Origin of the sequence: Mesotoga sp. Brook.08.105.5.1, assembly GCF_002752635.1 — a bacterium.
GTDB lineage: Bacteria > Thermotogota > Thermotogae > Petrotogales > Kosmotogaceae > Mesotoga.
Genome location: NZ_AYTW01000005.1, coordinates 57,672 through 115,342 on the forward strand (window position 1 = coordinate 57,672; position 57,671 = coordinate 115,342).

Sequence of the window (57,671 nt, forward strand, 5' to 3'; positions counted from 1 at the left end):
GTTGTGAGGATTTCGAAGGGAAATGTTAGAGCATTATTAGTCTTCTTTATGGTTACAATTGCGCTTTTCTCTGCCTTTCTAGACAACGTCACTACTATACTTCTCTTTGCCCCGATAATATTTCTTGTTGCGGATTCTCTGGAAGTCTCCCCCAGAAACTTCCTGCTTGCGGGTGTCCTCGCCGCAAACGTTGGAGGAACGGCAACGCTGATTGGAGATCCGCCCAATATCCTTGTCGGTTCAGCGAGTGGATTCGGATTTATGGATTTCATAAGGATAGATGGCCCTATTACTCTCATTGCACTGCTAATTACTGTCGTCTTTCTTGACAGAAGGGTTTTCAAGAGTTATAGATTGATGGGAGACAAACTTCAGCGGCTTGCAAGTATGGATCCCAACAAGGCTATAGTCTCAAAATCCTCACTGTACAAGTCGCTGACCGTGTTTTTTGGAATAATAGCAGGATTCCTTCTGCACGACTTGATAGGAGTTGAGCCATCTTTGATTGCCCTCGGCGGTGCTGCTGCTGCGATGATCCTTAGCGGTAAGAGTTTTTCAAGTCTGTCTGAGGATATCGAATGGGACACGATCTTTTTCTTCATGGGGTTGTTTGTGCTTGCGTCGGCACTCCAACAAGTAGGTATTACGTCATCTATTTCCGATCTACTTGGTTCTCTTTCGGGCAACAGGATCATTCTCTTTCTAACACTTTACTGGTTATCTGCACTCATGAGCGGTTTTATCGGTGCGGTGCCGGCTGTAACATTTATGATTCCCGTTATTGAGGGGATGACTGCAAAATACGGAGTTCCCATGGATGTTTGGTGGGTGATATCGATCTCAGCGTGTTTTGGGGGGAGTTTCTCAATTGCGGGCGCCGCAGCCAATATGGTTGGTGTCGGACTGATAGAAAAGCATTCAAGGGAAAAGCTGAGTTATTCGGATTTCTTGAAGTTTTCAATGCCGTTGACGATCATGACCCTTGCTGCCGGTACTGCGTATATCCTTGTGAGGTTTTCCTTCTAGGGTTCGTCTTTCAGTTAAAACCTCTTTTTGTGCTTTTCTAGAACCTGAGGACTTTTCTACAAAGATTGAGTCGCCATTTTCTGAAGTCATCTCAGTGTAATACATAGCCGTGGAGAGTGTCGAAGGTGAAGGAGTGAAAATCTGGACTTGCTCAGGATTATAGCGCATTTTCTCTCGAATAAATCTCTTTAGTTCTTCCATGTCCCGAATCGTGCACCCTGGGTGGGCCGCGATGAAGTAACCAACAACGAAGTTTTTTCTGTCTGATAGCCGATCAACTTCTTCAAGAAAGCTAGTCAGCATCTTATTCGAGGGTTTGCACATGTGTTCAAGCACATGATCGACTGTGTGCTCTGGAGCTATCTTCAGCTGCCCCGAGACGTGGTTTTTCATTAGTTCCTTCAGAAATTCCTTCCCGTATCTTTTATCACCTAGAATGAGATCATATCTGATGCCCGAGGAGACGAATACATGTTTTACTCCAGGAATTTCTCTCGCTCTTTTTAGAAGAGACAAATATCTTGAATGATCAGGTTCCAAAGAGCCGCATACCTCCGGGAAGAGGCATCTCTTGGTTCGGCAGGCTCCAGCCTTCAGCTTAACCAAACACTCGTAGCCGTACATGTTCGCCGTTGGTCCACCTATGTCAGTTACGGTTCCTCTGAAATTACCATCTCTTGTGAGAGAAACGACTTCGTCAAGAATAGATGTCTCACTTCTTGAGACTACTGTCCTTCCCTGATGAAGGGCAATTGCGCAGAAATTGCACTGACCATAGCAACCTCTATGGCTCGTCACTGAATAGCGTACCGTATCAACAGCTTTAACTCTACCTTTGGAGAGAGATACAGGATGCACGGTACGAGTGAAAGGAAGAGAGTAGAATGAGTCCAGCTCCTCTTGAATAACAACTGGCGGTTTGTTCTGAACAACATATCTGTTATCCTGGAGCTGGTAAAGCCGATTCCCTCTTGCGGCATCGGTCTCTTCGTGGATCATTCTGGTGAGCTTGAAGTAATCCTTCTTGTTGCGGACTACAGACTCATGTGATGGGAGTTCCACTCCATCCGGTTTTGCGCTTGACCAGAAAGCTGTACCCTCTACATTGTGAGACACTCTTCCTTGATTAGCAATCTCTCTGGCAATTTCCACAATCGGTTTTTCTCCCATTCCATAAACAAGCAAATCGGCTTTGGAATCAAGGAGAATCGACTTCTTTATTCTGTCGCTCCACCAATCAAAATGAGAGAATCTTCTCAGACTAGCTTCTATGCCTCCAATAACTACAATTGTGTCTTTAAATGCCTGCCTAATTAGGTTAGCATAGACCGTCACTGCCCTATCGGGTCTCTTTCCCCCGATCCCTCCTGGTGTGTAATCATCGCTCTTTCTCTTCTTCCCGGTTGAAGTATAGTTTGCAACCATCGAATCGGCATTCCCAGAGGTCACACCAAAGAAGAGTCTTGGTCTTCCCAGCGCTCTGATCTCTGTGGTTGTTCTCCAGTCGGGTTGTGAGATAACACCAATTCTCCACCCATCAGATTCAAGGACCCTGGCTATCATTGCAGTTCCAAAGGAAGGATGATCAACAAAAGCATCCCCCGTTACAAGGATCACATCGAGAACGTTCCAGTTTCTTTCTACCATCTCTTCGGTCGTCATTGGTATATTCATAAGGCACTCCAAAAAGAAAAACGGGAAGCGAAACCGTAAGCCGGATTCTGTTACTGTGACCATCTATCTGGGAGCCATGTTACCATAGCCCTCTTGCATCCTACCCGAAAGGGATTTGGTGGGCATCCTCAGACCCTTTCTGCTTGGACTTGCTCCAGACGGGGGTTACCAGGCCTGCCGGTCGCCCGACAGCCGGTGAGCTCTTACCTTCACCTTTCCATCCTTGCCCTAAGGCGGTCTTCTTTTCTATGGCCCTTTCCGGAGATCACTCTCCCTGGGTATTACCCAGCGCCCCTGCCCATGGAGTCCGGACTTTCCTCGGAATTTCCGCGGTCACACGTTTCGCTTCCCGATTAGATTGCCAAGGCCTTAATGCCCTGATATCTACCTTCAATTATCATCTTTCTCTCGATCATATTCAAGAGCTTGATCTTCGACATTCCCCAGTTACCGAAGAGAGTACCTTCGATCGGCGGATCGGAGACGAGTCTGTGGATTATTACGTTTTCGTTCAAATGCTCAAGAAAGAGAATGACTCTCTCCACAAATTGCTCTGCAGTACCTAGGTCCACTTTTCCCTTCTTATACATTCTCGCTAGCTCAGTGCCTTCAACAATGTACAGAGAGTGAATCTTAACTCCTTCGATACCAAGTACTGAGATCAACCTTGCCGCTTCGCAGACATCCTCTTCGGTATCCCAAGGCAGATTGGCTATCACGTGAGTGACTACCTCAATACCTCTCTTTCTCGCTCTCAATGAAGAATCGACAAATTGTGCAAGCGTATGTCCTCTATTAATAGCTTTCAGAGTGTTTGGATTAATGCTCTGAAGACCGAGTTCAAGAATAACGTCAACTTCTTCGGAGAACTCCTCCAGAAGATCCAGTACTTCTTCCGACACAAGATCCGGTCTTGTCGAAATGTCCAGTATTACTACATCTTCAATGAGAGCCTCTCTGTACACTGTTCTCAGTCTTTCAGTTGGTGCGTACGTATTCGAGTTGGCCTGAAAGTATGCCATGAACTTTCCAATTCCCTTTTTTCTAAGAAGAGATATTCTTTGAAAGAGCTGTTCCCTCAAAGAAAGACTGGAGTCAACAGAGAACCCGCTTCCCGAAGGATCGCAGTATATGCAACCTCCAATTCCATTGACTTTATGAGGACATGAAAAACCGGCATCAAGTGGGACTCTATGAACATACTCGCCGTACTTAAGCCTCAGGTGAGTCTTCAGATCTTTGTAGGGCTTATGATTCAACGGATCTCACCAGACTCTTTTCGAACTCTTTGAAGGCATCAACTGCAGAGTTTACCTCCTCTTTGGAACTACCTATGAACAAATACAGCCACTTTCCCGAGAACCACGTCTTCACAAATCCTCCATCGATCTTCCCCGAAAATTCTCCATAGATCCACGGTATCGCACTTACGAGCGCTCTGAATTCATTTGAAATTTCTCTAATCAGCGAATACCAGAGACTTGTGGTCCCTGAAGCGGTCTCGAATTTCGCTATATATATGCTGAGCTCCTTCGTTCCTTTTGCGAATTCTTTATGAAGAAGAAGAGAGTCTTCATTAAGAGTAAAGCCTAATAGTCTGCCTCCAACACTTGTAGTCGTTGAAATGTCCATGTAGCCACTCATAGTGAATCCTGCGAACCTACCAGGTACCAGGTCAACTCTGGAGCTTCCACAGGAAGAAACCAGAATTACCAGAAACAATAGCGCTACGATGAAACGGGATTGTTTGCCTCTCATTTCTTCACCTCCCGGTCGATTAATTCTCTGAAGCGTCTGGCTTTCAAGAAGGGCTTAGGCCAACTCTCCTGTCCCAGCCTCTCTAAATGATCCGAAAAGAGAGTGCCGTCTCTCGGGTCCTTAAGCTCCCTATCAATTTCAAGCAAGGGGACCAGAACGAACTTCCTATTAATTATATCGCTATGAGGAACTGTAAGCTCTACTGTCTGGAGAACCGTTTTTCCGTGAAGCAAGATATCGATATCAATCTCCCTCGGACTCCATCTGAATCTTTGAACTCTGCCAACAGCATTTTCAATGAACTTAATATCTCTTATGAGTAACCTGACATCTCCTGAGTAACGGAACTTGCCGACACAGTTCAGGAAATCATCCTGCTCTGTGTTTCCGTACGGTTGTGTAGTGTATACTGACGAGACCTCTAAAAGGGGCAATCCCAATTCGATGAGCTTTGTGAAAGCTTCCGCGATGTAATTCAGTCTGTTGTCGATATTGCTACCAAATGCGAGAAATAGATCACTCTCCACTCAACTTCCTCCGTAATGACCACGCCGCTTCTTTTAGTCTCTGCACAGTGTCCAACGAGAATCCCTGCTTCCACCAGTGCGGAATGATCGAGTTGTCAAGAAGTAGTGGGTCAATATCTTCAGCAAATGAACCTCTTTCAATTAGTTCTTTCCATTGCAGAGTTCCTGGTATAGGCGTGAATTCGTTAAGACTTGGGGACAGGCCTAACTCTTCACAGATTCTCAGTGAGTCCAGTACATCTTCTTCGCTCTGTCCAGGTAGATTCAGCATGATGTAGGCGCTAATCTCCTTGTAGGTGAATCCGGCCTTTGAGAGGTTATCGACGGCTCTGTAGATATCGTTAAGAAAAACTTTCCCCCCTGTGGAAGTTTGCAAGGCTCGATCTGAAGTCTCCAGTCCGATTTTAATCGTCTTGAAGTTATTAGCGTACATCAAATCTGCGGTTTCCCTGTCTACAAATCGCGCGTGCACTCCATTAGGCAGGTGAAACCTTGTTCTTATGCTACGATGTTCGATTTCTTTCATAAGTGTCTTGAAACCGCCACCAACAAGAATCGCGTCATCAAAAAAGACAATGTCTGAGAGATTCGATGATTTAACCAGGTACTCGATATGCTCTGCAGTCTTTGTCGGATCTCTTCTTAAGAAATGGCGCCATAGATAACTACTTGCGCAGTAAACGCATCTGAAAGGGCACCCTAGACTGGTTATTACAACAGCATAATGCGGAGATTCGTAGGCCGAGTAATCGGGACTAAGCTCATCAAACCAATCAGACTGAACAGATTTGTTTATTCCGAGGAATAGCAGAGCCTTCTCTATAGGCTTCATTCCCGTTCCGGGACAGACCAAATCTGCCCCTGCATTCCTTTTTGCGTGTTCCGGAAGCAGCGTTGCGTAGACCCCACCAAGCACAATAGGTATTGACGGCAACTCTTGGCGAACAACCCTTATTGTGTCGCTCACTCCATAATGCCAGTACGTCATCATAGAAGTAACGAAGACACCGTCAACGTGGTCTAGTTGTTGCAGTTTGCTCCTGAATACTTCTTCAGGAAAACCGAACCTCTTGAACCTTCTTGGGATGGAAGCTATACAGTCTGGTTTTGGAACAACGGTTTCCACGAACTTCCCGGTTCCGAAGTATTTTTCACCTGAACCGGAGGAATATGAGAGAAGGTCCGAATCGTATCGATCAAGACAGTCAACTAAGACCGGTTCAACTCCAAGGGTTTTCAGAGCAGAAGATATGTACAATAACCCCAAAGGCTTTAGCCAGTAATCGTAGGCTGATACATCTTCAATCCAAGGATTGATCAGTAATATTCTTTTCAAATGACTTCACTCGATTGTAATAGGATCTTATTCCCTTCAAGGTTAGATAAGGGTCGTCCATTTCTATGAACCCATCTTCAGTAATGAAGAGACGTGCTTTTCCACCCGTTCCAACGATTTTCGGCTTGACATCAAACTGCTTCTCGATTTCGCTAATAATTCCCTGCAGAGCGAAATACGTTCCGTTTACTATACCGATTCTAAGGTTGTCCTCAGTACTCGTTCCGAAGTAGTGGTCTTCAAAGAAGAGCTCGACTTCCGGCAGCTTTGCAGTCCTGGAGAAGAGAGCAGACATCGCCGTTTCAGGTCCAGGAAGAATTGCGCCACCTGCAAATGCGCCATCCATAACAATATCTATGGTAATTGCAGTCCCAACATCGACAACGATTACGTTGGCTCCGTAACATTCCTTCGCGCCCATTACGTTTGCCAGTCTATCGGCACCAATTTCCGAAGGGTTGTCTGTTTCCAGATCGACAGAAACAAACCTATCGGCCTTGACAAACATGGCCGGTTCCAACAGATATTTTCTGGCGAAGTAATCAATTGTTGAGTTTAGTCTTGGAACAACGCTTGCCACACAAAGCCCTTTTATACTCGAAAGTGAAGCTTGTTCGTACCTCAAGAGTCCTTCAAGAATGACGAATAGTTCATCTTCCGTCTCGAGCCTCAAAGAAGGAAGCCTCCATACAGCCTCTATTTTGCTCCCACTGTCGAGACCAAAAACGGTCGTCGTGTTTCCCACGTCAGCAAGTAACAGCATTCTATACCTCCTAGCTAGATAGTAACATCTCATTTGGACTCTTTGTACTAGCATTGGTTCTGGCCAATCCTTGCTGTTTCACATTATCTTAATAATTCTCTCCACTTGATAGGCAGATGATGTGATGATATAATCTTTCTGCCAGCGCAGGCTGGAGACTGTAAGTGGGAGCGACTCGCTAGCTCAGCAGGTAGAGCACCTGACTTTTAATCAGGGGGTCGCGGGTTCGAATCCCGCGCGAGTCACCAGCGAGAGTGGCGAAATTGGCAGACGCGCTGGACTTAGGATCCAGTGGGGAGACCTGTGAGGGTTCAAGTCCCTCCTCTCGCACCAGAGAATGATTCTCTTCATGCGGATGTAGCTCAGTGGTAGAGCACCTGCTTGCCAAGCAGGGGGTCGCGGGTTCGAACCCCGTCTTCCGCTCCAGGAAGACGCCTGAAGGCGTCTTCTTTTTTATACGATCTTATCTTTCTGTTCCCGGATATCTATTCGGTCATTGAAAGAGCAGAAAGCGCTTTCTCGTAAGAAAAACTGGAAAGCAAACCTACCTCAATGAGGGTGCTTTGAGCACCACTGGTTTTCTGAATAGCTGTCCGGCTGGGTTACCGTCTTCTTCTCACTCCCATTCGATGGTTGCAGGAGGTTTGTCAGTTATGTCGAAAACGACCCTTCCGACTTCCTTCACCCGAGACGTAATCCTTGAAGAGACTTCTCTAAGAAGGTTATGAGGAAGCGCATGCCAGGAAGCAGTCATGCCTTCATGGCTATCTACGGCTCTAAGTGCAACTACGGAACCATATGATCTCTTGTCACCTTTAACCCCGACGCTTGAAATTGAGAGCAGCACCGCAAAGGACTGCCAGATCCTTTCTATTTCGCCCGATTCTTCAAGCACTTCGAGAAAGATAGAGTCAACTTCCTTTAATATTCTTGCCCTTTCGGCTGTTACTTCGCCGATTATCCTCACCCCTAGGCCGGGTCCAGGAAAGGGTTGTCTGTTAATCAGGGTTTCATCTATGCCGAGAGATCTACCAAGATTCCTTACTTCATCTTTGAAGAGTTCTCTTATTGGCTCGAGGAGCGTCAGTTTCATATTCTCAGGCAGACCACCAACATTGTGGTGACTCTTGATCTTCTCCGCACTTCTGGAGGATGCGCCGGATTCAATGACATCAGAGTAGATCGTTCCCTGCAGAAGAAAGTCTGCACTCAGTTTATTTGCTTCTCTTTCGAAGACCTTGACGAATGTCTCTCCTATCGCTCTCCTCTTGTCCTCGGGATCAACAATCCCTTTTAGTGCAAAGAAAAACTCTTGGGACGCATCAACAGTTATAACGTTCATACCGAGACTCTTCAGAGTTCCTGGGACTTCAAGTTCCTCGTTCTTTCTCATCAAGCCATGATTTACGAAGATTCCGATGAAGTCGTCGCCTATTGCTCTGGTTGTCAATGCTGCAGCTACAGTCGAATCAACCCCTCCAGAAAGCCCGCCAACAACCTTTTTCCCTTCAACGGTTCTTCGGATCTCTCCAATCTTCTCATTCGCGAAATCAGAGATCTTCCAATCCCGAGAAGCTCCGCATATGCCAAGTACAAACTTTTCTATCAACTCCTTTCCATATTGAGTTTGATGAACCTCTGGATGAAATTGAAAGGCCAAGTCTCTACCGTTCGTGAATCCGGCAATCGTTCCATTTCTGCTTCGGGCAATGACTGAACAACTCTCAGGTAGACTGGTTACTTCGTCTCCATGACTCATCCAAACTTCTATCTCACTAGGGATTCCACGAAGATGATTAGTGTCGACAGATATCGCAGTGAGGCCATACTCGCCACGAATTCCGCGTGAGACAAACCCTCCCATTCGTTTTGCCAGCAGGTGCATTCCGTAGCATATTCCGAGGATAGGCACGGAGAGTTCATGTAGTTGTTCAGGGACATCAGCAGAGCCTTCTTCATAGACGCTTTGCGGGCCGCCAGAAAGAACAACGCCTCTTATGCTGTTGTCGAATGTGAAGCAGTCCGGAGTTGTTACGGTGCAAAGAACACCGATTTCTCGTATTCGTCGAGCGAGAAGGAGCGTGTATTGAGATCCGTAGTCAAGAACAATAATCCTGTCCATTTTGCCTCCGAAAGAAAAAACCCCCAGGCGGGGTAGTATTAATGCACGCCGTAGAAAGAAGGTTATGGCCTTCTGTAGAAACTCCCGCGCCGATTCGCGGGATTATACGGGTAAATGGATTCTATCACCTCGGAAAACGCTAGGTACTAAGGATTAGTAAATAAAGAATCACCACCGGCCAAGAAGCCCCACACTCCAGGTTCTCTCGAAACTAATAGATTCGATCTTATTAGTGAGGTTAGTACCAATTCCGGATGTAATAAGCATGTCTCCAACCCTAACCTCGATTCCTCCTCCGACAAGAAAATCCATGTTTCCGAGAAGATCCGCGTTCATCGAGACTCCTGCTCGAGCCGAAAAAAGACTGTTGTATGTATACTGTGTCGAAAGGCCAAAATACTTGATTTCCAATCCCTCTCTTGTTCCCAATTCAAGTCCTATCATGAAAGGGTCAGGAACAAATCGTATTCCTGCCAGAAGATCGATCGAATTTGCGGATGAACCGCTATTCCAAATAGAACTACTGAAGGCTACTACGTAGTCCAGGATCTCGTAAGCCTTTCCAGTAATACCACCCTTGATTGCGACACCGTAGTTTGTTGTTGTTGCGGTGGACATGTTTATTTGTAGATCTACGCCATAGGCAGTTAGGGGCCCAAGTTCGCCAGATATCATGTAGCTGAGAGACCTAATACTTGACGTTTTGCCAATATCCATATAGTACTGAAGCATTCCAGCCATTCCGTCATCGGAGTCCTCAAATAACTGAACGTATAGTCCACGCTCATTTGATGAAGGGGAAGCGGTTGTGGTGAGTTCAACAAAGCTCGATGAAAATGCTGAATTGAGTACTCCATAGAGATCTGATGGACTTCCAAATCCCGAACTATACCCTTTTGCCAGTATGCCATTTCCTCCTGTTTGAAGCGAGAATGGATTCAATGCCGCAGTAACCACACCAAGAGATACGACCACTAAAATCAAGAGCTTCTTCATCTTATCACCCCATACGTTCTTCAGAAGTCTTTGGATTAACTGCTTGAATAAGGCCGGTTTCTAGGCAGTAGTTTTTGAATTCAGCCAGTCTATCTTCAAGTATAGCCTCTCGGATCTTCTTCACGAACTGCATAAGAAAGCTGATGTTATGGTAACTCAACAGAGTCTTTCCAAGTATCTCATCCCTCGTAAAAAGGTGATGAATGTACGCTTTACTGTATGTTGAACAGACTTTGCATTGACAAAATGGATCAACAGGAGATCTGTCCAACTTGTTTCTCGCCGATTTCAGGTTAACTCTTCCCCGCGATGTAAGAGCTGCCCCGTGCCTTCCTAGCCTTGTGGGGAGAACACTGTCGAACATGTCAACGCCGTTTTCGACAGCAACCATTATCAGTTCGGGTGTCCCGACTCCCATTAGATATCTAGGCCGATCCTCCGGTAGAAACTCGACAGAGCTTGAAAGCACCCTCTCGGTAGTCTCAAAATCCTCTCCGACGCTCAACCCGCCTAGTGCAAACCCGTCAAAATCCATGGCGGTTATTTGAGAAGCGCTTTCTTCTCTTAAGTCGTTGAAGAACCCTCCCTGAACTACACCGAAAAAGGACTGCTTACTGTTCCTTCTATGTGCGATCAAAAATCTCTTTGCCCAAGCCGTTGTTCTATTCACGGAATTCCTTACGTATTCCTTTGTTGCACTTGGTTCAGTACACTCATCAAAAGCCATTGCAATGTCTGATCCAACAGCTTCTTGTATCTCCATCGAAAGCTCTGGAGTAACGAAAAGACTCCTCCCATCAAGCGGTGAGCGAAACTTAACTCCTTCATCGCTCACCTTTTTGTCTTTTAGCGAGAAAACCTGGAACCCCCCGCTATCCGTTAGGATTGAATGACCCCAAGACATGAACTTGTGAAGTCCACCGAAATCTCGTAGAATATCGAGCCCCGGGCGCAAGAACAAATGAAAAGCGTTGCCAAGTATTATTCTTGCTTCGAGTTCATGGAGCTGGTCTTGCCATATTCCCTTAACTGTTCCATTGGTCCCAACCGGCATAAACACTGGCGTATCAAACTCTCCGTGAGGAGTACTAATAATGCCGGTTCTTGCCTTTGATTCGGTGCTAGATGCTCTGATGCTCAGCTCAACCATTTCGCTTCCCGATTATCTCGATGATTTTCTCGTAGGAAGCGTTTATCTGTTTTTCCAACTGCTTCATTTCTTCATTTACCCACGAGCCATAATCAGGGTCTTTAAGAGATTTCATGTTTATCATTACGTTGGCTTTAGCTATTTTGTAAACCGCATGAAGAAGGTGAGCGGCACTTTCTGCGTCCGAAAGCACATTTGAGTTCCCCCACTTGGCAAGTCGTTCGACGTTGAAAATGATATTCTTGCAGCGTCTGGCGAGATCAAAAGGCACTTCTATTGCTGTTTTCAAAGCCTGCTGAACCTTCATCTCCCTGCTATTCTTTTCATCATCTGTGGCCTTTGACATCTTATAGGCTGACATCACCTGGTCGAACGCCTGGATATCGCGGTTCATAAGATCACATAGGTAGTTGCTTTCTGACTCAAAGACTTCTAAAGCGGACTCCATATGACCTTCAACATCTTCGTATCCCTTCTTGCCAATGGTCAAGTTCGCAACCATAGACCCTAATGACGCTGCGAGAGCAGCTACGACCGCACCTACTGCTCCGCCTCCTGGAGTTGCAGATTTCTCAGCAACTTTCTTCAAGAAGTCTTTAACTGGTAGTGTGCAGAAATCCATTTTAATAACCCCCCCAATTATCATTTGATTCTCCAGTCACTATCTTTATACCAGAACTTGTACCTATCCTGTTTGCGCCGGCGACTATCATTTTGAGAGCATCTTCTCTTGACTTGACACCTCCGGAGGCCTTTACTCTGCATTTGTCACCGACCACAAATTTCATAAGCGAAACATCTTCTATAGTTGCTCCACCTGAGGAGAAACCGGTAGAAGTCTTCACGAAAGCGGAACCTGCCTCTCTCGAAATAACGCAGCCAGCGATCTTCTCTTCTACGGTCAACAAACAAGTTTCCAAAATCACCTTAACAGGTTTTCCATGAGCCGATTCTACCACTTTAACTATGTCATCAAAAACGGTTTCGTACTCTCCAGCCTTCAGAAGGCCCACGTTGATCACCATGTCAAACTCGTCTGCCCCATTGTCAGAGGCCCATGAAGCTTCGAAAACTTTTGCTTCACTTGACATCTGTCCCAAAGGAAATCCCACAACAACCGTCTTTTTTACATCACTTTCTGCGAGCAACTTAGTTGCCAAAGGAATGTATCCGCTATTCACACAGACACTCCAGAACTCATAACGCATAGCTTCTTCACAAAGCTTTCTTACCATTTCTGGTGTTGCGTCGGCCTTCAGAAGAGTATGGTCGATGAATCTCGAGACATTTAGTTTATCGGGCAGTTCTCTAACAACAGGGGAGTATTCTTCCTTGTATCTCCTGATTTCGTTCCTAACTGATTCTTTAATCATCGCATCACCTTTCCTTCTCTCACTCTTTTTGAAATCTCAAAGCTCCAAATCATTTGAAATTCCCTGCATAGCTCTTAAGGAAAGAGAGAGAAACTCCGGAAGGGAAATTCCAAATTCTGAACAACTTGCCATTTGCTCCCTGCTTGCGCCCTTAGCAAACGACTTCTCCTTGAATCTGTTCAAGAGGAATTCGACATCAATATCGACAAGTTGGGTTCCTTTTCTGATAAGGACGGCAGCTACTATGAACCCTGTCACAGGGTCGGCTGCATAAATGGCTTTCTCAATAAGTGACTCCCTCTCCTTCTTATCACAGTGCGCTAGAATAGCATCTTTCACTTCGTTGGGAAGATCCTTTCCTTCAAGCATCTGCACGGACTTGTTACCGTGTTCATTGAAATTATCCTTTGTGAATTCGTAGTCAAGATCATGGAGAAGCCCTGCCATAGCCCAAACATCTCTATCCTGTTCCAGCTTTTCAGCCAGAGCTTTCATTACCGCCTCAGTAGCAAGTACGTGCTTAATTAGATTCTTTGAATGTATGTTGTTTCTTATAAGAAGCATTGCCTCTTCTCTCGAAATCATTATGCGCCACCTCCGCTGTGAAGACCTTTCCTGCTGCAAAACTATAGTATCTGCCGCTTCCTATTATAACGTGATCCAGCATCTTAATTCCGAGAGTTTCTCCAGCGTTTCTAATCCTAGAGGTAATGCCTTCGTCCTCTTTGCTGGGAGATGGATCACCGGAGGGGTGATTATGGACGAGGATTATTGCTGCGGCAGTTCTGCTGATGGCGGGTTTGTAGACCTCTCTGGGATGAAGAAGGGAAGAATCCAGAATTCCTATGCTCACAGTGTTGAGACCTCTGTAGTTCAGTTTGGTATCTAAAGAAATCACTCTTACTGTCTCCCTATCCATGAAGGCCATATCATGGCAAAGACAGTAGACACCCTCCGGTTCGTCAAGACGTACCCTTGTATTTTCCGACATTTCTCTGAAGATTCTCTGCCCTAGTTCAAGAGAGGCTTTCAGACACACGGCTTTTGCTGTGCCGAGGCCTTTGATATTCATGAGTTCAGATACCTCAGCAGAAAGAAGCGCAGTCAACGAACCATAGTAGTTGAGAAGCTCTTCACTCATCTGAATTACACCTTTGCCTTTGCTTCCTGTTCTCAGCAGAATTGCTATTAGTTCACTATTGGTGAGAGAGCCGGCACCGTATTCTATCAGTTTCTCCCTTGGCATCAATTGGGTGTCCATTTTATTCTACCCCCCGCGAATGAAGCTCCTGCCATAGCCTTCCAACTGGTAATCCCATCACATTGTAAAAGTCTCCTGAGATGCATTTCACGAAGAGTGCGCCGTAATCCTGTATTCCGTATGCGCCGGCTTTGTCCAGAGAGATGCCGCTTTCCGCATACTCTCGCAAAACTCTCTCAGGTACTTCTCTGAAAGTGACTTCGGTCTCTTCAATAAACTCGAAGGCGATCTTCTCGGAAACTACTGACAGTGATGTGTATACTGAGTGAGTTTTTCCTGTAAGGGACGAAAGCATCCTGAACGCCTCATCAACAGAACTTGGTTTTCCAAGCACAAATCCATCTAGCACAACTACTGTATCTGCTCCCACAACTATTGAATCGGGACGTCTGAGATAGACGTTTTGGGCCTTTCTGTGAGATAGCTCCGAAAGCTCAGCTTCGGAGTATCTCTCAGAGAGATTCTCTTCAACTCCTTCGGGAGGGACGATCTCAAAGGGGATTCTTAGTAGCCGAAAGAGCTCTTTTCTTCTGGGAGAAGATGAACCTAATATCAGTCTTGCCAAAGAGTATCACCAATCCTTCGAATGACTTCAAATGCAATATAAGCATTGATTACTGCCGATATCGATCCAAGAAGCAACATGTAAGGGTAAAGAAAAACGATCTCAAAGCTTTTCACAACTATCGTTGAAGCAACCAGCAATTGAGTGAAATTATTGACAGAAGCACCGACAAGGCTGATTCCTATCAAGCCGAATTTCTCTGTTTTGCTAAGTAGCCACATAACTGAGGCCGATGTAGAAGCTCCCGAAATCCCCATCAAGAATCCAGGTGTTGCTAGTCTTCCTGTTAAGAGGCTGCCTATGAAGGTTTTCCCAATAGAAATGGCGATAACGTCTTTGAATGGCATTCCTGATAGAGCTAATAACAAGACAAGATTTGAGAAGCCCCATCTTCCGCCTGGAACTGGCAAAGGAAAAGGTATGAGGGTTTCTAGAAGATAAAGTACAGAACCTATCGCTATTAACATCGATAGTGTGGTTACTCTTCTTGCCTCCATTACTACTCCATCTTCGTGACAGGTGACAAACCCGCGCCGAAATTTTTCTGCGGACAAATTTGCCGGTTGCACAAGGGATTTCACCTAGATATTTTGAAAAAAAGCCTCACTGCGTTATCACATCGATGTCGCTTATGCCTGAAGGAATTCTTATGATTATCTTGTTTGGAACGCATACAATCGGTATATTCGGCTTGTCTATCGCACCCTGTGAAACACATAGTTTTTCTGGGCAATCGGAATCTACAACTGAGATCCTTCCGCCTTCCACTTTGACTAGCATTCCAACATCAAGATAAACTTGTTGGTCTTCCTTAAGGTTCATGGTTCTTATCAGATTCCCATCAAAATAGATCTCAGCTACATGAGAGGAGGTTCCCCTTGGGAACAAAAGAATCACAATCACTGCTAACAGTGACACAACAAGCGCGAAGTCGTATTTTGTGAATAACTTCATCGCTCCTGATAAACTTCAAAACCCGGTGACTTAAAAGTACTCATATCTTCCATTACGAGAAGAACGAGTGCTCCAAATCTCGGCAAGAATGTTACTCCCGGCTCCATACCAATCACAAAGGCGGCAGTTGCATATGCATCTGCAAGCATGGCGCTTCTGCCAATAACGGTTGCGCTAATAACTCCGTTGCGGGATGGGTATCCAGTCTCTGGATCGAGAATGTGGTGGTAACGTACGTTGTCTTCCACAAAAAATCTTTCATAGTCCCCAGAAGTAGCAACTGCACCATCATATAGATAGATATACTCGATAACGTCTTGGACACTCTCCCCTCTCGGATCTCTCACACCGATTATCCACGGCCTGCTTCCGTACTTCGGACCGATTACCCCAATGTCTCCGCCAGCATCAATGAAGCCAGTCGCTCCCTCGTCGAGCGCTTTGATCTTCGCAATAGCCATATCTACTGCGTATCCCTTTGCAATCGCTCCAAGATCCATCATTGCACCGTCCGACAGCGAGACATATCCTGTCTTCTCATCGAACGTGATCCTGGAGAATCCGGTGGAACGTAGAGCGGCTTCGATTTCATCTTCTGAAGGAATTCTTCTCAACGAAGACTCATCGTCAAAACCCCACAGTCTGGTTAGCGAATAAAGTGTAGGATCGAATGCACCGGATGTGTTTCTCGAGATCTCAAGAGCGGACTTAATAAGGAAACTTGTTTCTTTGTCGATGTCATGAAGCTCTCCACTTCTGTTTAGCTCGGCAATTATGCCATTGGTTCGGCTACCGAATTTTTCGTCAATTCGCTTGATCTCGCTTAAGGCGGCTTCTGCCAGAGCAACAGGAGACATTTTCGAGGATGAAACTCTTATGGTAACATAAGTCCCAAGAAGGTATTCGGTTCTGTCGTAGTACTCAACAGGTTTCTGTCGAAAGAAAACGAAAATCAGCAGAACCATCGCAGAGATAAAAAGCAACGCATAGGCTACAGTACGGCTTCTCAGGAGACTACTGGAATCTCTTCCTGGCACTTATTGCACCTTCCTTTTTCATCTATGCCGATTACTGAACTTCGCATTCCCTTCCTCTCAATCAGAAGATTTCCACAGTGAGGGCATGACGTATCGGAGAGACCGGGAAGACTAATGTTCCCAACATAGACATATCTCAAGTATTCTTTTGCAACATCTGCAAGCCTTACCAGCGACTCTGGAGAAGTGGGCGGGATCTCACTCCTGTAGTTAGGATAATATCTGTTTATGTGAAGGGGAATGTCTTTCGAAAGCTCTGAAATCCATTTTGCCTCTTCTCTCATTTCTTCAGTGGAATCATTCTTACCAGGAATTATTAATGTTGTCAATTCCAAATGCGTTCCTACCTTTTTTGCCGTCTCTATTGATCTTAGAACATTTCTCTTCTCTGTGCCAATTTCATTGATGTAGAAGTCATCGTTCCAACCCTTTAAATCGATATTCATTGCTCTAACCGACTGTGAAAGGAGATCCATTGGCTCCTCTTCAATCACACCGTTTGTAACAAGCACACTGTAAATTCCTTCCTTTGCCGCCGCTCTCGAGGTGTCAAGAATGAACTCGAAAGAGACTATTGGTTCATTATACGTGAATGCGATGCCCCTAGACTCCCTTTCAAGGGCTATCTGAATCAGCTGCTGAGGCATCACACGCTTCACTGTTTTCGGTCTCTCTTTGGAGATTTCCCAGTTCTGACAGAAATTGCACTTAAGATTGCACCCCCACGAACCTACCGACAGTATTGTCTCTCCCGGATAGAAATGGTACAGAGGTTTCTTCTCGATTGGATCTATTGCTATCGAAGTAAGCTGACCGTAATTCAGCGAATACAACATTCCGTCAACGTTCTTCCTTACACCACAGAAGCCAACCTGATTTGGCTTAATCACACAACGCATAGGACAGAGTAGGCACTGAAGAGCGTCTTCTTCACCATATTCGTCAAAATACACGGCCGATTTCAAAACAACCACCTCTTATCGTTGTCAGTAATACCTTTCAACCGCGAACCTGAATATCCTGTAGTCCTCGGATTCCCTGATGCCTGCTTTACGTAATGCTATTCTCAACTGTTGCTGAACAGTTTCGACGCCTTCCAGATCGGGTAGAAGGACACCCTTTCTGTTTCCAAGGGTGACAATAACCCCAAACATCTTTGGATTCAGTTCTGCGACAGTTGTCTCTTCAGGTAGTCCCAGAATGTCCACCGTTATATCCAGACAAGGCAATTCGCCCACGCTAATTGGTGAGAACCGAGGATCTCTAGTCGATGCTGAAATCGCATTGTTTATTATCTCAAGAGCCACGTTTTCTTCGGTGGGATATATCGTTCCTATGCACCCTCTAAGCGAGCCGTCACGAGTATGGATTGATACGAAACATCCGGCCCTTCTGGCAGTCAATTCCTCAGAAACCCATTCGGGCACAGGAATTACTGAACGCTGCTGCAAATATTCCTCCAGCGCATATTTTGCAACTCTTACAGGCTCGGAATTTGGCAACACTGTCCCTCAGTCGAAGAAGATCTGAGACAACTTGTAGTATTCAAAAGGCACAAGCTTCTTCGTGGCTATTCCATACTCAAGAGGTATAGAGATAATGTCATTGCCCCTAAGTGCAACCATTCTTCCAAAATCACCTTTCATAACAAGCTCCATTGCATGTACTCCATATCTAGTTCCGAGAATTCGGTCGAAAGCAGTTGGAGTACCTCCTCTCAGAAGATGTCCAAGAACTACTGATCTTGTGTCGTAACCGGTCCTCTCAGAAATGATGTTTGCCATATAATGGGCGATTCCTCCCAGTTTGATATGCCCGAAAGCATCGATCTTACTTTCATCGCCCACAACGTTCTCAAGTTCTGTTGGTTTGAACCCTTCGGCAACAGCAACAATCATATAACCATAGCGATCCATCCTGTTCTTCACATAGTCAAGGATTTCATCTATTGTCATCGGGTATTCGGGAATAAGTATAAGATGAGCCCCAGCAGCCATTCCTGCTTCTAGAGTAACCCATCCTGCTTCGCGCCCCATTAGCTCCACGATGATTATCCTTCCGTGAGACTTCGCGGTTGAATGCAGCCTGTCAATAGCATCTGCTCCAACATTAACAGCCGTCTGATACCCGAAAGTATAATCTGTATTTGCAACGTCGTTGTCAATTGTTTTTGGAACCCCAATCGTTTTGTATCCCATAGAGGAAAGCTTTGCGGCGACACTTAACGTATCGTCTCCACCGATGCCGATAATTACGTCCAGTCCCAACTTCTTAATGTTTTCCTCCATCTTGGTTCTCATATCTTCCGACTTAAAGGGGTTTGTCCTGGATGTTCCGAGAATAGTACCGCCAAGGATGTGAATTCCTTCAACATCGTTATCGGTAAGCTTCATGCTTTCTCCATTGACCAGCCCTTTCCAACCGTGCATCAAGCCGATTATTTCTACGCTTTCTGGAGCAGATTTGACAATTCCTCTAATAACCGCATTCAACCCTGGGCAGTCCCCGCCGCCAGTCAGTATCCCAATTCGCATTACTAACCTCCTGTAAGTTCTAATAATGCTGACGCATAGACTGTATAATTATAACATGAAGTGACGCAATCTTGTCTGACGACAGAGAGGGAAGAGGCTTATGAAGCTAAGTTTGAAAACATTGAGAGAACATGTGACATCTCCGGAATACTCACCAACTACGTTGAGAGGTCTTGCTGCCAAGCTAGAGCTAAGCGATAATGAAAGCAGGGCATTGCTCAAGAAATATCTTCAGCAATTGGTTGATTCATCGGTAATCGTTAAGGATTCCAAGGGAAGATACATCTCTCCTGGTGAGAAAACGGTGGTAGGGACAGTAGAGTTTGCTAGAAGGAACATGGGAGCCTTTATAACTATTGAAGACGGAGAAGATATCTTCATACCGTCGGAGGATACCGGCTTCTCAATTCATGGAGACACTGTCTTCGTAGAGATAACCGGCAGATTCAGAGAGATAAGAAAAGGAAGGATAGTCAAAGTCATAAAACGGAATAAGGAAAAGGTAGTAGGTACCTTCAAGACAAGGGGAATAATGGCCTTCGTAGTAGCCGATGACATCCGAATAAAGAACGACTTCTACATTCCACCAGAAGGATTCAACGGAGCAAAACCAGACGACAAAGTTCTTGTGAGGATTACCAAATATCCGTCACCGGGGAGAAATCCCGAAGGAGTAGTAGAGCGAGTTCTCGGAGATGCGCTAAGTCCAGAGGTAGACCTCTTAACGGTCATATACAAGCAGGGTCTGCCGGAGCCCGGATATTTTCCCGAAGAAGTTAAGACTCAGGCCGCTAAGATGTCAAGGAAGATTAGCTCGAGAGAGATAAAAGAAAGAGAGGATCTCCGGAGTGAACTGGTATTCACAATCGATGGCGATGATGCGATGGACTTCGACGACGCGATTTCTCTTAGAAGGAATTCCGAAGGGAATTATATGTTAGGAATTCACATAGCCGATGTCTCATACTATGTTCGCGAAGGGACGCAGATCGATTCCGAAGCCTATTCAAGAGGAACGTCTGTGTATTTGCTTGATACGGTTATTCCGATGCTCCCATTTGAGTTGTCAAACGATATTTGTTCGCTGAGACCAGAAGAAGACAGGTTGACTCTTTCTCTTTTGATTGAAATAGATCAGAGAGGACGGGTGATTGCCTCCGAGATTAAGAATTCCGTGATCAATTCAAGGAGAAGACTTACTTACTCGGAGGTAAATGGATTTCTTAATGGAGAAGCCTCTGCCGAAACGATGGAAAAGCTTAGGCCTGTTGCCGAGTCTTTGAGATTATCACATGAGTTGGCTCAGAAAATCAGAGATCTCAGAAAGAAGCGGGGCTCGGTCATGGACATTTCTTCGAGAGAAGTCAAGATCATTTTTGATGAAGAAGGCAGAGTAGCAGATATCCTGCCTCAGACCCGCGGGATTTCTGAGTGGATTATTGAAGAGTTTATGATACTGGCCAACGAGACAGTGGCCGAGATTTTCAACAGTAGAGGATTACCATTTGTTTACAGGATTCATGAAGAGCCTGATCCTGAGTCGATGATGCAATTGAAGAACTATCTCGAAGCTCTTGGCATGAAGGTAAAAATCCCTAGAAATGTTCATCCTAAAGCTCTTCAACAGATACTTGAGAAGACAAAGGATCATCCTCTCCACACTTCGATAGAGAGAGTTCTTGTAAGAGGTATGAAGCGAGCGGTATATTCCAGTAGGAATATCGGGCATTTTGGGCTGGCCTCAGAAGCATACACTCACTTCACTTCGCCTATAAGAAGATATCCAGATTTAATTGTGCACAGGCTCCTGAAGAAACTGGTGAATAACTCCGGGAGAGACCTCATTGAGGAATCAAAGGATCTTGAAGAAGTTCTTCCCAAAATTGCTTCTTGGGCTTCTAAGAGAGAGAGAGTTGCGAATGAAGCTGAATGGGATTTGCTAGACATGAAAAAGGTCGAGTATATCGCTAACAGAATCGGTGACACCTTTGACGGCGTTATAACAGGTGTCACGAAGTTTGGGATTTTCGTAGAGCTTACGGAGAAGATGATATCAGGTCTAATCCATATTTCAACTCTAGATGATTATTACGATTTCATAGAAAACCAGAACATTCTAGTTGGAAGGAAGAGTAAGAGGATTTTCAGAATCGGCGATCAGTTGAGAGTTCAAGTTGTAAGGGCAGACAAGACTACAATGGAGATAGATTTCAGCATAGCAAAAGAGAAGGAATCAAGAAACAACAAAAAGAAAACCGTATCATCAAACAAGTCCAGAACGAAGGAACACAACGGGAAGAAGAGAAAAAACTAGTACAGAGGCTCAAATCCTTGGGTGTTCCAGTATTCCTTCATAAGAGACTCATAGAGACTGAGAAGAGCCTGCTTGTGATTTTGTTCCCATTTTGAGAGCGTACTGAATAATCTCTTGATTTCGGCTTTCGAAGATTCCTCTGATTTTTGATTATAGAAGTCTTCGAAGTCTTTCTCTATAAGATAAGCTATTCTAAGCGCGGATAAGTCTCCAGCTAGGGAGTCAACAGAAATGCCTTTCAGCTCAAGAGCCTCCCTCGAAGAGAATGTGTCCCTATCTTCGATTTCTGTGAAAGAGATTTCATCTCCTCTAGAGACTCCTTCGAACATTGCGGCGATGAAAGATACGTGATCCATTTCCATTTCCGCCAGTTCAGCGAACAATTCCCTAACTTCCGGAACGTGAATTTCCCTGGCTCTTTCTCTATAGAACTTTGCACCCTCTCTCTCTCGGGCCAAAGCATACTTCAATATAGCCAACTCTTCATTTCCCATATTGTGCCTCCTTAAGTTCTATTAAGACATTCACAAGTATTATCTCATTACTTTTCACTTCAACCAAGATATGCTTGATGTTCGGAAAGTCACTCTTATAGTGATCAAACGTGGTATATTTTCTACAAAAGACTCAGAGAAGAGGTGCCACATGGAGATTATTCGCCTCAAGTATGGGGAAAATACTTTTGCAATAACCGAGACATTGCCTTTTTCAATTGCTATTCTTGATCAAATATACGACGGAGACATTTATCTTGCAATTGATGATTTGAAGGGTAGCAAGATAGAAGGAGATCTCATTTGCATAAAGAATCTAGCCAACTTGTTCGATGATATAATCACACCTGAGAATTACGCGCCAATCGAGGTTGAGGAGTTCAAGGAATACCTCAGGGAGACTGACTTGACAATAAAATCATTTCCCAGGGGGACATTCTCTGGTTTTCAGGACAAGGTGCTAGCAATTGCAGATAGAGGCGATTACGAAAGCGCTCAGCAGTTTCTAGATATGCTTTTGGAAGCAAGTGTGGACAAAGCAACCGTTTGCGAGCTCAAAGGAACGGTCTTTCTTGAATCTGGAAACGAAGATGAAGGTATCAACTGGCTGCAGCGAGCCTTGAAGATCGACCCCTCATTAGTTACAGCGTACTCTTTTCTAGGTCAAACCTTTTATAACAGAGGGGAGTTCAATGAGGCTGCGGCATACTGGGAGAAGGAAATCGCTTTGTCGCCAGATCACCTCGTCACATATTTCATGCTCACCGATGCTTACATAAATGCGGGGCGCATGGAGGAAGCCTTGAACGTTCTCAAGAGCCTTTCTGAAAGAGATCCTGACAGCATTCTTACAAAAGTAGAAATGGCAGAGCTTTACGGTAAAATGGGCAATAGCGAAATGAGGAAGAAGATGGAAGAAGAAGTACTTAGCGCAAGACCAGTTTACATAAATGATATGGAGCCTTGGGCAAAGGTACAGTTCAAACACTCGAATTTCGACGTAGTCGAAGAATCTGCGAAGAAGTTTCTGAATGATGACCCCGACAGGCCGGAACTTAAGATGCTTCTTGTGGTTACTTTCATGAAGAAAGGGAAGTGTTCTGAAGCAAAGCGCCTTCTTGAGGGCTTTGAAAGTGAACAGGTATGGTATTACTACGGAAAGAAGGAGCTTTTTGACGAATATCTTACTGAGGAAGAGAGAAGACGGTGTGGAATAATCTAGTTCTGAGAGTTCCTGCATTCTTCGTGTTTGGGCTCATATTCGGGAGCTTCTCCAATGCTCTGATATTCAGGATTCCTTCAAAAGAATACTCTATAGTAAGACCAAGAAGAAGTATCTGCCCTGGCTGCAAACATGAGCTCTCATGGAAAGACAATATTCCATTGATCAGCTATATTCTATTGGGGGGAAGATGTAGGTACTGCGGTAAACCTATTTCTATAAGATACCCCATTGTTGAGCTTCTTACAGCATCCCTCTATGCGATAAATGCTTTGGTTTTCTCTCTTACGATGGCAACGGCCTTGTCTGTTTTGACCACGGGGCTGATTGTCTCTTCTTTCATTGATCTAGATTATTATATGATTCCTGATTCGGGAGTAATCATGGTAGGAATCGGTGCCTTCGCATGGTCAACACTAGAAGGAAGGTTTCCTGAGAACATATTGCACGCTCTTCTTGTCACAGGTGCAATGGTTGCATTCTTTCTTATTGCAAATCTCGTCAGGAAGGACAGTTTTGGCTTCGGAGATGTTGAGTTACTTGCTGCACTTTCGTTGGGAACGGGTATCATTGGATCTCTCTACACGATTATGATAGCTTCTTTCTCTGCTCTCATAGTCTATGCAGTTACAGCTGCAGCAAAAGGAAGGCACTTTGATAGAAAGGCTCAACTTCCGTTTGGCCCATTTATTGCAATCGGAGGCTACTCTACGCTACTCTTTCTGGATTTTATCGAGGCGCTGTACAGAGTATGAGAATTGGGAAGTGGACTGCCAATTTGAGAGTTGCTGCTTCTGGATTTGCAGAGTTTCTGAAGAATGAGGGACTGAACTATTCCATGGGTACTCTTGGAGAGTACTTTGTGGAATTGAAGAATGGCAAGGGTTTCAAGCTTTACACTAACCGGTCAGGTAACATCCGTCTGATTATGCCCTCAAGTTTTCCGGAAGAACTAGCGGAGCGACTGCTGTTTCTTTGGGAAGAATACAATGGCAGAGTCTATGAAGGAACTCATGTCTTTGTTGACGGGAGCTTCAAGGATAACATTGCGGGATACGGAGTGGTAGTAGTTACTGAAGGTCGAATTGAAAAGAAGATGAAGGGGTGTGCCAAGAAGAACCCGGAAATGAGGAATGTAGTGGGGGAGATCGAAGCAGTAATAGAAGGATTGTCCTACTGCCTGAAAAGGAGCTACAAAAAGGCGACTATTCATTACGATTATGAAGGATTGAGAAGCTGGTTAACAGGAGAATGGGAAGCGAAAAACGATCTTACGAGAAGGTATTCAGAACTTGCCCGCGATATGTCGAATAGAATAATAATCGAATGGGAGAAGGTAAAGGCGCATACCGGAAATACATTCAACGAGATTGCGGATAAGCTTGCCAAGGAAGCAGTTGATGAGTGTGATTATGATCATCTCACTCGAAGGAAGTGAGTGGCATCTGCAAAGCTATCGAAATCTTCGTTCCAGAGAAGGTTTTTTCGATCTGCTAATACGAGTAGACCTTGAAGACTTGTATGACCTCTCTAGGAATGTGATGATTAGGTGAGCGTTTATTCACTTGCGCTGATACCGATGACCGTGAATCGGGCTCGGGTATACGTATTTTTGTTGCTTTAAGTCTTCTCTGAAACCGCTGAGGCAAATTTTGACTCTTGTTTTTGTTTCTTCTATATGGAGGAGCAAAAAACTCTGAGAGGGCTGCGTTACGAAGAGCGCTTTTGATAACATTGACGGTCAACTGAAGGAAATATCATACAAGTCAATCGAGGAGGAACGACTGTGAAAGTGTACATAAGTGCCGATATTGAAGGAACAGCTGGAATTGTTGACTGGGATGAAGCAAAAAAGGGTCACAAAGACTACGAATACTTCAGCAAGCAGATGACGGCTGAAGTGAGGGCGGCGGTTCAAGGGGCGTTGAAGGCAGGAGCCTCGGAAGTTGTCGTGAGAGATGCCCACGGAAGTGCGAGAAACATCGATCCTTCTGCTCTGCCTTCAGAGGTTCGGATTATTAGAGGATGGGCGAGAGATCCTTTGATGATGATGCAGGGCATAAACGAGGGTTTTGGAGCTGCTGTGTTTACTGGATATCATTCGCCTTCCGGGATGGGTATGAACCCTCTTTCTCATACCATGTCTGGAGAAATATACTATCTGAAGATCAACGGTGAGTTGATGAGTGAATTCTTGATTAACGCAATGTCGGCTTCCTACTATGAAGTACCTGTAGTCTTCGTAAGTGGCGACGAAGGAGTCTCAAAGATTGCTGAAGAATCAGTGAAGGGTATAATTACGGTCCCGACCAACAGAGGAAGCGGTTCTTCGGTTGACTCCATTCATCCAGAAAAGGCACTAAAGCTGATTGAGGAAGGTGTATACAATGCAGTTAGGAAACAAGAAGCCGTTCCTCTGGAATTGCCGGCAGAATTTAACGTGGAGATAGCTTATATTGACCATAGAGTGGCTCACAAACTCTCTTTCTTCCCTGGGGTCAGCAGAAGAGATGACAGAACTCTAGCCTTCGAAGAAAAGAACTATTATGAGGTCCTTAGAAAGTTGCTGTTTTTGCTGTAAGTGTTCTCTCTAGCACTACACAGGTTATGACGTGCTAGATTAGCGAATCGATAGACTTGGTCTTTTAAGCCGAACACTTGTCTCTAGTGGATATTCAGGAGGCAATTCGGTTTCCGGCCTGAAACCACATTTAGCGTATATAGACAATGCCTTTCTGTTTCTTCGAGACACATCAAGGACAACCTCAAACCCTGTTTTGTCAAGAGAATCAAGAATCACACGCCCATAACCCATACTTCGGAATTCTCTTTTGACGGAGATCATACCCAGATATCTCTGACAAGTACGGATGCTCATGCTCATAGCTTTCTGTAAGACTCGATACTCTTTGAATAGTCTTAATCCGAAAGGACCAAAAGGAAAATTCCTAAGCTCAGGTTTTTCAGAAACCAATTCATTCATTGTTTCTGGAGAGTAAAGAGCAAATATTGCAACTGGTTCCTCATTAATTGCACAAAGTGTTATGTGGCTGTGGTTTATCGGGCTATTCATTGAAGCAAGAGACACAATCCCATCTATAGCTCTTTTCCCAAAAGCCATTTCGAAGTGAGAGGGATCTGTGTCGTAAATGAGCGGAGCAATGAAATCCGTATCGCTCAGTTCACCCAATCTGAAATGCATCATCGTCTTCACAAGTGAATTCTATACTTCTAAAAGAAGTTCTTCAACTGTATGCTGGCATGGAATTGCATTTGATAAAATTGGTTTTAGCTGGGCGCTTAAGGAGGCTTATGAATACTAAAGAGAGGAAACCAGATGAGAGTTTGAAGATTGCAGAACGTCTGCTTGGCGGATTCCCTGAACCTTCGGCAATTCTTTCCATCAAGGGTAAGATTGTCGTTAAAAACACAAGGTGGGAAGGGCTAGTTGCCGCTTACTACTGTGAAATGAGTTTCATAAGAAATGATGAATTCGATTTTCAAAGCTTTCTTTCTCTGTTGGATGGCCCGGCAACCAGCAGATTCAGAGCAGTTATGGACGGTCATGAAGCCAATGAGTACTTCTCGCTAGAAGATGAAGGCCAACGTGGAGGTTTTTCATTGACGATTAGCATCTCTTCTTTGGGTATATCGGAAGAGCTGTCTTACTTGATTTCCATTAGGGATAACAACGAATCCAGTTGTCTTATGAATGCGCTGAAAGATATGGCCTTTTCCGATCCACTCTCGGGATTTGGAAACGAGAGCTCCATGCATTCCTTTCTGACCGAAAGGATTTTTCTTTCGAAACAAGAAGGCTCCTCATTCCATGTGATCTGTATCTTCCTCTCTGGGATAAAAGAAATCACTGCGATGTTTGGAAAGAAGACGTCGGATGGGTTTTTGCACAGATTCTGCCGGAGGCTCGCCAAAGAATCATCTGAAGAAAGGCTCTTCAGAATCATGGAGGATGTTTTCATAATCGCAATGGATTCCGGTGAAAGGTACACTGTTTCTTCTATGGTGTCTTCACTTGTTTCAAGTCTTGAGAGACCTGTTTTCATAGGCGATACAGAGATATTGCCCTCGGTGTTGATAGGAGTCTGTCAGTTCCCAGTAGATGGAGAAAGCTCGGATTCCCTCTTGAGCAATTGCTTTTCAGCCGCGTTTAACGCAAAGAGGAAAAATCTGAAGTGGAGCTTCTATTGTTGATCAGTGGAGATAGAAAACAACCGCATCAAACTCTCCTCTATTGGAACCCACATCGCCATCATTGGAAGCCGAATAACCCGCTACAGCAAATCCGTCGCCGCAACTCGCGATCGAAAGACCCACATCTTCCATGTCTCCGCCCAGGAAGGTTTGCCAAAGCAGTCTTCCATTGTTATCAAGCTGCAGAATCCAGAAATCGCTGTGGGTTAACCCGGTCTTTCTCAACGATGAACTCTCATGACCAGTTGAACTGACATTCGACTCAGAGAAACCCACCGCCTGAACTCCTCCGGAAGGTGTCAAATAGAAATCCTTTATTACATCGTTGCCGTCACCACCGAATGTTTTTGTCCACAGGACTTCTCCTTCGGTTGAGACCTTAACAACATAACCATCATAATCTGGACTCTGCCTGTGAGAGAAGGTCCCATTAGTGGAGTTAGTAGAGCCACTGATAAAGATGTCGCCAGAAGGGTCTACCTTCACAGAAGAAGGAGAAACCTCGGTTTCTCCTGCCAGCACGCGTGACCAAATCAGGTTTCCTTCTCTTGAAACCTTCAGGACAAGAGTTGATGAGAATTCTATAGTGATTTCATTAACCGTCAGTTTACTCCCTGAATTTCCCTCTGCGTCTCCGTCATCTGATGTGGTCTCTGCAACAATAACAATGTCACCATTAGGATCAAGATCAAAAGCTACTGCCCTATCGAAAGAGCTGCCACCAAACGATTTCCGCCAAACCTCTTTTCCAAAGTTATCTAGCTTCAAGAGCACCACATCGCTTTTGATACCATCAAGTGAAGAATTAGTTCCCAAAAGAAAGTATACATCTTCAGACTCTATCACCGAAGCAGCTTCACATAATGGCCCGTGGATCTGGAACCTCCAACTCTCATTGGCAAATCTGTCAAGTTTGATCGCAATTAGAGTAGATGATTCTCCGATCTTCATTCCCGATGATCCATGCACTCTACCTGAAACAAGAAACCCGCCGTCAGAAGTAGCGATTACATCACTGAACTCAGTCCAACCCAGATCGAATCTCTTCTGCCAGGCAAGGTACCCATTTCCATCTAGTCGCACAATCCACCCATCTCTTGAAGGGCTGCCGGGTGTTGCATTAGTTAGTGTGAAACTTTCCGATGATCCTGCTAGAATCAAACTTCCATCGGATAATGCCCTCACCCTTGTGAAGATATCCCTTGATTCGCTACCCATAATCCTTTTCCACAATAAGCCTGGTATTGTCTTTGTTGAGAATGACCAGATAGGACTCTTTACTGAACCGCCCTTTCCGTCATCTGCGACAACCTGCCAGAAATACCTCACCCCGTCTTCAAGAGGGGGTAGCGAATAGTGATTCTCCGTTATGTTCTCGACCAGTTTTTCCAGCTCCGCACTCCCAAAAAACAGATCGTACGACAGAGGGTCTCCGTCCGGGTCAGCACATTTCCACGAAAGAACGAGATCACTGAAAAAGTCTTCGATCCCATCTTCAGGAAAAGGGAAAAAAGGCTCTAGAGGCCATTGATTTTTGTCCATAATGATTATGCTGAAGGTTTCACAGTGCCACTGTTTCAACTCATCTATCGCTTTAATGGTTACTCTATGCGCTGAAGGGGCTTCGGTAAATGTAGCAGTGTAACTGTATTTGTAATCCTTTATGAAACCTACTCCACTCACCAACTCGTATTTCACATTGCCGGACTCTGAAATAGTGACCTCTCTCAAGTCGATTTCGAGGGTTTCGCCTTCAAGAAGCTTCTTGTTATCTATTCTTAGTAATGGTGGTTGAAGCGAGTTCTCTATTAAGACTTCAATCGGAATGACTGCCGTTAAGGTATCCGATTGAACAACGATTTCAACATTATCTTTGGGGAGGTTGAGTTGCCTTGAATCAATCAAAAGCAAATCGTCAACTATTTTACCGTTTCCGCCAACCACCGAAAAAGAGAGGCTATTTCCGTTACTTTTCACGAGATCTGTAAGTGAAAGCGAAAGCTGTTCTCCGAACTTGATCCTGATTGCTTCAGTCTGAAGCAACTCGAAATCTTGTGTCTGTCGTCTCAGCAGCCCGAGACCAAGAACGGCTGCCAGGGCAGCAGAGCTTACCAAAATTATGAAAAGCATCCTTTTCATGTCAAAGTCTTACCTTACGTCTCTTCTTCTTTGAGGAGTGTGTAATCTTGAGAAGGAAACCCATGGTTATTGCCAAAATTGGGATTAACCAAGCCCAGGATGTAATCGAAGCTTTCTTATCCTCAGGAGGAGCCATAAGCGTGAAACTCGCTTGAGTAGAGTTCCCTTCAACGTCATTAACAGTAACAATGTATTCTCCGTATCCATTTACAATAATATACATTTCCCTTTCTCTTTCGTTTACCGGGTAAGCCTTTCCAGAAACGACAACCTCTTTCACATTTACGTCATCTCTGACCGTGAAAGTCAGTATTCTTTCATTGTCGGAAGCGGCAAACTGGACTGGATCGCCATAAATATCAGGATACCCTGTTGAAACTGGATTCACAGAGAGGTACATCTTCTCTAGCCATCCGTAACCTGTAACAAAGTAGCAACTCTCGCCTTCTTCAGTTGCCTGCACCTCTTGGCCCTGTCTGAGGCTCTCATGATCCTCGGAAACCCAGAATCTTCTCGGTTCTGCTTCAATAGCAAAGGTTGCGGCACTCTTGTTCCCTTCACAGTCAAAAGCATAAACGGTATAAACACCCGTTCCTTGAACTTCAGTCTTTATTTCTTCTGAAGCAGAATTGACTTCGAGTGTTGAGACTGTGAGATCTGGTGAGACGATTTCGACGGTAGTTACGGTAGCGTTATCCGAAACGGAAAACTCAAGATACTTGGTTTCCCCTAGCGAGACTCTCTGCACTCCTTCACCTTCTATTAGGGGAGGTTCAACGTCCGGAGCAGATCTGGAGAATGAGTCCTTGTCGAGCCACTCGCCGTTCACTAGGAAGGCTGTCTCTCTTGAATCATCTATGATAACCCTGTCACCCCTTTGATAAACTCCGATATCTTTGACAACGTACATTACTATCTCTTCAAAGCGCACCGTAAGAGTTCTTTCGTCGTAGAGCCCCGAACTATCGTAAGCTCTTATAATATAGTCACCGGCGCCATCTGGCTCAAAGACAACTTCCCTGTCCGCTCCAATTGCGACTTGCTCTCCATTTACTGTCACTTGCGTCACGGATTGAGAGACAGAAAAACCGACAAAGGCTTCCTCTATGGTGATGTTCTGAATCGAAGGGCCGTAAATCTTTGGCAATTTGTCAAGTTGGAGAAGAAGCGAGTTGATCTGCTTTGCTACTTCCGATGGTTTTGCTCCTTCATTTGTGCTTACTCGATCAAGTGCCTTTGAAGAAGAAACCCAATTTCCAAGAGCATTGTAAGAGAAATACTCTCCGTCTCCAAAGCCTATAAGAGTCCCTATTGCTGAGCCTTTTTCGATATCCCATATCTTAATAGTCCCGTCTGTGGAAGAAGAATATAGGGCATAACCATCACTCGACAGAACAATCTCCGTTACGTCCCAGTTATGACCCGTAATCATATTTACCAGGCTGAGTGACGGAAGAGAAAGAAGTTTTATCGTTCTGTCACAAGAAGCCGTGTAGACCACAGCATCTTCGACTAGTATCTTCGTGACTCGCGCGTTGTGGGCTCTTGAAGTCTTAAGTGGAGACCACGTTTTTACATCGTAGGATTTCAAGTGACCGGCTTCGGAGCCCAGAATTAGAATCGTCCTCTCCCGATCCATGGAGACGGCAGTGAGAGATCCAACCTCGGCTCTGATAACCTTTACTTGTTGACCTGTTGAAGTATCCCAGATTCTTAGGGTCCCATCCTCTGAAGCGGAGTAAAGACGATTCTGTTCGGGCCAATCGACTATCGAGTGCACCGGTCCAGAGTGGCCTCTTAGAGTCCTTATGAAAGAGAGAGAAGAAAGCGACCAAACTTTCACCGTTGCATCAGAACTGCATGAATATAGTGTTTTACTATCATCTGTTACTATCAAGTCATTCACAGCACTTGTATGACTGCTAAGGACTTTGATCTTATTGCCAGTCTTGAGATCCCATACGATGATCATTCCATCATCATAACCGGCAATTCCCATCTTTCCGTCAGGCGAAACGGCTACTGAAGTAACCCAAGCGCTGTTCAGTAAGAGGTTGTTTAGGAGCCTTCCATCTAGAAGACTCCAAACTTTGACCGTATTATCGATATAACCCGAAACCAACTTCTCTCCGTCGGAACTGACAGCAACTGAAGTAACACTGAATGCCTTGCCATCAGGCAAGTAGTCTATACCAACCGCAATGAGAGAACAAAGCAAAATAACAAAGAGTGTAACTTTTCTCAAATCTATCACCCTGACTGGAGTTCTCAAACAATTCTACCATTCATGACCGATAAGAAACAGCTTGGACTATTCTTCAAGAAATCTCTGAATCTCTAATCGATGGCCGTCCGGATCGCTTGTGAAGAAGTGATAGATATTGAACTCCTCATTAACTATCGGGTCGGTGCAAACTACTCCAGCACTGATCAATTTCCTGTGAAATTCATCAACATTTTCGGTCAATAACGTTATTATCGGATCGCCTTTTCTGGAACGATCATGAAGATGATTGCAGAACCCGAGCATGCCGCCTCCCGGGGTTGAAAAGATCAAGCATTTCCCCTGATCTTTAAACAAGTCCAGACCGATTAGGTCTTTATAGAATGTTCTCGCAGAGCCGAGATTACTTGTTCCAAAGAAGACTATGGAGTTTATCACCTTCAAGAACTATCCCTCCCTTTTAAAGTAAAGGCCCGATCTTTGATCGGACCCTTCCGGTTGATCTTTCATACATTATCGGGTGCTATGAGGAGAAGTCGCACTTAAAAGGGTGTTGGTGTGCTTTGCTCTGGCGTTGCCGTCTTTCACGTAACAGTACAATCTTTCATCTCGGCTTTTCAACTTTGAGACCTTTCGATGAGACAAGTAGTTCAGGAAATATGTATATTTTCAGTTGCGGAATAGTTGCAAATGCTTTACCGGCATCGATTTCTCGGTCAAGCGGTTAGCCTTTCAAGAGTCGCAATCACTTTCGAAAAGCAAAAAGAGATAGAGAAAGAAGCGATCTTTGGTACAACGAAAGAAGGCTCATTCTTTGCTTCTGACTCAACTACACTAAATTTGGTGCTGAAACAAATCGCAAGCACAGTCGAGTTGATCGTCTTCAGAAGTAACTTACTGTGGTAAAAGCAAACCGCGCCTCAAAACCTCCTTATTTGAGGGAAGAACCCAGTAGTCTCCCGTGGCCTGTGGCATAGGTTATCGATCTAGTGTGTCCGCTGCAGTCACCGATGAACTTCAAATTGCTGTATCTGCCGTTGTCTATCTTATTTGAGTAGAACTTGACCTCAACAGCATACATCAGATTGTCAGGATAAGAGATACCGGGAATAACCTCGCTCAGTTTCTCAATAAACTCAGTGATGGAAACGGAAATTCTCCTTGGCAAGACTAGGTTGATGTCGCCAAGAATGAAATCTCTTTCGGGCAATGTAGGCTTGACTCTTCCCAGCCTCTTGGTTCTCTTGCTTTGGATGAAGTCTTCATAAGTCTGCGAAATGACTTTCCTACCTCCGGCAAGAATGTTGCTTAACCTACTTATATATGAGCCATAACCAATCGGATCGTGAAAAGGTTCCGTGAACCGTGTTGTACATAGAATGGCGAAGTTTGTGTTTTCGGAGCTTCCATCAGAATTTGAATGACCGTTAACCGTTACGAAGTCGTCGTAATTCTCTAGCACAACCTTTCCCGAGGGGTTGTTACAGAAGGTTCTTACAGTGTAGCCTGTTTTGGTCTTCAATCTGACTTTGAACTCGTACATTTCGTTGTTGATCTCTTCCACTACATGATCAGGCAGCTCGAATCTCACTCCAATATCCACAGTATTACTGGACACAACGATCTCAGGATATCGAGCGGTAACCTTTTTTATCAGAGCATGACCACTCCTTCCTACTGCAATAACCACGTAATCAAACTCGGCCTCAAATCTCTCTCCTTGAAGAACTATCTTGGAGTCTTCGATATTTATTCCGTCGACTCTGGAGTCAAAATGGAAGTGGATGTTCTTTCTATTCGAAAACTCATCGAAGATCCTTGTCAATACTGAACCGAGTTTATCCGTACCTATGTGCCAGAATTTCGAGTTAACGGGCTCAAAACCTTTCTCATAGAAGAGATTAAAGAAACGCGACTTTCTATCAAAAGAGATACCGGTCTTGACTTGGAGGCTGTCGTCTGAGTCCAGTTTTCCCAAATAGTAATCAACTACTTCTTTTTGAACAGAAATAGGTATTTCCATGTCGCCGCCCATGGTATCGGAAACGAAAATCTTACCGTCGGACCTGATACCGCTTATGCTTGAACCGAAAATGTCTTTGGAACGTTCCAGGATATGAATCTCATGGTTTTCACCCAATATCTCGCTTATGAACCCTATTGATGCCGCACCAAATCCAACTACTCCGATTTTCATGAAATGAGTCCCTGAAAGGACATTTCACCTCCCGGTAATTGTATTATTCCCAGCTAAACTTATACTCATATAGCCCCAATTCATCACGAAGCTGTACTAGCTGCTTTCTTAGAACCGCATTCAAAGGGGCCCCTTTATCTTTTCTCGATTGCCATGCAATGTATTCCTTTTCTCCGGCAGTATAGATTCGTTCTTGATTGGGAGCCTTCCTTGATGCCCTTAGCTCTCTAAGAATATCGCCTGCCGTCTTCTTGAACTCTGCTATTGGACTGAATGGTTCGATGTTGATCGCAATGAAGAAGTGACCGATTGGGATGGGTTGCTTTTCCTGTGCTGGTCCAAATCCTGATAACATCTTCAAGAAACTGCCCGCTTGCAGTGCCGCAGATAAAATCTCAACGACAGTTGCATAGCCATATCCCTTGTATCCTCCTGTCTCCTCACCTATTCCTCCTAGAGGGGTTAAGGCTGCCTTTCCCTTTGTCAGGTCAATAAGGATTTCCTGAGTGTCCGTCCTCGGTTTGCCGTCGAAACCAATAACCCACCCTTCAGGAATCTCCTTTCCTGCACGAGCATAGACCTCTATCTTTCCCCTTTGAGCCACAGACGTTGCACAATCAAGGACGAAAGGAAACTCTTCGTCTGTGGGTATTCCGAAGGTCAGCGGATTGGTTCCTAGCATGTTTTCTACCCCGAAGGTTGGAGCAATTGACGGACGAGCATTTGTGCCGGTTATTCCAATCATGCCCTCATTGATTGCCATCATTGGATAATAGCCGGCTATCCCGTAGTGCGTTGAATTGCGCGCTGCAACCATGCCCATTCCATAAGCTTTTGCCTTTTCGATAGCAAGCTTCATGGATCGATAAGCAATCACATGCCCCATTCCATTGTGCCCATCTACTACAGCCGTAGTGGGACTTTCTCTAACGATCTCGAAGTCTGTTACTGGATTCTGAACTCCATCCCTGATTCGATCGACATATATAGGCTTCAATCTACCTACGCCGTGTGAATCGATACCTCTCTTGTCCGATGCAATAAGAACATTAGCACAAATTCCGGCATCTTCATCCGGAACTCCAACGCCAACAAAGACATCTTTCATAAAGGTTTCAAGAGTATCAAAGTCGACCCAGATAACATCATCATATATGTTTCCCACAAAATCGCCTCCTTGTCTTTCTTCTCAGTTAATTATACATTCTGACAAAACTATGTACAGTTTCGGTCATTAAGAGATTCATCACATCATCTGAAGGTCTTCTTCTATTTCGATTTTCTTCTCATGCAAAGCCGGCTTTTGAATGCATATCGGCTACTTGCTTTTCGGAGGTGCAATCGAGTAGAATGGATTGATAGCAGATTTCCCGCATTTGGTGATAGGTTGTTTGCAGTGTTATCTTCTGACGAAGGAACGGTGAGTGTGGTTGAAGGACAGAATTGGACCGGGAATATACCTGTACCCAATGCCTCTTGTAGTTATAGGTACGATGAATGAAGAAAGACCTAATTATACGACTGTCGCGTTTTGTGGGGTAGTGGAGGTTCAGCCGCCGATGCTTCAGATTTCTTTGGCGAAGACTAGATTGAGTTGCAATAATATTGAAGAATCTGGATGCTTTAGTGTAAATGTGCCCTCTCTTGATATGCTTAGAGGGGTAGATTATATGGGGATCTACTCCGGAAAGACAACCGACAAGTCGGAGCTTTTCAATACTTTCATGGGAGAGACCGTGGGAGCTCCGATGATCAGTGAAGCACCACTCAATATGGAATGCAAACTTATCGAGAGTTTCGAGTTCGGTGGAATGCATGTAACTTTTGTAGGTGAAGTTGTTCAGACATACTGCGCCGAGTCATGTCTGGTTGATGGACTCCCGGATATCAAGAAGATCAGTCCGGTTGTCTTTTCAGTATATGACAATTCATATTGGTCCATAGGTATGCATCTCGGTAAGGCATGGAACATAGGTGTGAAATACACCCCTCCAAGAGATGGAACAGAATAGTTCGGAGGGGTGGTAAGTTTCATTTCCTGTCGTAGGAAGTTGGCCCTTCAGGCCAATTGGTCTGATCCAGCCATTCTTGTGGATACCCAACAGGTTGAGCCATGTTCCCTTTTTCGCTTATGAACCCATCGTTGTATCTTACTATCAAGTATTCCGAAAAATCCCACCATGCCCTAATGATCTCTTCGGAGTTTCTTGCGCAGAACTTCGTCAAATACTCTGAAACCTCTTGCGGACCGTTAGAAGTCATAGCGGCAACATATGCCTCAACTTCTTGAAGACGACAAAGAGAAAGAGTCTCATATTTTTCTTGCATTAATCTGATATCCTCGTGCATGTAACTGTATTTCATAGAAGCCCAGTTCGAAACGAAGTTGAATGCCCACCACGCACTGTTCCTACTGAACTCCGAAGTGTCGCACACTTCCAAAGAATCAGGAAGAGCATTCACCCCTGCGTAGAATGGAATGAAACAAGTGTCTGCGGGCTTGTCGAGCCCTATCCACATCAACCCTCCTATTGGATCGGGAAGCCAGTCCCTTCCCTGGCAAACGAAAGTATAACCGCAATACGTAACCGATACGGGTCTTTCCCAAGCTCCGTCAAGTTTACGGGAGGGATCCCCTACATCTCCCTGGCCATCATATGGACCATAGAATCTGTCAGGATTACCAAATGGGCCGGCGGCAATTCCTTTTGTGAGGTCGAACTCCGTTCCTTCATAGTGATCTCTGTAAAGGTTCATTACATCTCTTGCAGAAAGCTTCTTGTCGGGTTTCACAGAGAAGGGATACTCTCTTGTGAATCCATCCTCAACCCATGGGGAGAAGTTCATGCTGGGAGCAATCAGAGAGAACAAGCGCCACACTCTTCTCAAAGAGTAATAGGGATGGTTGTACTCGCCTAGACTAACAGTCCTCAGCCAGTCAAGAAGCCCCTCTTCTGGGTTCCACCAGCCGTGTTTCTCAGCAATATCGTGAAGAGTTTTCCCAAAGAGTATATCGGGATCTTCAGGATCGATTTCCCTTATTCGAAACTGATTAGCGGCCACAAAAACCTCTCCATCGGGAACTCTCTTTGCTACCCATAATCCTCCAGTGCCCTCAGGCGAAGGAGCCATCTCGATAATCCAAGCTTCGTTTGGGTCAGCAACCGGAAGGGTCTCTCCTGTGCCGTAGTAGCCATATTCTTCAATGAGGAAACCAATCAGGTCAACTGCTTCACGTGCAGTTTTGCAACGCTCGAGAGCAACGCGAGAAAGCTCAGAGGAATAGAATATCCTTCTGCCTGGCTCAGGTCCGATCTGTATCTTTGCTCCATCAGTGCATTCTCCGAACATCAACTGATGTTCGTTCATGATTCCGTATGATCCGTCAAAGTAAGCATAAGTATGTAATACTTGGGGAATCATTCCGATAGGAATCGATGGAGGATATTGCGGTGTATCATAGGCCGATGCTCTTGCAGATACAATTCGCGGATAGATGAAGCTGTTGTACTGAGGAAACTCCCCAATTGCGACTGCAGTGCAGTATACAGGTCTGAACGAGCCTGGTTCATGGTCTCTAGCAGGCACGTAGACGATTCTTTGATCGGCAAGGTCGTTGTCGTCTGAATGAGCAACAATCATAGATCCATCGACACTCGCACCCTTTGTCACAATAAGAGTAGTACAGGCAAAGGAAGCTGATGCCAAAGTCAGAACAAGAATTGCACCAAAGACACTCAAGACTTTCAAAGCTATTCACCTCACTTGGTTTGAAAGGCAAGTACTGAATCTTGGTTTCTGCCAACCATCAAATATACTCCTACAGCAGAAGATAAAGGAACTTCTTTTCTTGTCTCTTTTTTGGTAGACTTAGACGGCTTGTAAGAAATCAATTCAGACAGTCAGTGCTAGAATCAAAGGGAAAAAACCCTTTGCAATGAGTGGATGTTTCTGTCATCAAGGAGGTATGCAATGAATCAGAAAGGTCTCTTCAGTAAGAGGAAACCCCCATTGGGTTCAGTTCCGGGAACTCTAAGTATAGATGAAGAATCGCCTTTCCCAAGAATAAGACTTATCGAATTTGATTCGAATTCATTGAGAGAAGAGGTTGTTGATGATTTGACCGGGCTTCAGTCCGTTGTATTAGAGAAAGAGAAGATTCACTGGATCGATGTACAGGGATTGGGAGATGAGTCAACTATTCGGAAGCTTGGTGACATTTTTTCTCTTCATCCGCTTGCACTTGAAGATATCACGAACGTCCCGCAGATCCCCAAAGTTGAAGAGTATGATAACTGTGTCTTTCTATGCCTTCCCATGCTGAGGATGGAAGATGTGAATCTGATTTCGGAGCAGGTGAGTCTCTTCGTAGGCGAAACTTTCGTACTTACATTCCAAGAAAGATACGGAGATGTTCTTGATCCTGTTAGGAATAGGATTCGAAGGAAGGCCCAGATAAGACAAATGAACAACGATTACACAGCTTACGCAATAGTCGATACAATCGTCGATAATTACTTTCCGGTGTTGCAGAATCTCGGAAATGAACTCGAAAACCTTGAAGATCAGTTGGTGGAAACGATGGCAAAAGAGAGTCTTAAAGAGCTTTACTTCATCAAGCACAGACTGGCTCACTTGAAAAGGTTGTTATGGCCTACTAGAGAAGCAATTGGGCGCATTGCTAGAGATGGAAGTCTGTACTTCGGAAGTCGGACTATGCTTTACTTCCGAGATGTCTACGACCATGTGATGCAGTCAATTGATATGCTAGATCTGAGTCGAGACCTCGCGTCAGAGCTTATGAGCCTTTACCTTTCTTCTACAAGCAACAGGTTGAACGAAATCATGAAAGTATTGACTATCATATCGACGATTTTCATCCCTCTCTCTTTTATTGCGAGTCTATACGGAATGAATTTCCATTTCATGCCAGAACTGACTCTAAAGTGGGCATATCCTGTAGTTCTGGTCATAATGGGAGTTGTGGCAACGATCATGTTGTTTCTGGTGCACAAGAAAGGTTGGTTCAGGAAATGACTTCTACATTAAATGTTTTGAGCTTCAGTTAAGTTCTGTCGTAAATATCGCAAGAAGAGTGTTGGAAAAACCACAGAAACGAAGAAATCGGTATGATGTCTCTTTCGGCTGAATCTGAATTCAATTGAGGTTTACCGGAGCTTCTGGTTGAATAAAGCAGAGCTCATCGCTCACTTCCGAAAAATCAGTCAAGGGAAAAGCCTCTGTTGACTAGAGAAAGGCAGCAATCCACCACATCTGCGTCATAAATCCTGCCTGCTCCCTGCGTCAACTCAGTGATTGCGGCAAGTCTTTCATGAGCTGGCCTGTAGGGTCTGTGAGAGACGATCGCTTCAAATACGTCCGCGACCGAAACTATTCTGGTCTCAAATGGGATCTCTCTTCCTTTCAATCCCTGGGGATATCCTGAGCCGTCCAGTCTTTCATGATGTTGACGTACGATGCATGATATTGGCCACGGTAACTCAATTCTCTCAAGCATCCTGAAACCGGCTTCACTGTGGTTCTGAATAAGGGACCATTCATTCTCCGTCAATCTGCCCGGCTTGCTCAGAATTTCTGTTGGCACGGAGATCTTCCCGATGTCGTGCAGAAGAGCACCTTCTCTGACCGAGTCCAGTCGATCTGGGCTGAGCCCCATTTCAATGGCAATTGCAGTAGCAAGTTTGCTGACCCGCCTCTGATGACCGGCCGTGTAGGGATCCCTTACCTCTACCACTGTTGAAAGTGTCTCAATTAAGCTCCTGATAGTTCTTTCCGCAGACTCCGGAATCAAATTCTGATCTTCGTGATCAGCAAATGAATAGATGACTAGCGCTATGTCTGCCCCTTCGTGGGAATCTCTTATCGTTCTCACGAGAGCCGTGACTTGCAAGGTAGAGCCATCTTCTTTATGAATATTTAGAAGCCGTTTTTCACCAATACTTGATTTGAGAAAGGGAATCTCTCTGATTTGATCTCCTGAGTCCCTTATGAATCTGAACACCTTTTCGCCGAGTAATTGCTCTCTCCTTCTTCCAAAAAGCTTCTCGGCAGATTTACTAAAGAAGATTATCCTGCCCTGTTCGTCAGTCGAGAGTGTGGCTTCACTAGATGAATCTAGGATGCACTTTGCAGTGTGAAGCTCCGCTATTGCTCTAGCTTCCGTCGTCTTCTCTCTGTGGATACTGACCAGCTGCCGGTCTGAAAGAAGCCTAATCAGAACTTCTTCGAAGTATTCCCCTTCCGAAAGCGATATAATCTCTTCTCTTCCCGTTTTTGCAACCCTTCTCAACGCCCCAAGAAAAAGGTGATCGGCCTTGCTAATGGGTCTGCCAAGCGGAATGCCTTCCAGTACTGGGAGACGTGCAAGACGGTCTGTTTCGAAAGCAAGGTTCTTCAAAACCGGGACTATTGTCTCACAAGTTCTGTCAAAGGAGAAGATTGCAATGCCTGAAGTCTGTTCTTCAAAACTCTTTTCGAAAACTGTGCTTCGATAATTCTCACCGTCCTGAGAATAATTCCTACTTGAGAACTGCGAGGAACCTTTTCTTGGGATTGCTTCACTGTATGAGGGAATTGTATTTGTCCTTACTTCTGTGACCGTTGGATCAAGATAAACCTTCTTTGCTTTTTTCAGAATCTTCACTTCGCCTTGTTCGTTATTGTCGTGGTGAGAGAGAACGCTCCAGATTCCTCCATTATCATCTACGCAGATATCGTCAGAACCAAAAAGTGTTTCAAAAATCCTTCCAATTACATCTCCAAAGTGCCGTTGCGAAGCAGAGTTTTGAAAGGTGATCTTCCCAAATTCATCAACGAATATGACCGCTTCATCAATAAGGTCAAGGTAAGACCTTTTTAAACCATATGCAGACAAGGTATTCATCCCTCATTCTCATAATAATAAGTTCGAGCGTTGGTTTGAACATCAAGCGCGTTTCGTGGTGCTTCTCTATCACTTTAGATTCTAACACCATTTGCGTTACTTTTGAAATCTCTTTCCAGTGTAATCCTTCATCTTTATCCTACGAGGAATGCAGCGCACGTTTGATTAGTAATTTCGCAAAAGAAAAACTTGATAGGAACACAGAAGGGTCCTCTGAATAATGTCATCGCAGTATTAGAGATCCCTTTGAGTCTCCAAGCAGAATGCGTTCAAATCAAGAGTTATTGCCTGAACCGGCCATAATTGACTTCTTGTCCAGTTGCCTTGCTCAATACTCTATCCCCTTTCTAGCTTCAACTCCCCTATGGTAATAATGCTTGATCTCTCTCATTTCAGTGACGAGGTCTGCCTTCTCAAAAATCTCGGCCGGAGCATTTCTGCCAGTCAGAACAAGTTCGACGTTTGAGGGCTTCATCTCAAAAAGCTTCGTAATATCCTCTACTGTTACCAATCTGTAATGGCAAGCAATGAATATCTCGTCAAGAATAACGAGACCGAACCGTTCACTGCGCAAAACATCTCGGGATCTTGCAAGACCAGTGCGAGCAGCTTCAAGATCCTCTACTTCAGGATTTTCTCTAATGAAGCATTTCCTTCCAAACTGTTCAATGGTTATTCCGTCGATATAATTCGATAGCGCTTGTTCACTGTATTTCATACCCTTTATGAACTGACCGATGAAGACCCTCTCGCCCGCCATACATGCTCTTATCGCAAGACCAATAGCTGCAGTGGTCTTTCCTTTACCATTTCCGGTATAGATATGAATGTAACCCTTTTCCATAGTGACCCCCCGATCGTGAGTTAGTGTTATTCTACTTCGAAAGCAATGAGAGTTTGTGAATGTTTTGCGAACGAGTTGGTAACCAAGTTGGAATGGAATGATAAATTAATCGACATTAGTAGCATTTATGATTCTAGTGAAGTTCCGCTTTTCAAATAGTAGATTTGGCTTGAAATTCATGATGAGCAGCTGCAGAGTTACTAAGTTGACCAATATGTGAAATAAATCACATTACAGGAGGTATGAAAATGGCGAAGTATGAAGTAACTAAGTCTGTTGACGTAAGAGGAGAAGTCTGTCCAGTACCGGATGTTGAAACCAAGAGGGCTCTGAAGAAGATGAAAGCCGGAGAGATACTCGAGGTTTGGATTGACTATGCCATGTCGAAAGAGAGAATTCCCGAGGCAGTCAAGGGAATGGGACACGAAGTTCTCGAAATCGAGGAAGTCGGGAACAGCGAGTGGAAGATCTATATCAAAGTAAAGTGAAAAAAGGGGTGAGATGACATGGCCTGGACGGGTCTATTAGTTGGTCTCGTTTTTGGAATCATTCTTCAAAGAGGCAGAGTGTGTTTCAACTCGGCTTTTAGGGATGTTTTGTTATTTAAGGATAATTACCTTTGGAAACTGGGTTTTCTTGCAGTCGGGTTACAGATGATCACCGTTCTCTTTGTGGCTCAGATGGGCTGGATAAGGATTGCTCCTCCGACGCTTAATCTGTTTGGGAATATTGTTGGTGCCTATGTATTTGGGCTGGGAATGGTTCTCGCCGGTGGATGTGCGTCAGGTGTTACTTATAGGTCCGGAGAGGGAATGACAACCGCAATGATAGCCGCGGTCTTTTACGGTATAGGAGCTATGGCAATGAGAGGAGGAGTATTTTCACCCATAAGGACTTGGGCGGCGCAATTTAACATAACAGTTGATGGGAATTCTTCCGTATATTTTGACAAGGTAGGGCCCACACTCGCGACAGTCCTGAATGTTAATCCCTGGATCCCTGCAGTAATACTAGCAGCTGTCTTACTTTGGTACACGCTTGGCACGAAGACCACGGAGAGAAAGACTAAGTTCAACTGGAAAGTTGCTGCGGTATCTCTCGCTGTTCTTTCTCCCATTGCATGGATAACAAGCGAGGCTGCTGGTCGAAATTACGGACTTGGTATCACCGGTGGTTGGGTCTCGATATTTGACTCCTACATCAGTAATCAGCCACTGAGATGGGATGGGTACGAAATAATCGGAATAATTCTGGGAGCACTCATCGCGTCAGTAATCGCCAAAGAATTCAAGTTGAGGATGCCGAAGAATCCGAAGACTTATCTCGTGGTTATGATAGGTGGAACAATGATGGGAGCAGGAGCTAACCTTGCCGGTGGATGTAATATCGGGCATTTCCTTTCCGGACTTCCAACTCTTGCCATTTCGTCAATAATCGCAAGTGTCTTCCTTATTCTCGGCAACTGGACAATGGCTTACATACTTTACAGAAAGTGAGGCGTCTGATTTGAAGATTACAATCCAGGTTTTTGCACCACCGTATTCATATGAGGATCTTGACACAGCAATTAAGATCGCGGAAGCAGGACTTGATAAAGGCCACGAAGTGACGGTTTTCCTCTTTGCCGATTCAATACTATCCGTTAACAGCAAAGTCAAACCGATAAGGATAGATAGAGACATTCCACGAAAACTCGAATCGCTAATACAAGAGAAGGGTTTGAAAGTGGAGATCTGCGGAATCTGTATGGACTACAGAGGTGTAACCAAGGATATGATTATCGAAGGTTCAAATCCAAGTGGTCTTCCCGAACTGGCTTCATTGATTTACAACAGCGACAGGTTTGTTAACCTGATGGCATGAGGTGCTGTATGGATAAGAAGATACTGTTTGTTGTTTATCAGGCTCCAGCAGGCTCTATTTGGGTCAATGAAGCCTTTAGGACTGCATTTGGAATGTATGGCGAAGATATTGAGCCATCTGTTCTTTTGATGGAAGAGGCAAGTGTTGCTTTTTCAAAGAAGACTAAGCCTGAATGTCTTGGCCTGCTCTCGATCTCCATGTGTTTTAGGTTTATCAAGAGGTACGAGACAGCAGTTTATGGTGTCAAAGAACATGTGGAAAAACTGAAAGTAAATGAAATCGAAGAGAGTTTCAGTGCACAATTAATAGCTGAAGCCGATATCGGAGAGTTCTTCCACAAGTTTGACAATGTAATCTTCATGTGAGGTGTCTGGTATGTATTTAATAGTAGTGAAAAACGGGCCCAATAATTCTGCCGATAGAATCAAGATCAGTGCGGCGAAAGATGGGGACAAGGTTGTCCTAATTCAGGACGGTGTTTTTTGGGGACTAAACGAATTGACCACAAAGGCGGAGGTCTTTGCTATTAAGGACGATGTTGAGGCCAGGGGATACTCAGCTGATGACGTTACCGTGCCTCTGATAACTTATGAAGGCTTCATTGACATAGTTGAGGAATGTGAGAAGTCAATAGGTTAGGCTATTATAGCGTGATGTGGGAGGTGCACTTCGTTCAGACGTGCACCTCTTTCTACGGGAGGGATTTTAGATGCCATTAAAGCTTCCGGATTTGTTTCGCACTTTCTCAAATCAGACAAGAATTGAAATAGTTACGATGCTGATGGACAACTTCCTAACTGCTTCAGAAATTGCGTCGCTACTTCAAATAGATTTGTCAACTGTATACAGACATCTGCAGCAAATGAAGAAGCTTGGGATACTTACTTCAAGACATTTGCATGGCGTTGAGAGATTCGACTTCAGTTCTCCACACATTTTCAGAATGCTTGATGAGGCAATCTCCTTCATAACGGAACTTAAGGGATTCAAGCCAATTTCCTGCTCTGAGGGAATATGCAGTTATTATCTGGGGGGCGAGCTTGATGTCATCGAGCCTGACCAGCTTCTCGATATGAGAGGCGAATCTTGTCCAATTCCGGATATTCAAGCAAGAAAGACTCTGGAAAACATGAATCCTGGAGAGGTACTGATTGTTATTGTAGACTATCCGCTCTCGGGGGAGAGAATTCCTGTGTCTATTCAGAAAGAAGGCCATGAGGTAATCAAAAAGATAGTTGATAAATACGGTGATATAAAGATTTATATAAGGAGGAGAGAAAATGCTTGATGCGGTTGTAATTGGTGGTGGGCCTGGCGGTTATGTTTGTGCAATAAGAATTGCTCAGCTGGGTAAGAGAGTTGCGCTCGTTGAAAAGGAACATCTCGGTGGGACGTGCACAAACTGGGGCTGCATTCCAACAAAAGCGATGCTGACTTCGGCCCATTTGTATACCGAAATAGCTGACAAGTCAAAGAGACTTGGAATCGAAATATCCGATCTTGATTATGATCTGAAGAAAATCATGGCTCACATGAATAGAACGATCACGATGTCTAGAAAAGGGATTGAACACCTCTTGAAGAAAAACGAAGTTGATTTCTTCAATGACACGGCTGTGATTAAGGATGCAAAGCACGTCCTCCTGGAGCAGAGAGGGGAGATTCTGGATACGAATAATATTGTTATCGCAAGTGGATCTGAACCCTCCATGTTTAGGCCATTCAGTGAAGTCGAAGGAATCTGGACAAGCAACGACGTTTTTCGAATGGAAGAAATGCCAGAAAGTCTAGTAATTGTTGGCGGTGGTGTTATAGGAGTTGAGTTTGCAACATTCTTCAGTTCATTCGGAGTGAAGACTACTATCGTCGAACTTGCAGACCATATCCTTCCATACGAGGATAGAGATGTTGCCGACGATATTCGAAAGTCATTGACAAGGCAAGGAGTAGAGATAATAGAGAGAACAAAGGTGACAGAGGTGGAGAAGGAGGAATGTACCTTCATTCTGAATGCCGAAGGTGAACAGGAGCTCTCACTCCAGGCTGAGAAAGTTCTTGTCGCAGTCGGTAGGCGACCGAGCATTAGCGAAGACGTAAGAAATCTTGGCCTCGAAATTGAAAGAGGAGTCATTACGAACAGCCGAATGCAGACAAACATTAAGGGCATTTATGCTATTGGCGACATAAGAGCCGGAACAATGCTTGCTCACGTGGCCAGCTACGAGGGGATAGTAGCGGCTCACAACATTGCTGGAGAAGAGATCGAAATGGATTACTCGGCAGTTCCCTCGATTATTTTCTCCAGCCCAGAGGTAGGATCAACCGGGATAAGGGAAGACGACATCGAAGACATGGAGAAAGTAAGTATCGCAAAATTCCCTTTGAGCGCAAATGGTAGAGCAAGAACTGTACTAGAAAACACTGGGTTTGTGAAGGTAATAGCAGATAAGGAAAGTGGAAAGGTTCTTGGTATGAGTATAGTTTCTCCTTCAGCTACAGAGCTAATAATGGAAGGGGTAATTGCGGTCAAGAACGGTTTAACGGTAGAAGAACTTGAGAACTCAATACATCCTCATCCTACGCTATCAGAGACAGTACTTGGTGCCCTAGAGGGTATTGATGGAATGAGCATCCATATCTAAAGTAGTTCCTTAGTTAAGGGCATCCCTTTACAGTCAATGCTTTGGGATGCCCACATTTGCTTTTCTAATGCTGGAAATTCTATGCTCTTCTCTACAACCTTGATTTCTTGATTATGGCTCTTCAGCCTTTTCGTAAGGTTCCTTTCTCTAAATCTTTAAGCAGTAACTAGATGAATATTATCAAAAGGATTCTGAACAGTCTTAGAAGTCTTTCGAATAAATATTCTTCGTCTGGCTGAAGACCTCTGTCTTAGCAAAAGTATGCTTGTAAAACTTCAGATCCAGCTTAATCATTATATGGCCCTCAGTCTCAAAATCGAGTTCAGCCTTAGTTTCGTTTACTCTTGCAGAGAAACCGACTGGCATCTCCATCTCCGGACGAAGGACACAGGCAATAGTTACTCCCGGATAAAACTTGAAGCCAAACTTTCCTTCTATCTCAGGGGATCCGTCAAATTCGATCTTATCAACAAAGGTTGCATTGTGGTCAATAGAGCCCCTTGAATAGCATCTGTCATGAACGCCGTAGAAGTCGATCTTTGCCTCGACTTCATAATGAAATTTCGGAGAAATCCGAATCTCGGGACCGAATTGAAGATCAATGCTTGCGACTTTTGCTTCCATTCCATAGAACAGCTTAATCGGTACGCTGATTTTTACGGGGATTCCGCATACGCTAATGCTTACCTGTGGTTCAGCAATTTTCTCCGTTTGTCCAGTCTTAAACCCTTCCTCTCCAACTATCTCGAGTATCGAAGAGAGTGTTGCCGGAAAGCGAAACGTTCCATTAGAGCTGAATTTGTTCAAAGAAAGATGAAAATCAAGGCTGATATTTGCGTCAAGGATCAGTTTGTTCTTGATTGCAGCCTTCATCTCATCCTCGTCAATGATTGATACATCCCATTCTTTTGTGATCAGGTTTGTTGTTACACTCTCTGCAAAGGCACGATCTCCTTCAGTTCCAAATTTCTGTATGATTTCTGATACATCACCCTCAATGTTCAGTATCAAAGTGCCCAGCGCCTCTTCTACAAAAGCTTCTTCAGTTCCTAGTGTTACTTTTGAAGGGTCGGTATCATTCACGGAAATAACTCTTCCGAAAGAGTCGTTCATTGTGTCAAAAATGTAATCACCGAGAGAGAAGTGAGGGATAGAAGACGTCTTCGAAAACACTATTTGGTTTTCCGATTCACAGGGCTCTTGTAAAAGAAGAGAAGAGTTGATCACAAGCGATCTGGGCACAGAATTGCTAATTGCAATGACGCCTCTTGGAAATCTGGTTGAAGAAACCATTGGCGGTTGCTGGACTCTGAAAAGAACTTTTCTGAAGGAATGAGGGCCGGAGTTCTCTTCATCTGGTATATCGTGTCTAAAGGTTAGAAGATATCCATCGCTAATATTTGGATTGTGCACGCCGGCACCAGACTGATATAAGGCACCGGAGAACAAATCAGTATCAGATAAACTCGAGAAATCCTGAGATCCTTCAGAAACCGGGTGAAAAACAGAGTCAACGCGCTTGATGATTGTACCTTTTGAATCGTAAATCAGATACTCATATTCAATGCCTGTCACATCTATGGATTTGATATAGAGGTAACCAAAGTTTCTCTCTGCAATAGAAGAACCTTCTTCAGGTGTCCACTCCATTCTAAGATCCTGAAACGCAATCAGAGTTCCTTTTCCCAAATGTGAGATCGACATGTCTGAAGGCGAAAAGAGGAGACCACCTCCATAATAAGCACCGTCGTTAAGTTCTTCAAAGGGGACCCTAACGACAACCGGATTATCCACAACAATGCACGAAGAAATAGAAAAGACAACGAAAAATGCTGCTACAAACAACAAAATCGTTTTTGTTAAGCTCTTCACAGCCCACCTCCAGGAAACAAATAAGTCAATGATAAGCTTAAATTCCGCAAGATTAAAAAATAAAGATAATGAAAAAACTATACTATTTGATCAAAAAATATCTCGGTAAGAACCAAGAACATTTATTCACAAAATTACAATATATATTTTAACACATTTTCAAGCCCACGATGAGAATAAAGATAGTCCGAATACTCAAATTAGAAAGCCTTTATTGCCAGCTCTTGCTCTCGAAGTCGCTTACTCCCTTTTCCGCAAGATCCTTGTCAGGAAATTCCTCGATTGCCTTCGCTTCATCGCGTGTATCGGTTGTGAAATATTGTTCCGCAGGAGCAAATACACAGATCTGGGCGGCTCTATATGTTCTAAACCTCATTCCACACTTATCGCAAAGCCCTATGTCCTCAACGTCTCTCCTGAAATTCACTTCCCTATTGTACCTTCTGCAGAAGGATTTGTTCCTTTCGTCGGCAAAGAAATACAAGGCTTGAGGTTGCCTCGAATTCTCCCCTCCGGACAATTCCGCTTCTTCTGAATTCAACCATTTCCAGGACGTTGCGTGAAGCCTTTCAAGATCAAGATCACTCTTTCTCAAAATATTCACCTCTCGTGGCACACCATTTCCTATGAAATGTTATCATGAATGTACCTAATACACGAGGGGGAATGATTTTGAAGAAGTTACTACTAGTTTTCCTGATGGCGATTTTCTCACTGACCCTGTTCGGAACAGAGTACGCCGTTAGGATTACCAAAGATGGGGAAGACGTTCCAGAAGAGTTTTGGATAACCAGAGAAGAAATCGAACAGGCATTTGGCGCGACCGTTGCGAACGCAAGTAGCCAGGGGATAACTCTTGATCCGTATTTCGATAGCTATTACATCCCTAGCGAGATCGGTCTAAAAACGATGATAATACCATACATAGTTGACCAGAAGCTCATCGATTTCTATGCAGAGGAAAACAATCTTCTTCCTTCTGATGAAGAAGTTGAGGCCGAAACGGATACAATGATGGAGATGTACACATCGAATCCTGGGCTGATCGAGCAAATTGAGACTATCTACGGCTCGCTTGAGACCTTCAAAGATGAAATGAGGAGTTACGTATATGCTGCCCTCAAGGCCGAACTCGTTCAGAATTCGGTTGCTCCGCTTACTGAAGAAGCTCTAGCGGTTTACTTTGAGGAGTTCAGGACCGAAATCAAGAACCAGTATGAAACGATTAGGGCACGACACATTCTTGTGACCGATGAATCCACTGCTACTGAGCTCATGAGTAGAATCGAAAGTGGAGAAATCACTTTTGGCGAAGCTGCCCTTCATTACTCCATTGATTCAGGAACGGCTGCCAATGGTGGGGAGCTTGGATCGCTGCAAAGAGGGCAAACTGTGCCGGAGTTTGAAGAAGCTATCCTTACCGCACCAATAGGTAAGCTTTACGGTCCTGTAAAAAGCGAGTTTGGTTTTCACTTAATAATCGTTGAAGAGAGAACAGAGATTAACAGTCTGGCCGATATGGTGAGCTCTCGCAGATATAATGATTTCGTTTCAGGTTATCAGAACGATTCTTACAATCGTTGGTTAGAGAGGTACATAAGCGAAAACAACTTTGACTATGTGATTCTTGATGGTGAACTGCTGTTCTACAAGGAATACGCGGAAGCAATAGGGACAGAAGAGACGGCTAATGAATTCTTCGTCGAAGTTGCCGCAAAAGTCTTCGGTGAAGGAGACTCATCTGCGCAGGTCTCACCCGTGGAGTATGCTGTCTACATCGAGTTGTCTCAAATGTTGGGATACACCGAGAGCATTGACTACGAAGTGGCCGTAAGGTCCTTGTTTGAGATAGGAGAGAAGCGAGGCATGATTGTCCAGATGATGTATGAGCTTGATAGCAACGTTCCTGAAGTTGCAGCTGCTTATTACAACTCCTGGCTAGAGGAACTAGAAATGACGTTCATGAATCAACAGCTTCTTCAGCAGCAGCTGAGCAACTACGGGCAAAGTTTCGTAGATTATGTCTTCAGTACAATTGATGAAATCGAATCGGGACTGGAAGCCACGTTAGAAAGGGAAATGTCTCAGGAAGTCAGAGCAGATATTCTTTACGTTTTGATAAGGAACAACTCTCTATCTCTAGATCTTGACTACAGCCCAGACTGGATTGAAGAGAAGCTCAGTAAAAGGCTCACTTACATGGAAGCGCTAATGGAAGTCGATCCTTCTGAAGAGGCTCAGTTAGAGATCGATTCAATAATCTCAGAACTGGAATACCTTGCTGCAGAAAGGGATAGCCAGAGCGCAACAGACTAAGTTTTCATCAATATGAGTGAAGAACCGGAGAATCAAGCTCCGGTTCTTCTTTTACCGATTTTGCTTCAGCCTGTCAAGCGCAGAGGAATCTGGGGAGGGCTACGATGATACTTGAGGAACCTATGCACCAATTCCTTCTCTCACAGGCTCGACGGCCTTTCTCTTTGAGCCATTGCTGTTATCTGTTCTCTTTTCTTCGAAGAGTCTCGACATGCCCTTCATCAGAAATACGATAGTTAGAATAGCGTTGCCAATGCATGACAAGAGCACAAGATAATGGACAGGGAATCGATCAACAGCAAAACCAAAGATCGCAGAACCTAAAGGAGTTGCAATCTGAGAGAGAATTGAGATCACGGAGAACACCCTGGATCTGTAGCTAGTAGGAACAATCCGGTGAAACAGAGTTTGAAGCGGGGTGTTAACAAATGCATTAAATACTCCCATCACGAGAATCGGCACTCCAAGTGCTGCAAAATACAACCATGAAGCGCCGCCAAAAAGATTCATGAAGTAGGGAAAGAAGAAAGCTGCCAGAACGAAATTGATGACTGTTTCCGTTGCTAGACCTCCAGCAAAGAGACTTCCCTGTCTTCTCTTAGAAAGAACAGTCCCCAGGAGAATGTTTCCTATAAGAACTCCGACCACCCATCCAGACTGAAGGAACCCATATTGTTGGCTGGAAAAACCGACCACAGTTCGCGCGAAAAACGGGAACACAACCGTAAACACCGGTGCCAAAAGGAAATTCGATACCATAGCAAATATCAGAACCATCATCAGTCCCTTTATTCTTCTGAGATAGCTGATTCCCTCAACAATATCGACAAAGACACTCTTTACGGAGACTCTAGATTTCTCAGTTGTTTGTTCGTAAACTATGAAGATCTCACTGATTGCGGATGCGACGAAAGACACTCCGTTCAGAATGAACACTACTTCGATTCCGAAAAGTCCGTAGAGCACTCCACCCAGCGCCGGTCCCACAATATAAGAGATTGAATTTACTGCTCCAAGGATAGAATTTCCTCTCAAGAGCTTGTCTTCTTCGATAATATCCGGAAGCATTGCCGCAGTTGCGGGATCGAAAGAAATATCAAGTGTCGAAATCAACAGCTGAAATATGAAAAGGATAGATATTGTAAGGGTTTCTGCATTTGCCATATAGGCCATGGCGAGAATAGCTGCCCCTCTGGCAAAATCCATGTAGATCATTATTAGTTTCCTGTTGAACCTGTCACCAACTACGCCTGCAATTGGTCCGAAGATAATCCTGGGTATCATAGTAATCACTGCGAACGTGCCCATAATTGCTCCGGAACCAGTTAGGTCAAGGATGTATAGGGGAATTGCCAAAGCCTGAACGCCGCTTCCTATGAGAGAAACTAACCTTCCAACTGAAAAGAGCCAGAAATTCCTTCCCATATCTTTCGCCGCACCACCTTGAATTTATTAAATTATTAGTACATATTATCACATACAGTGCAACAAAATCAAGCTGTAATTTAATAAATATCATTACAAGTAAAAACAATACTAATTATAGTTCAAATTCAGTTATGATTATCAAATGAGTATGAAGATGTCTGCTTTCGGACAGTGCTAAAGTCTGGATGGTCTAAGAGACCGGTGTGGCAGTCGTCACAACACATTAGCCAAATGACTTCACACATTGTATATGTGTTCTGCATCGAAGAGGTTATACCAATATGTCCGCGATTCTGTCGTGTTCTTGTATAATAAAGGCGTTCGAGTGATTTCAGGGTTTGCCTGGAAGAACAATTGAATTTTGAGGATCTGTGAAGTGCGCTTCAATACGAAAGAGATGCGATTACGAACGAAATCAACTCCAGATAAGGATTTCATTCACTACTGGCGAACAGTATGTTTGGAAGAGAATCGTAATTGTGCTGACGAAGTGAGTTCTTAGACCAATTCTTTCGACGGATCTCTGTGAAGATCAAAAGAATACAACAGGCTTTCAGGACAGAATCACTTTTGTTAGACCGACTAAGCAACAGTAACTCTTTAAATCACGTCACTTCGGACGATTCTTTTTCATATAATAGTGGAGAAAAGGCATCGGCAATTACCGCGAAATGATAAGTTTATCCATGAGAGGTGATAAACGTGAAAGCGCTTTGGAAGGGAAAAGTCATTGCAGAGAGCAACCAGACAATCGTAATTGAGGGTAATCACTACTTTCCTCCCGGGACAGTAAACAGAGCTCTTCTTGAACACAGCGATTTAACTACCATATGCCACTGGAAGGGTGAAGCTCACTATTACAACATCATTGTTGACAGCGAGAAGAACGAGAACGCTGCCTGGTACTACCCCGAACCACTTGAAGGAGCATCAAACATCAAGGATTTCGTTGCGTTTTGGAAAGGTGTAAGAGTTGAGTAGACTCTTTGGAGAAGAAAAGCGATGCTCATAGGCATCGCTTTTTTGTTCTTCCTTACAAGACTATTCTTCTGTTTTGTGTTTGGAAAAGCCCTTCTTTAAGAGGTTCAAGGCGGGACCGCCCAGAAAGACCAACACTATCAGAATAAACAGAACTAGTGAAATCGGTCTTGTGAAAAACTGACCCATGCTTCCTCCGGTCTTTATAAGGCCAACTCTTAGATTATCTTCGACCATCGGTCCAAGAATCAAGCCTAGTATCATTGGAGCTAAAGGAACTGATAACCTTTCAAAAAGGAATCCAATCAGACCAAAGATAAGCATTACATAAATATCAAAATAGCTGTTTCTTATTGCAAAAGAACCTATCATTGAAAAGAGGACTACTGCTGTTAAGACTACGCTAGTTTTCATTTTCAGAACGAAGGCGAAAGCCTTTATTCCAAGGTAGCCAATCGGAATTAGCAGAATATTCGCAAGAATCGCAATACTGAAAACGCCATTCACCAAATCGGGGGATTCCGTGAATATTAGTGGTCCAGGCTTCAGACCGTACATGAGCATAGCCCCGAGGACTATAGCGGTTATTGTGTCTCCGGGAACGCCGAAAACCAGCGCGGGAATCCATGTTCCTCCGAGAGCCGCATTGTTCGCGCTTGTTGGAGCAATTACTCCCTTGATATTTCCCTTACCAAAGTCTTCACTGTTTCTTGAAGTCTTTTTCTCTACGCCATAGGCTACCCACGACGCAATATCTGCTCCAGCTCCAGGAAGCGCTCCCACAAAAGTGCCGACAAATGCAGACTTAATAAGCGTCCACTTGTTTTGCCAGATTATTCGAAGAGCTTCGAGCGGAGATATCTTCACCTTCTCTGTAATTGGAGGTAGCTGCAGCTTTGAAGCGCCTTGTTGAACACGCTTCAATACTTCAGAAATGCCGAAGAGCTCAATCATAACTGGGCATAATGCTGAACATCTCGTAACTTGTTGACTCTTAACTGGAGCTCCAGGGCTTTCTTGAATTCTCCTTTTATCGTCTCGTTGTACAGTTCGACTACCGGTTTGGGAAGGGCGTTCGCCAGACCGCAAATCGCGGCATCAGCACCTAACGGCACTGAAGGGATAATGAAGGCTTCGGTACCGCTTATAACAGAAGTCATTCACATCCATGCTAAATTTCGCCGTAGAAGTATAGAAGATCAAACGTGCTGTCTTTTATACCGTAAAGCCCTGCCTCTTTAAGGTTCTTCAGTGTCTCGACATCGATTGTTACACCGGTCGCCTTTGGGTTGTTGTAAATGAAGACGGGAAGTTCAGACACCTCTATCAGTCTCTTGAAAAACCTGATTATGTCTGCCTGAGAATAGGGAAAGTAGAATGGAACAACTGTGGCTACCGCTTTTGCTCCTACATGATTGGCATGTCTAGCGAGTTCGAAAATGTCAGCGAGATTGCTTGCTCCTAATATGAGAAATAACCGGAACTCTTTTGGCAGCTCCTCTTACTGAAAGTTCCGTAACTTTCTTTCATTTACTGTCATGAGTGGACATGATCCATAGGTTCCACAAACTAAAAGGCCTTGAATCTTCTTGGAAAGAAAGTCTATGAGATTGAGATATCTCTTCTCGTCAATCTTTCCCTCTGAGTCAAATGTTGTTAGTACTGGTGGAATAATGCCTTTAAAAGCTCCCATGTTGAACCTCCGAGATTAGAATTTTAGGTATGATAATGATCTTCTAGATAATGAAAGTGTATCGAGTGATTTTTCACCCTCTCTTACCGCAAGGCAAGCGAAGAGCGAATCAACAACCACCATCTGAACACATCTGGAGACAATTGCGTCGGTACGCAAATTCATTTCTTCTGGTACAGATGCAATAATGCTAAGATCTGCTATTTTGGCTAATGTTGAATCCCCAAATCCCGTCAAGGCGATGATTCTTACAGAGTTTTCCACTTTCTGCAACGGTAAAACCACGTCTTTGCTTTCTCCCGAATGAGATATTGCGAAGACACAGTCGTTTTTCTTGAGCTTAGAAAGAGTGACAGCATTCGTATGTGAATCGGGGCAATAAATAGCATCCTTACCGAGAAGATTCAATTTGAAAGACAGATTGTTTGCTATCGATCCCGATACTCCGTAACCGATGCAGATTATTCTTCTGCATTGTTCGATCAGATCGACTGCATCGGGTATCATTTTTCCGATAGAGCTTTTGGTGTTTGCTCTTAAAGCCATAATGCAGCCGTTGAAGATTTTTCTCACGACATCTGACGGTGAATCTTCTATTGTGATGTCTTCGTAAGGGTGATAGAAGGACGACCCAGCGATTTCCGAGGCAAGAGTGACTTTGAATTCATGAAAGCTTTCATATCCTAGCTGTCTGTAAAACCTCACTACTGTTGATTCACTTCCCACTTTCGATCTATTCATTAGCTGAGTTATCGAAAGATTTACTGTTTCGGAGGGATTTTGAAGAATCGCATCCGCTATCCTCTTCATTGTTGGAGTGAAATCAACACTTTCCCTTGCAATTCTGTCAAGAAGATTTCCCAATTGAATCACCCTACATAGAAAAAATTTCTACTATAATCTATCACGATCCTTAGATTTGCCCAAGTCGATTAAGAGAATGTTATTGACGTTTATGAGTAATTATGAGTAATAAGGAGCAAATAATGCCACTTTTGCTCGCCAGGTTGAATTTGATGGGGCGCAATCATCAGAAAAAATTTTTTTTATGATCCGAGATTCTGGCGATTTTTGCACAGTTCTTCCAAAACTGTCGTGCTATTATCTTTGTAGGAATCGATTGCCAACTTTCCCTGGTTGTAGTGATGGACAGGTTAGGCGTTGAAATCTGTAGATTCATATAGTCATGTATTGATAGGAGGAGGATTGACAGTGTCTACTGTTGTGACTTTTGGGGAAATAATGATGCGACTTGCAACTCCATTAGGAGAGAGGTTTGAGCAAACTAAGAACTTCGAGGTTGTCTATGGGGGGGCGGAGGCTAATGTTGCTGTCGCGATTGCGCGTTATGGAGGTAAGAGCTGCTTCGTCTCGAAAGTATCGGACGATCAGTTTGGAGATGCGGCCAAGGGAAACATTTCGATTCATGGGGTGGACACCAGTCATGTTCTGAAAGGCAGCGGTAGATTAGGCAAGTACTTCTACGAACCCGGTTACTCTCAAAGGCCTTCAAAAGTGATCTACGACCGCGACGACTCGGTTTTTTCGAACTCCAAACCCGAAGATTTCTCGTGGGAAGAGATCTTCGATGGAGCGTCTTGGTTCCACTTTACTGGTATCACTCCGGCTTTAAGCGACCGGTTGATCGCCATCTGTGAGATTGCCCTAAAGGAGGCAAAGTTAAGAGGACTAACCGTTTCATGCGATCTAAACTACAGAGCGAGGCTTTGGACCAAGGAAAAGGCGAAGAAAGTGATGACTGAGCTGATGAAATATGTCGATGTTCTCTTTGCGAATGAAGAGGACAGCGAATCTGTCTTCGGTATTAGAGCCGAAGACTCAGACGTGAGCGATGGTCGCCTGAGTGTTGAAGGTTACAAAGATGTCGCAAAGAAACTCAAGAAAAGGTTCGATCTGAAGGCTGTTGCGATTTCTCTTAGGGAGAGTGTTAACGCAAATTTCAACAGATGGTCGGCTTCTCTTCTTTACGGTGAGGAATTCTTGCTTTCAACGAAATACGACATAAACATAATTGACCGTGTCGGAGGAGGAGACGCATTTGCTGCGGGACTTATCTTTGGACTTGATAGCTTGTGGGAGCCAAAGAAAGCGCTTGAATTTGGTGTGGCCGCTTCCTGTCTGAAGCACACGATAAAGGGAGACTTTAACATCGTTTCCAGAGATGAGGTTGAGAAACTACTTGGAGGAAATACCTCGGGAAGAGTAGTCAGATAGGATGGAGACCCAAGACTACCTGCAAAGGTACGACAGATGTGGTTTTGAGCACAGTAATTCGAAGGGGTTAGCACGCTGTCCGGAGTGTAGAAGAATGCTCAAATATATGTACGAAAGAGTTGGAGGGGTAGCTCCTTCTGATTTTTCCGACAGGGGTATCCGTGGACTCTGGAGGTTCATCGATTGCTGCCAGTTAGTGATCTGCGATCTATTGTGACCCTCGGATAGGATGGTTCTCCGTTGGATGAAAGTCAAAGACTCCCTAGGACGCTTGGCTTTTCGGGAAGACTCTCCCTGAAGGATGAAACACAGAATTGCACGGGTACTTACAAAGATCGCCCGGCTACCCTTGAAGTCACCAAAGCTCTTGAGAGCGGAGTTGAAGCTATCGATGTTGCTTCAGATGGCAATGCGGGGCCGCCAGTTGCCACATATTCCGCTAGAGCAGGTCTCGAGTGTATTGTAGTAATGCCGGACAACACACACCCGTCGAAAGAAATACTCAGGTGATGTTATTTGGCGCGAGACTTGTTCTGGTTAGGGATAGTAGTGTGAGTGAATGCATAGATCTGATAGAAGAGCTCACAGCTTCTTCCAACTGGGAAAACCTGACAACGGCGACTTCGGTAAACCCATACCATATCGAAGGAACAAAAACCGCCGCCTTTGAAATAGCAGAGGACTTTGGGTAATACACCCCCGATTGGGTGATAGTTCTGGCAGGCGGCGCCAGTTTGGCAGCCGCAACCTGGAAAGGCTTCACGGAATTGAGGAGCGCTGGGATTATTGACAAGGTTCCGAGAATCTTGATCGTTCAGGCGGAAGGATGCGCACCGGTAGTTAGGGCATTCGGAGGAGGAAGCGACAGGACCGAGAGGTGAGAGCACCCGAATACGAGTGCAACTGCGATAGGTGTGCCTTATTCTCTCGACGGCCATTTGGCACTCGAGGCCATATTTAGCTCTAACGGATTTGCACTCTCTGTGTCTGATGAAGAGATGGTAAAGGCAGTTAAGCT

Annotated in this window: 57 protein-coding genes, 3 tRNA genes, 1 other RNA gene, 3 pseudogenes and 1 riboswitch (2 of these 65 cut by a window edge); of the genes and pseudogenes, 26 read left to right on the plus strand and 38 right to left on the minus strand. The window is 44.5% G+C overall.

The features are described from left to right. A protein-coding gene (locus V512_RS01990; protein WP_099828792.1) for an ArsB/NhaD family transporter crosses the window boundary here: on the plus strand, positions 1–1,026 show its 3' portion. It extends 249 nt beyond the left edge of the window; only the last 1,026 of its 1,275 coding nucleotides appear in the window; its start codon lies off the left edge, out of view; it ends in the stop codon at positions 1,024–1,026. Here the strand turns inward: V512_RS01990 and V512_RS01995 are convergent. From V512_RS01995 to V512_RS02025, 7 genes are all read right to left on the minus strand, one after another. Next, positions 958–2,700, minus strand: a complete 1,743-nt coding sequence (locus V512_RS01995) for a YgiQ family radical SAM protein (protein ID WP_099828793.1) — start codon at positions 2,698–2,700, stop codon at positions 958–960. The two genes, V512_RS01990 and V512_RS01995, sit on opposite strands and share 69 nt — an antisense overlap. A gap of 20 nt (positions 2,701–2,720) precedes the next feature. After that, positions 2,721–3,049, minus strand: an RNA gene (gene rnpB, locus V512_RS02000) — RNase P RNA component class A. A gap of 4 nt (positions 3,050–3,053) precedes the next feature. Beyond that, a complete protein-coding gene (locus tag V512_RS02005; protein WP_099828794.1) occupies positions 3,054–3,959 on the minus strand; it encodes a TIGR01212 family radical SAM protein in 906 nt (301 codons plus the stop codon). Continuing rightward, positions 3,949–4,458: a hypothetical protein gene (locus V512_RS02010; protein WP_099828795.1), complete on the minus strand. Its 510-nt coding sequence runs from the start codon at positions 4,456–4,458 to the stop codon at positions 3,949–3,951. The genes V512_RS02005 and V512_RS02010 overlap by 11 nt, the downstream gene beginning before the upstream one ends. Continuing rightward, complete coding sequence (gene folK, locus V512_RS02015) at positions 4,455–4,985, minus strand: 2-amino-4-hydroxy-6-hydroxymethyldihydropteridine diphosphokinase (RefSeq protein ID WP_099828796.1); 531 nt, start codon at positions 4,983–4,985, stop codon at positions 4,455–4,457. The genes V512_RS02010 and folK overlap by 4 nt, the downstream gene beginning before the upstream one ends. Further along, entirely contained in the window at positions 4,975–6,321 is a 1,347-nt protein-coding gene (locus tag V512_RS02020) for a B12-binding domain-containing radical SAM protein (RefSeq protein ID WP_099828797.1), read from the minus strand. Before V512_RS02020 ends, folK begins: the two co-directional genes overlap by 11 nt. Next, a complete protein-coding gene (locus V512_RS02025) occupies positions 6,287–7,084 on the minus strand; it encodes a type III pantothenate kinase (protein ID WP_099828798.1) in 798 nt (265 codons plus the stop codon). Before V512_RS02025 ends, V512_RS02020 begins: the two co-directional genes overlap by 35 nt. A 172-nt stretch (positions 7,085–7,256) precedes the next feature. Here V512_RS02025 and V512_RS02030 point away from each other — a divergent pair. The 3 genes from V512_RS02030 (at position 7,257) to V512_RS02040 (ending at position 7,510) form a co-directional block, all read left to right on the plus strand. Continuing rightward, a tRNA-Lys gene (locus V512_RS02030) sits at positions 7,257–7,332 on the plus strand. After that, a tRNA-Leu gene (locus V512_RS02035) sits at positions 7,333–7,417 on the plus strand. 18 nt (positions 7,418–7,435) lie between these two features. Further along, positions 7,436–7,510, plus strand: a tRNA-Gly gene (locus tag V512_RS02040). A gap of 190 nt (positions 7,511–7,700) precedes the next feature. Here the strand turns inward: V512_RS02040 and guaA are convergent. The 14 genes and pseudogenes from guaA to V512_RS02110 all read right to left on the minus strand — a co-directional run bounded on the left by guaA (position 7,701) and on the right by V512_RS02110 (position 19,076). Then, a complete protein-coding gene (gene guaA / locus V512_RS02045) occupies positions 7,701–9,206 on the minus strand; it encodes a glutamine-hydrolyzing GMP synthase (protein WP_099828799.1) in 1,506 nt (501 codons plus the stop codon). Positions 9,207–9,237: 31 nt separating this feature from the next. Further along, a riboswitch (purine riboswitch) is annotated at positions 9,238–9,336 on the minus strand. 38 nt (positions 9,337–9,374) lie between these two features. Continuing rightward, positions 9,375–10,202: a hypothetical protein gene (locus V512_RS02050; protein ID WP_099828800.1), complete on the minus strand. Its 828-nt coding sequence runs from the start codon at positions 10,200–10,202 to the stop codon at positions 9,375–9,377. Positions 10,203–10,206: 4 nt separating this feature from the next. Further along, entirely contained in the window at positions 10,207–11,352 is a 1,146-nt protein-coding gene (tgt, locus tag V512_RS02055) for a tRNA guanosine(34) transglycosylase Tgt (protein WP_099828801.1), read from the minus strand. Beyond that, entirely contained in the window at positions 11,345–11,974 is a 630-nt protein-coding gene (locus V512_RS02060) for a cyclodeaminase/cyclohydrolase family protein (protein WP_099828802.1), read from the minus strand. Before V512_RS02060 ends, tgt begins: the two co-directional genes overlap by 8 nt. A 1-nt stretch (position 11,975) precedes the next feature. After that, positions 11,976–12,725 carry a deoxyribose-phosphate aldolase gene (gene deoC, locus V512_RS02065; RefSeq protein WP_099828803.1) on the minus strand — a complete coding sequence of 250 codons (750 nt, stop codon included), beginning with the start codon at positions 12,723–12,725 and terminating at the stop codon, positions 11,976–11,978. Between the two features lie 36 nt (positions 12,726–12,761). Next, positions 12,762–13,310 (minus strand): HDIG domain-containing metalloprotein, encoded by a 549-nt coding sequence (locus tag V512_RS02070; RefSeq protein ID WP_099828804.1) that lies wholly within the window; start codon positions 13,308–13,310, stop codon positions 12,762–12,764. 40 nt (positions 13,311–13,350) lie between these two features. Continuing rightward, positions 13,351–13,986, minus strand: a pseudogene (gene radC, locus V512_RS02075) (DNA repair protein RadC); the annotation flags it as partial. A 1-nt stretch (position 13,987) separates the two neighbouring features. Next, on the minus strand, positions 13,988–14,551 hold the full coding sequence (locus tag V512_RS02080) for a Maf family protein (protein WP_099828806.1): 564 nt from the start codon (positions 14,549–14,551) through the stop codon (positions 13,988–13,990). Then, on the minus strand, positions 14,539–15,048 hold the full coding sequence (locus V512_RS02085) for a Gx transporter family protein (protein ID WP_099828807.1): 510 nt from the start codon (positions 15,046–15,048) through the stop codon (positions 14,539–14,541). The genes V512_RS02080 and V512_RS02085 overlap by 13 nt, the downstream gene beginning before the upstream one ends. Before the next feature lie 106 nt (positions 15,049–15,154). Then, entirely contained in the window at positions 15,155–15,505 is a 351-nt protein-coding gene (locus V512_RS02090) for a NusG domain II-containing protein (protein WP_099828808.1), read from the minus strand. Then, positions 15,502–16,542 (minus strand): FAD:protein FMN transferase, encoded by a 1,041-nt coding sequence (locus V512_RS02095; RefSeq protein WP_099828809.1) that lies wholly within the window; start codon positions 16,540–16,542, stop codon positions 15,502–15,504. The genes V512_RS02090 and V512_RS02095 overlap by 4 nt, the downstream gene beginning before the upstream one ends. Next, positions 16,512–17,507: an AmmeMemoRadiSam system radical SAM enzyme gene (amrS, locus tag V512_RS02100; RefSeq protein WP_099828810.1), complete on the minus strand. Its 996-nt coding sequence runs from the start codon at positions 17,505–17,507 to the stop codon at positions 16,512–16,514. The genes V512_RS02095 and amrS overlap by 31 nt, the downstream gene beginning before the upstream one ends. 21 nt (positions 17,508–17,528) lie before the next feature. Continuing rightward, the gene (gene amrA / locus V512_RS02105; protein WP_099828811.1) at positions 17,529–18,044 is read right to left on the minus strand and encodes an AmmeMemoRadiSam system protein A; all 516 of its coding nucleotides are present in this window, start codon (positions 18,042–18,044) and stop codon (positions 17,529–17,531) included. 9 nt (positions 18,045–18,053) lie between these two features. Continuing rightward, positions 18,054–19,076, minus strand: coding sequence for an ATP-dependent 6-phosphofructokinase (locus tag V512_RS02110; RefSeq protein WP_099828812.1), 1,023 nt, complete (start codon positions 19,074–19,076; stop codon positions 18,054–18,056). A gap of 100 nt (positions 19,077–19,176) precedes the next feature. Between V512_RS02110 and rnr the strand changes: the two genes are divergently transcribed. After that, entirely contained in the window at positions 19,177–21,390 is a 2,214-nt protein-coding gene (gene rnr, locus V512_RS02115) for a ribonuclease R (RefSeq protein WP_099828813.1), read from the plus strand. Here the strand turns inward: rnr and V512_RS02120 are convergent. After that, positions 21,387–21,884, minus strand: a complete 498-nt coding sequence (locus V512_RS02120; RefSeq protein ID WP_099828814.1) for a ferritin family protein — start codon at positions 21,882–21,884, stop codon at positions 21,387–21,389. The two genes, rnr and V512_RS02120, sit on opposite strands and share 4 nt — an antisense overlap. 151 nt (positions 21,885–22,035) lie before the next feature. Between V512_RS02120 and V512_RS02125 the strand changes: the two genes are divergently transcribed. The 4 genes from V512_RS02125 to V512_RS02140 all read left to right on the plus strand — a co-directional run bounded on the left by V512_RS02125 (position 22,036) and on the right by V512_RS02140 (position 25,687). Further along, a complete protein-coding gene (locus V512_RS02125; protein WP_099828815.1) occupies positions 22,036–23,106 on the plus strand; it encodes a tetratricopeptide repeat protein in 1,071 nt (356 codons plus the stop codon). Further along, positions 23,091–23,861, plus strand: a complete 771-nt coding sequence (locus V512_RS02130; RefSeq protein ID WP_099829013.1) for an A24 family peptidase — start codon at positions 23,091–23,093, stop codon at positions 23,859–23,861. The genes V512_RS02125 and V512_RS02130 overlap by 16 nt, the downstream gene beginning before the upstream one ends. Then, positions 23,858–24,544, plus strand: a complete 687-nt coding sequence (locus V512_RS02135; RefSeq protein WP_099828816.1) for an RNase H family protein — start codon at positions 23,858–23,860, stop codon at positions 24,542–24,544. The genes V512_RS02130 and V512_RS02135 overlap by 4 nt, the downstream gene beginning before the upstream one ends. Positions 24,545–24,892: 348 nt before the next feature. Further along, positions 24,893–25,687: a M55 family metallopeptidase gene (locus V512_RS02140; RefSeq protein ID WP_099828817.1), complete on the plus strand. Its 795-nt coding sequence runs from the start codon at positions 24,893–24,895 to the stop codon at positions 25,685–25,687. A 39-nt stretch (positions 25,688–25,726) separates the two neighbouring features. On the opposite strand, the gene V512_RS02145 is transcribed toward V512_RS02140, so the two are convergent. After that, on the minus strand, positions 25,727–26,308 hold the full coding sequence (locus V512_RS02145) for a GNAT family N-acetyltransferase (protein WP_099828818.1): 582 nt from the start codon (positions 26,306–26,308) through the stop codon (positions 25,727–25,729). A 110-nt stretch (positions 26,309–26,418) separates the two neighbouring features. Here V512_RS02145 and V512_RS02150 point away from each other — a divergent pair, with 110 nt between their 5' ends. Next, positions 26,419–27,318 (plus strand): GGDEF domain-containing protein, encoded by a 900-nt coding sequence (locus V512_RS02150; RefSeq protein ID WP_165775322.1) that lies wholly within the window; start codon positions 26,419–26,421, stop codon positions 27,316–27,318. On the opposite strand, the gene V512_RS02155 is transcribed toward V512_RS02150, so the two are convergent. The 5 genes from V512_RS02155 to V512_RS02180 form a co-directional block, all read right to left on the minus strand. Beyond that, the gene (locus tag V512_RS02155; RefSeq protein WP_099828820.1) at positions 27,319–29,457 is read right to left on the minus strand and encodes a hypothetical protein; all 2,139 of its coding nucleotides are present in this window, start codon (positions 29,455–29,457) and stop codon (positions 27,319–27,321) included. 1 nt (position 29,458) lies between these two features. Beyond that, positions 29,459–31,702, minus strand: coding sequence for a WD40 repeat domain-containing protein (locus V512_RS02160; RefSeq protein WP_099829014.1), 2,244 nt, complete (start codon positions 31,700–31,702; stop codon positions 29,459–29,461). A gap of 66 nt (positions 31,703–31,768) precedes the next feature. Further along, on the minus strand, positions 31,769–32,119 hold the full coding sequence (locus tag V512_RS02165; RefSeq protein WP_243392226.1) for a VOC family protein: 351 nt from the start codon (positions 32,117–32,119) through the stop codon (positions 31,769–31,771). Between the two features lie 493 nt (positions 32,120–32,612). After that, entirely contained in the window at positions 32,613–33,878 is a 1,266-nt protein-coding gene (locus V512_RS02175) for an FAD-dependent protein (RefSeq protein WP_099828823.1), read from the minus strand. A gap of 43 nt (positions 33,879–33,921) precedes the next feature. After that, positions 33,922–35,043: an Ldh family oxidoreductase gene (locus tag V512_RS02180; protein ID WP_099828824.1), complete on the minus strand. Its 1,122-nt coding sequence runs from the start codon at positions 35,041–35,043 to the stop codon at positions 33,922–33,924. Positions 35,044–35,302: 259 nt separating this feature from the next. Between V512_RS02180 and V512_RS02185 the strand changes: the two genes are divergently transcribed. After that, positions 35,303–35,890 (plus strand): flavin reductase family protein, encoded by a 588-nt coding sequence (locus V512_RS02185; RefSeq protein WP_243392216.1) that lies wholly within the window; start codon positions 35,303–35,305, stop codon positions 35,888–35,890. Between the two features lie 19 nt (positions 35,891–35,909). On the opposite strand, the gene V512_RS02190 is transcribed toward V512_RS02185, so the two are convergent. Continuing rightward, entirely contained in the window at positions 35,910–37,619 is a 1,710-nt protein-coding gene (locus V512_RS02190; RefSeq protein WP_347708248.1) for a C69 family dipeptidase, read from the minus strand. A 231-nt stretch (positions 37,620–37,850) separates the two neighbouring features. Here V512_RS02190 and corA point away from each other — a divergent pair, with 231 nt between their 5' ends. Beyond that, complete coding sequence (gene corA, locus V512_RS02195) at positions 37,851–38,915, plus strand: magnesium/cobalt transporter CorA (RefSeq protein ID WP_099828826.1); 1,065 nt, start codon at positions 37,851–37,853, stop codon at positions 38,913–38,915. Between the two features lie 184 nt (positions 38,916–39,099). On the opposite strand, the gene V512_RS02200 is transcribed toward corA, so the two are convergent. Together V512_RS02200 and V512_RS02205 are read right to left on the minus strand one after the other, a co-directional pair. Next, complete coding sequence (locus tag V512_RS02200) at positions 39,100–40,782, minus strand: HD domain-containing phosphohydrolase (RefSeq protein ID WP_099828827.1); 1,683 nt, start codon at positions 40,780–40,782, stop codon at positions 39,100–39,102. A 328-nt stretch (positions 40,783–41,110) separates the two neighbouring features. Beyond that, positions 41,111–41,626 (minus strand): cob(I)yrinic acid a,c-diamide adenosyltransferase, encoded by a 516-nt coding sequence (locus V512_RS02205; protein WP_099828828.1) that lies wholly within the window; start codon positions 41,624–41,626, stop codon positions 41,111–41,113. Positions 41,627–41,874: 248 nt separating this feature from the next. Between V512_RS02205 and V512_RS02210 the strand changes: the two genes are divergently transcribed. The 7 genes from V512_RS02210 to lpdA all read left to right on the plus strand — a co-directional run bounded on the left by V512_RS02210 (position 41,875) and on the right by lpdA (position 46,131). Continuing rightward, positions 41,875–42,114, plus strand: coding sequence for a sulfurtransferase TusA family protein (locus V512_RS02210; protein WP_099828829.1), 240 nt, complete (start codon positions 41,875–41,877; stop codon positions 42,112–42,114). An 18-nt stretch (positions 42,115–42,132) separates the two neighbouring features. Next, positions 42,133–43,122 carry a YeeE/YedE family protein gene (locus V512_RS02215; protein WP_099828830.1) on the plus strand — a complete coding sequence of 330 codons (990 nt, stop codon included), beginning with the start codon at positions 42,133–42,135 and terminating at the stop codon, positions 43,120–43,122. A 10-nt stretch (positions 43,123–43,132) separates the two neighbouring features. Further along, positions 43,133–43,489: a DsrE family protein gene (locus tag V512_RS02220; protein WP_099828831.1), complete on the plus strand. Its 357-nt coding sequence runs from the start codon at positions 43,133–43,135 to the stop codon at positions 43,487–43,489. 8 nt (positions 43,490–43,497) lie between these two features. Beyond that, on the plus strand, positions 43,498–43,854 hold the full coding sequence (locus V512_RS02225; RefSeq protein ID WP_099828832.1) for an intracellular sulfur oxidation protein: 357 nt from the start codon (positions 43,498–43,500) through the stop codon (positions 43,852–43,854). Between the two features lie 10 nt (positions 43,855–43,864). Beyond that, positions 43,865–44,128 carry a sulfurtransferase complex subunit TusB gene (gene tusB, locus V512_RS02230; protein ID WP_099828833.1) on the plus strand — a complete coding sequence of 88 codons (264 nt, stop codon included), beginning with the start codon at positions 43,865–43,867 and terminating at the stop codon, positions 44,126–44,128. 70 nt (positions 44,129–44,198) lie between these two features. Next, a complete protein-coding gene (locus V512_RS02235; RefSeq protein ID WP_099828834.1) occupies positions 44,199–44,777 on the plus strand; it encodes a sulfurtransferase TusA family protein in 579 nt (192 codons plus the stop codon). Beyond that, positions 44,770–46,131 (plus strand): dihydrolipoyl dehydrogenase, encoded by a 1,362-nt coding sequence (lpdA, locus tag V512_RS02240; RefSeq protein ID WP_099828835.1) that lies wholly within the window; start codon positions 44,770–44,772, stop codon positions 46,129–46,131. The genes V512_RS02235 and lpdA overlap by 8 nt, the downstream gene beginning before the upstream one ends. A gap of 201 nt (positions 46,132–46,332) precedes the next feature. Here the strand turns inward: lpdA and V512_RS02245 are convergent, their stop codons facing one another. Both V512_RS02245 and V512_RS02250 read right to left on the minus strand, forming a co-directional pair. Next, entirely contained in the window at positions 46,333–48,003 is a 1,671-nt protein-coding gene (locus tag V512_RS02245) for a hypothetical protein (protein ID WP_099828836.1), read from the minus strand. Between the two features lie 211 nt (positions 48,004–48,214). Further along, positions 48,215–48,598 carry a hypothetical protein gene (locus tag V512_RS02250; RefSeq protein ID WP_099828837.1) on the minus strand — a complete coding sequence of 128 codons (384 nt, stop codon included), beginning with the start codon at positions 48,596–48,598 and terminating at the stop codon, positions 48,215–48,217. Between the two features lie 71 nt (positions 48,599–48,669). Between V512_RS02250 and V512_RS02255 the strand changes: the two genes are divergently transcribed. Further along, positions 48,670–50,319: a peptidylprolyl isomerase gene (locus tag V512_RS02255; RefSeq protein ID WP_243392217.1), complete on the plus strand. Its 1,650-nt coding sequence runs from the start codon at positions 48,670–48,672 to the stop codon at positions 50,317–50,319. A gap of 120 nt (positions 50,320–50,439) precedes the next feature. Here the strand turns inward: V512_RS02255 and V512_RS02260 are convergent, their stop codons facing one another. Continuing rightward, positions 50,440–51,744, minus strand: a complete 1,305-nt coding sequence (locus tag V512_RS02260) for an MFS transporter (RefSeq protein ID WP_099828839.1) — start codon at positions 51,742–51,744, stop codon at positions 50,440–50,442. Positions 51,745–52,449: 705 nt separating this feature from the next. Between V512_RS02260 and V512_RS02265 the strand changes: the two genes are divergently transcribed. Next, positions 52,450–52,728, plus strand: a complete 279-nt coding sequence (locus tag V512_RS02265; RefSeq protein WP_099828840.1) for a DUF427 domain-containing protein — start codon at positions 52,450–52,452, stop codon at positions 52,726–52,728. Between the two features lie 60 nt (positions 52,729–52,788). On the opposite strand, the gene V512_RS02270 is transcribed toward V512_RS02265, so the two are convergent. From V512_RS02270 to V512_RS02290, 4 genes and pseudogenes are all read right to left on the minus strand, one after another. Then, positions 52,789–53,679 carry a tripartite tricarboxylate transporter permease gene (locus V512_RS02270; RefSeq protein ID WP_099828841.1) on the minus strand — a complete coding sequence of 297 codons (891 nt, stop codon included), beginning with the start codon at positions 53,677–53,679 and terminating at the stop codon, positions 52,789–52,791. Then, positions 53,676–53,885 (minus strand): dihydrodipicolinate synthase family protein, encoded by a 210-nt coding sequence (locus V512_RS15265; RefSeq protein ID WP_099828842.1) that lies wholly within the window; start codon positions 53,883–53,885, stop codon positions 53,676–53,678. Before V512_RS15265 ends, V512_RS02270 begins: the two co-directional genes overlap by 4 nt. Before the next feature lie 11 nt (positions 53,886–53,896). Next, positions 53,897–54,418, minus strand: a pseudogene (locus V512_RS14885) (dihydrodipicolinate synthase family protein). Positions 54,419–54,433: 15 nt separating this feature from the next. Further along, a complete protein-coding gene (locus tag V512_RS02290) occupies positions 54,434–55,282 on the minus strand; it encodes a MurR/RpiR family transcriptional regulator (protein WP_165775323.1) in 849 nt (282 codons plus the stop codon). Positions 55,283–55,630: 348 nt separating this feature from the next. Here V512_RS02290 and V512_RS02295 point away from each other — a divergent pair, with 348 nt between their 5' ends. The 5 genes and pseudogenes from V512_RS02295 to V512_RS02310 form a co-directional block, all read left to right on the plus strand. Then, entirely contained in the window at positions 55,631–56,653 is a 1,023-nt protein-coding gene (locus V512_RS02295; protein WP_099828846.1) for a sugar kinase, read from the plus strand. Between the two features lie 240 nt (positions 56,654–56,893). Then, a complete protein-coding gene (locus V512_RS02300; protein WP_099828847.1) occupies positions 56,894–57,163 on the plus strand; it encodes a pyridoxal-phosphate dependent enzyme in 270 nt (89 codons plus the stop codon). Then, on the plus strand, positions 57,163–57,345 hold the full coding sequence (locus tag V512_RS02305) for a pyridoxal-phosphate dependent enzyme (RefSeq protein ID WP_103133957.1): 183 nt from the start codon (positions 57,163–57,165) through the stop codon (positions 57,343–57,345). The genes V512_RS02300 and V512_RS02305 overlap by 1 nt, the downstream gene beginning before the upstream one ends. 42 nt (positions 57,346–57,387) lie before the next feature. Continuing rightward, entirely contained in the window at positions 57,388–57,534 is a 147-nt protein-coding gene (locus V512_RS14410; RefSeq protein ID WP_165775325.1) for a hypothetical protein, read from the plus strand. Between the two features lie 15 nt (positions 57,535–57,549). Further along, positions 57,550–57,671: pseudogene (locus tag V512_RS02310) on the plus strand (pyridoxal-phosphate dependent enzyme) (its annotated part continues 226 nt past the right edge of the window); the annotation flags it as partial.

What these genes read in the sequence shown, in the direction of transcription:
- V512_RS01995 (WP_099828793.1), bottom strand. Translation starts at nt 2,700, where the DNA reads ATGAATATACCAATGACGACCGAAGAGATGGTAGAAAGAAACTGGAAC.
- V512_RS02010 (WP_099828795.1), bottom strand. Translation starts at nt 4,458, where the DNA reads ATGAGAGGCAAACAATCCCGTTTCATCGTAGCGCTATTGTTTCTGGTA.
- V512_RS02025 (WP_099828798.1), bottom strand. Translation starts at nt 7,084, where the DNA reads ATGCTGTTACTTGCTGACGTGGGAAACACGACGACCGTTTTTGGTCTC.
- guaA (WP_099828799.1), bottom strand. Translation starts at nt 9,206, where the DNA reads ATGGACAGGATTATTGTTCTTGACTACGGATCTCAATACACGCTCCTT.
- V512_RS02050 (WP_099828800.1), bottom strand. Translation starts at nt 10,202, where the DNA reads ATGAAGAAGCTCTTGATTTTAGTGGTCGTATCTCTTGGTGTGGTTACT.
- tgt (WP_099828801.1), bottom strand. Translation starts at nt 11,352, where the DNA reads ATGGTTGAGCTGAGCATCAGAGCATCTAGCACCGAATCAAAGGCAAGA.
- V512_RS02060 (WP_099828802.1), bottom strand. Translation starts at nt 11,974, where the DNA reads ATGGATTTCTGCACACTACCAGTTAAAGACTTCTTGAAGAAAGTTGCT.
- deoC (WP_099828803.1), bottom strand. Translation starts at nt 12,725, where the DNA reads ATGATTAAAGAATCAGTTAGGAACGAAATCAGGAGATACAAGGAAGAA.
- V512_RS02070 (WP_099828804.1), bottom strand. Translation starts at nt 13,310, where the DNA reads ATGATTTCGAGAGAAGAGGCAATGCTTCTTATAAGAAACAACATACAT.
- V512_RS02085 (WP_099828807.1), bottom strand. Translation starts at nt 15,048, where the DNA reads ATGGAGGCAAGAAGAGTAACCACACTATCGATGTTAATAGCGATAGGT.
- V512_RS02090 (WP_099828808.1), bottom strand. Translation starts at nt 15,505, where the DNA reads ATGAAGTTATTCACAAAATACGACTTCGCGCTTGTTGTGTCACTGTTA.
- V512_RS02110 (WP_099828812.1), bottom strand. Translation starts at nt 19,076, where the DNA reads ATGCGAATTGGGATACTGACTGGCGGCGGGGACTGCCCAGGGTTGAAT.
- rnr (WP_099828813.1), top strand. Translation starts at nt 19,177, where the DNA reads ATGAAGCTAAGTTTGAAAACATTGAGAGAACATGTGACATCTCCGGAA.
- V512_RS02120 (WP_099828814.1), bottom strand. Translation starts at nt 21,884, where the DNA reads ATGGGAAATGAAGAGTTGGCTATATTGAAGTATGCTTTGGCCCGAGAG.
- V512_RS02125 (WP_099828815.1), top strand. Translation starts at nt 22,036, where the DNA reads ATGGAGATTATTCGCCTCAAGTATGGGGAAAATACTTTTGCAATAACC.
- V512_RS02135 (WP_099828816.1), top strand. Translation starts at nt 23,858, where the DNA reads ATGAGAATTGGGAAGTGGACTGCCAATTTGAGAGTTGCTGCTTCTGGA.
- V512_RS02145 (WP_099828818.1), bottom strand. Translation starts at nt 26,308, where the DNA reads ATGCATTTCAGATTGGGTGAACTGAGCGATACGGATTTCATTGCTCCG.
- V512_RS02150 (WP_165775322.1), top strand. Translation starts at nt 26,419, where the DNA reads ATGAATACTAAAGAGAGGAAACCAGATGAGAGTTTGAAGATTGCAGAA.
- V512_RS02155 (WP_099828820.1), bottom strand. Translation starts at nt 29,457, where the DNA reads ATGAAAAGGATGCTTTTCATAATTTTGGTAAGCTCTGCTGCCCTGGCA.
- V512_RS02175 (WP_099828823.1), bottom strand. Translation starts at nt 33,878, where the DNA reads ATGAAAATCGGAGTAGTTGGATTTGGTGCGGCATCAATAGGGTTCATA.
- corA (WP_099828826.1), top strand. Translation starts at nt 37,851, where the DNA reads ATGAATCAGAAAGGTCTCTTCAGTAAGAGGAAACCCCCATTGGGTTCA.
- V512_RS02200 (WP_099828827.1), bottom strand. Translation starts at nt 40,782, where the DNA reads ATGAATACCTTGTCTGCATATGGTTTAAAAAGGTCTTACCTTGACCTT.
- V512_RS02205 (WP_099828828.1), bottom strand. Translation starts at nt 41,626, where the DNA reads ATGGAAAAGGGTTACATTCATATCTATACCGGAAATGGTAAAGGAAAG.
- V512_RS02210 (WP_099828829.1), top strand. Translation starts at nt 41,875, where the DNA reads ATGGCGAAGTATGAAGTAACTAAGTCTGTTGACGTAAGAGGAGAAGTC.
- V512_RS02215 (WP_099828830.1), top strand. Translation starts at nt 42,133, where the DNA reads ATGGCCTGGACGGGTCTATTAGTTGGTCTCGTTTTTGGAATCATTCTT.
- V512_RS02225 (WP_099828832.1), top strand. Translation starts at nt 43,498, where the DNA reads ATGGATAAGAAGATACTGTTTGTTGTTTATCAGGCTCCAGCAGGCTCT.
- tusB (WP_099828833.1), top strand. Translation starts at nt 43,865, where the DNA reads ATGTATTTAATAGTAGTGAAAAACGGGCCCAATAATTCTGCCGATAGA.
- V512_RS02235 (WP_099828834.1), top strand. Translation starts at nt 44,199, where the DNA reads ATGCCATTAAAGCTTCCGGATTTGTTTCGCACTTTCTCAAATCAGACA.
- lpdA (WP_099828835.1), top strand. Translation starts at nt 44,770, where the DNA reads ATGCTTGATGCGGTTGTAATTGGTGGTGGGCCTGGCGGTTATGTTTGT.
- V512_RS02255 (WP_243392217.1), top strand. Translation starts at nt 48,670, where the DNA reads ATGATTTTGAAGAAGTTACTACTAGTTTTCCTGATGGCGATTTTCTCA.
- V512_RS02260 (WP_099828839.1), bottom strand. Translation starts at nt 51,744, where the DNA reads ATGGGAAGGAATTTCTGGCTCTTTTCAGTTGGAAGGTTAGTTTCTCTC.
- V512_RS02270 (WP_099828841.1), bottom strand. Translation starts at nt 53,679, where the DNA reads ATGATTGAGCTCTTCGGCATTTCTGAAGTATTGAAGCGTGTTCAACAA.
- V512_RS15265 (WP_099828842.1), bottom strand. Translation starts at nt 53,885, where the DNA reads ATGACTTCTGTTATAAGCGGTACCGAAGCCTTCATTATCCCTTCAGTG.
- V512_RS02305 (WP_103133957.1), top strand. Translation starts at nt 57,163, where the DNA reads ATGTTATTTGGCGCGAGACTTGTTCTGGTTAGGGATAGTAGTGTGAGT.